The sequence below is a fragment of the Nocardia sp. NPDC052566 genome (genome assembly GCF_044547285.1).
GTDB lineage: Bacteria > Actinomycetota > Actinomycetes > Mycobacteriales > Mycobacteriaceae > Nocardia.
The window spans coordinates 18,440-76,110 of the sequence record NZ_JBIUAF010000005.1; the positions used below are offsets into that span (position 1 = coordinate 18,440).

Below are 57,671 nucleotides of genomic sequence, written 5' to 3' on the forward strand. Positions count from 1 at the left end.
CTCGCAGGGCGAGAGTGGTTACCGTGGTTCGGGTTCCGGCTCGCGTGGTTCCTCGCAGGGTGAGGGCGGCTACCGGGGTTCGTCGCAGGGTGGTTCCGGCTATCGCGGTTCTTCGCAGGGCGGCTCGGGTTACCGTGGTTCCTCGCAGGGCGAGAGTGGTTACCGTGGTTCGGGTTCCGGCTCGCGTGGTTCCTCGCAGGGTGAGGGCGGCTACCGGGGTTCGTCGCAGGGTGGTTCGGGCTACCGTGGCTCCTCGCAGGGCGATGGTGGCTACCGCGGTGGCGCACAGGGTGGTTCGGGTCAGCGTGCGGGCGCGCAGGGTGGCGCTTCGCGTGGCACCTCGCGCGGGTTCGCGCCGGGCGGCCCTGCCCAGCAAGGCAATTCGCCACGTCGCACCGACCGTCCGGCGACCTCCGTGCCGACCGGTAAGAAGCCGAAGAATCCGAAGCCGCAGCGCAAGGTCGTTTCCGCGCCGCTGCTGAGCAACGCCAAACCGGCCAAGCGCCAGCACACCGAGGCGCCCGTGGAGGGCGGCCACGAGAAGATGCCGTGGGGCGAGGGCGAGCGGCTGCAGAAGGTGCTCGCCAAGGCGGGCGTGGCCTCGCGCCGCGCCGCCGAGGAGATGATCGCCGCGGGCCGCGTCGAGGTCGACGGCGCCATCGTCACCGAGCAGGGCCTGCGGATCGATCCGCAGAACGCCGTGGTCCGCGTCGACGGCACCCGCGTCATGGTGCGCGAGGAACTGGTGCACATCGCGCTGAACAAGCCCAAGGGCTGGCAGTCCACCATGTCCGACGATCTCGGCCGCCCCTGCGTCGGCGATATCGTCGCCGAGCGCATCGCGGCCGGTCAGCGGCTGTTCCATGTCGGGCGTCTCGACGCGGACACCGAAGGACTGCTGCTGCTCACCAATGACGGTGATCTCGCGCATCGCCTGATGCACCCCTCGTTCGAGGTGTCCAAGACCTACCTGGCCACGGTCAACGGCGAGGTCAACGGCAAGGTGATCGGCAAGCGCCTGCGCGACGGCATCGAGCTCGAGGACGGCCCGGCGAAGGTCGACAAGTTCCAGGTGCTCGAGCTCGGCGAGGGCCGATCGCTGGTGAAACTCGTACTGCACGAAGGGCGTAAGCACATCGTGCGCCGGCTGCTCGACGCGGTCGGCCACCCGGTGAGCAGGCTGGTGCGCACCAACATCGGTCCGGTCGTGCTCGGCGATCAGCGTCCGGGCACGCTGCGCGTGCTCGGCCGCGACGAAATCGGCAAACTCTACGAGGCGGTGTCTTTGTGAACGGTGTGGAGATTCCTGTCGCGAATCCGGCGCGGATGTCCGACACGTCCCCGCTGGTCGTCGCCATGGACGGCCCGTCGGGCACCGGAAAGTCCAGCGTCTCACGGCGTTTGGCGACCCGGCTCGGCGCGCGCTACCTGGATACCGGCGCCATGTACCGTGTCGCGACGCTGCATGTGCTGCGCGCCGGTGTCGAGCTGACCGACGCCTCCGCCATCGGCGCCGCGGTCAAGGAGCTACCCCTGACCATCGGCACCGACCCGAGCCGCGAGCTGATCGAGCTCGACGGTGAGGACGTCTCCTCCGAGATCCGCGGCGACGTCGTCACCAAGGCCGTCTCCGCGGTGTCCGCGGTGGCCGAGGTGCGCGATCTGCTCGTCGCACTGCAGCGCGAAATCACCGTCGTCGCAGAGCGAATCGTGGTCGAGGGCCGCGATATCGGCACCGTCGTCCTGCCCGACGCCGATGCCAAGATCTACCTGACCGCCTCCGCGGAGGCGCGCGCCCAGCGGCGCAATCAGCAGAACATCGCCGAGGGCCGCGGCGACGACTACGAGGCCGTGCTCGCCGACGTGCAGCGCCGCGACAACCTCGATTCCACGCGCAAGGTCTCCCCGCTGCGTCCCGCCGAGGACGCCGTACTGGTCGACACCAGCGAGCTGAGCATGGACGAGGTCATCGATGAGCTGTATCGCGTAGTGGCCGAACAGATTTCGGTGAGCAGGAAGGGAGGTGTCCGATGACGGAAGACGTACTGGCCGGTGACGGCGTCTGGAGCGACGAAACCGACTGGGAGATCAGCGATCTCGATGGCGAGTTCGAGGGCGAAGACCAGATCGCCATGCCGACGCTCGCGGTCGTCGGCCGCCCCAACGTCGGCAAGTCGACGCTGGTGAACCGCATCCTCGGCCGCCGCGAGGCCGTCGTCGAGGATATCCCCGGCGTCACCCGCGACCGCATCTCCTACGAGGCGAACTGGGCGGGCCGCAAGTTCTGGGTGCAGGACACCGGCGGGTGGGAACCCGACGCGAAGGGCCTGCAGCAGTCGGTGGCACGTCAGGCCGAGCTGGCCATGCAGACCGCCGACGCGATCCTGCTGGTGGTCGACGGCGTCGTCGGCGCGACCGCCACCGACGAGGCCGCGGTGAAGATGCTGCGCCGCTCCAAGATTCCGGTGATCCTGGTCGCGAACAAGATCGACGACCAGCGCGCCGAGGCCGAGGCCGCGTCGCTGTGGTCGCTCGGACTCGGTGAGCCGCGCATGGTCAGCGCCGCGCACGGCCGCGGCACCGGCGACCTGCTCGATGACGCGCTCGCGGTGCTGCCGGAGACCCCGCGCGAGGGCAGCGTCGGCGCCGGTCCGCGTCGTGTAGCGCTGGTCGGTAAGCCGAACGTCGGCAAATCCAGTCTGCTGAACAAACTTTCGGGCGATGAGCGCTCAGTCGTGCACGATGTGGCGGGCACCACCGTCGACCCGGTCGACTCGCTCGTCGAATTGGGCGGCAAGATCTGGAAATTCGTCGACACTGCGGGGCTGCGCCGAAAGGTGTCCCATGCCAGCGGCACCGAGTTCTACGCATCGCTGCGCACCAAGGCCGCGCTGGATGCCTCAGAGGTCGCGATCATGCTTGTCGACGCCTCACAGCCGCTCACCGAACAGGATCTTCGGGTGATCAGCATGGTCGCCGATTCCGGTCGCGCGCTGGTGCTGGCGTTCAACAAGTGGGATCTCGTCGACGAGGACCGCCGCCACATGCTCGAGCGTGAGATCGACCGGGATCTGGTCCGGGTGCCGTGGGCGCAGCGCGTCAACATTTCCGCGCATACCGGCCGCGCCGTGCAAAAGCTGGTTCCCGCAATGGAAACCGCGCTGGAGTCCTGGGATAAGCGCATCTCCACCGGTCGCCTGAACACCTGGCTGAAGGAAGTGGTCGCGGCGACACCGCCGCCCATGCGCGGCGGCCGCCTGCCCCGCGTCCTGTTCGCCACCCAAGCAGGTACCCGCCCGCCGACGTTCGTCCTGTTCACCACCGGCTTCCTCGAGGCGGGTTACCGCCGCTTCCTGGAGCGCCGCCTGCGCGAAGAGTTCAACTTCGACGGTTCACCGGTCCGCATCTCGGTGCGCGTCCGCGAGAAGCGCGAACGCAAGAAGTAACCGATTTCCACCGCGTCGGATGTCTGAGTGCCGCTCAGCCATCCGGCGCGGTGTTGTTCGCGGCGCATATTCGCGGAATTGCGGGATACCGGCCACTACTCGCTGTTCCTGACGCGCGACGGTCAGGAGCTCATTGCCTCGGCGATCGCGACGTAGCGTCGACGCGACACCGGCCAGCCCCTCTCGATTCGCCCGAATTCACGACCACCCGACGGCAGGATTCACGACCGCAGCCGTGTCGGGTGCTCCGTGTGGCAGCATCAGGATCGTGTGGCCCGGCCATCGGGGATGCGGTTGAGCGGAGGATGTATGGCACTGGGGCGTGTTCTGGTGATCGGAGTCGATCCCACCAAGATTCCGGACTGGGATCCCGAACCGGTCGTGGCGGCAATCGCGCGCGGGCAGGCCCGCTTCGGTGATCACGGCATCGAAGCCGATCTGTGCCTGGTCGCGCTCGATGAGGATCCCGAGGACGCGATCGTTGCGGCGCTCACCGGCAACGTTTACGCGTGCGTGGTGGTCGGCGGCGGTATCCGCAAGCACGAGCCGCTGCTCGAGTTCTTCGAGACGGTGATCAATCTGATCCGGCAGCACGCGCCCGATGCGGCCATCGCCTTCAACCGCAGCCCCGACGATATCGCCGAGGCCGCGCTGCGGTGGCTGAGGTAGACGCCACACTCGAGCACGGTCCGTATGCCAGTAGGGTGATCGGCATGCGGTTAGGACAGCCGAGTAGGACCGCGATGGCCACCGCCAACGCCAGGGCCTACCATCAACTCGCCGACGAGCCCCGTGTGTTCACCGATCCGCTGGCTGTGCCGCTCGTAGGTGAATCCGCTTGCCGGGACAACGAATTCGACCGTGGCGCCGATCCGGTGGTGGTCAGGCGGCGGCGCATGTTCATCGCGGCGCGCAGCCGTTTCGCCGACGACACCATCGCCGCGGCGATCGCGGACGGCATCGGTCAAGTGGTGATCCTCGGCGCGGGCATGGACACCTCCGCCTACCGCAACCCGCATCCGGATGTCCGCTTCTTCGAAGTCGACCATCCCGACACCCAGGCGTGGAAGCGGCAGCGAATCGCGGAGGCGGGCATCGCGATTCCGCCCACACTGACCTACGCGCCCATCGATTTCGAACAGCGCACTCTCGCCGACGGTTTGGCCGCGGCGGGCCTGGATCGCGCCCGCGGCGCGGTGTTCGTCTGGCTCGGTGTGGTCATGTATCTGACCAGCGCGTCGGTCACCGACACCCTCGGCTTCATCGCCACGCACGGCCACCGCTCGGTGCTGGTTCTCGACTACCTGTACCCGGAACTGTCGTTGGCGCCGGACGTCGCGGCATCCCGTCAGGACAGGGTCGCTCGGGTCGCCGACATGGGCGAGCCATGGCAAACCTATTTCACCGCCGACGAAATCCGCGATCAGCTCCTGTCGCTGGGCTTCACCGACATCGAAGACCATACTGCCGCAGCGCTATTGGCCGGATACCTCGGGCGTCCGGTACCGGCCTCGTCCGATACCGGCGTGCACATGATTCGCGCCACCACGAGGTAGGCCGGATCTCTTTTCGTCAGCCGGCGAGAGCGTCGCGGAGTTGCGCGTAGGTGGGGGACAGGCGGCGCAAGATGGCAGCCAGCGCCGTATCGTCACCCATGACGAGGGGATACTGCAGGGCGCCGACGAGCCGGGATTGGTGAGCGGCGATGTCGGCGGAAGCGGTGCGGCCCAGCATCTTCAGGCTGACGGACGCGTCGAGTAGCCGGCGGGCACCGAGCCGGATACCGAATATGCCGAGCAGGTGGCGGATTTCGGGATCTAACCCTTCCTCGACCATCGCGGCAAGCTGTTCGATCGCGGCGCTCGCACCGTCCAACCAGCGGATGGCTCGGGGCAGTGCGGATTCCAGTGCTTCGACCGCGGAAACCGAACGGTGCCTGACGAATCCCGCCCGCAGCACGAACGGCGTATCGATATAGGTGACCTGCTCGCCCCGCCACGATTCCAGAAAGGCTTTCGTCGGCAACGACGCATGTGGATGCCCCTGCGGATCGTGCAGCACGACGGTATCGCCGTCGACCGCGAGCACCACGACGTAATGGTCGGCGCCGAGCGCGATTCCGGAGTCGGGCCGATACGTGAGCAACCCCAGCTCGAGCGGTCCGGCCAGCACCGGCCCCCGCGCGACCGCACCCCGCAGCCGCTCGAGCGCCTCCTCCTCCGACCCGCCGTCGGTGCGCACACACGACCACCCGAGCAATTCGACGGCCGTGTCGATCCCGATCTCCGGATGCCACCCGATCGGATCGAAAAACGGTATGCCACTTTCTATCTGGGCCCCGAAAGGCGCCCCGGTCAATGTCTCGATCACGCCAACCGGCGGCGCACCCGCCAGCATCATCGCCAGTGCGTTGCTGTAGCAGTAAGGGCCGGAACCGATGTAAGCCGTCATACTTCGAGGCAACCGCCTGACACGGTGTCAGGGTCAAGGCCGCTCCGGCCATCGCCGCTCCGGCCGTGTGCGACGTGGCGCGGTGCCGGAAATGCCGTCGGGATCGCTACTTCAGGGCGGGAAAGGTGACGCTGGTGGAGCGCACCGTCGGCGCGACCCGCGGTTGTTCGACCGGCATTTCCTCGACGCCGGACACTTCCTCGCGGACCGGCGTTTCGTCGATAACGGGTTCGGGTGCTTGTTCGTTGGTCGGCTGGGTCATATCGTCAGTATCCGCTGGTCAGGCACGGCGGAGGCACGGGTTGCCGAGAATCGTCCGCGCACGTTCACCGAGGAGTTCCCGCCGTGCACGGTCCTGCGGCACGCGAACAAGCCATCAGCAGCGATCCCCTAGGCGTTTTCGGCGCCAGAGCGGAGGGAACACGTGCCGCGGCGCGCTGAGGGAAGGGCGGTGCGGGACGGGGCGATCTTCGCCTGGCATCATCCGGGCATGGTCATTCCCAGCACACTGCCGGAACGTCCGGCCATCGGAACGCCGTTCCAGACGGGGTGGCCCGTTCGCTACGGCGATACCGATCGCGATCAGCGCCTGCGGCTCGACGCGATCGCCCGCTACCTGCAGGACATCGGTTTCGAGCATCTCGACGCCGTCGTCGACGGCGACACGCATCGTGGCTGGGTCGTGCGGCGCACCGTGATCGACGTGCTGAAGCCGGTCGAGTTCGGCGAGCGGGTGACCCTGAGCCGCTGGTGCTCGGCGCTGTCGACCCGCTGGTGCAATATGCGCGTGCAGATCAGCGGTAGCAAGGGCGGCCTTGTCGAAACCGAGGCGTTCCTCATCCATTTCGGTACCGAGTCCGGCGTTCCGGCCCGCATGAGCGACGCCTTCATGGCACCCATGCTGGCCAGCACCACCGAGCACCGGCTCCGCTGGCAGGCGGTGCTCACCGACCCTGTCCCGGATTCGGACGTCAAGGAGCTGCCGTTCCCGCTGCGCGTCGCCGATATCGACCTGCTCGACCACGTCAACAACGCCATCTACCTGAGCGCGGTCGAAGAGGTGCTTGCCGCCCATCCGGATCTGATGGCCACCCCGCACCGCGTCATCATCGAATACGCGAAGCCGTTGAAGACCGGCGAATCCGTCCGGCTGGTCAGCCGCCGAACGGACGCCGACCTCGACATCTGGATCGCTGTCGACGACGAGGCCCGCGCCACCGCCCGTGTCAGCTCGCTCTGACCCGTAGACGACGAGCGGGTGCCACGCCGTTCTGACTCGCAGCAAGGTCGAGCCCGCCAGCGTGGGTGACTCATCGCAATGCGCATTGCGCCCGGGGCGTTTCAGCGATGGCACGCTCGGTGCCGACGCGCAGCACCTGCTGTGCTCGCCGTCGACGGGCACGCGCAACGCGGCACCGACTCGCAGCAAGGGAAAGGCTTGTCAGCAAAGGTGATTCATTGCAGCGCGCACCTCGCTCAGGGTCTTTTCGGCGATCGCGATGGCACGCTCGTTGCCCTCGCGCAGCACCTGGCGTAGGTAGCCCCGGTCCTGCGCGTACTGCGCGCGGCGGGCGCGGATCGGCGCCAGGTATTCGTTGACTGCTTCGGTCGCGCGCTTCTTCAGCGCGGCGGCGCCCTCGCCCCCGATCTCCGCGGCGACCGCCACCGGATCGCGGTCTTCGCACAGCGCGGTGAGCAGCACCAGCGACGACACCTCCGGCCGGTGCGCCGGGTCGTAGGTGATGTGCCGTTCGCCGTCGGTTTTGGCGCCGCGCAGCAGCCGCGCGGTCGCGTCGGCATCGGCGGCCAGCGCGACCGCGTTGCCCCGGCTCTTGCTCATCTTGGTGCCGTCGGTGCCGAGCAGCAGCGGTGCGGCGGAGAGCATGGCCGCCGGTTCGGGAAACAGCTTGCCGTAGCGATCGTTGAAGCGCCGAGCGATGGTGCGCGTGAGCTCGAGGTGCGGCAGCTGATCCTGGCCGACCGGCACCAGATCGGCCTTGCAGAACAGGATGTCGGCGGCCTGATGCACCGGATAGGTGAACATCAGCCCGCTCACCGAGGACTGTCGCGAATGCGCGATCTCGTCCTTGACCGTGGGATTTCTGCCGAGTTCCGCGACCGAGACCAGGCTCAGGAACGGCAGCAGCAACTGGTTGAGCGCGGGAACGGCGCTGTGGGTGAAGATCGTGCTCCGCTGCGGATCTATGCCGACGGCAAGGTAGTCCAGCATCAGCTCCTCGACGTGCCCGGCCAGATCGTCGGCGATATCCCGGTCGGTCAGCACCTGGTAGTCGGCGATCAGCACGAACGTCTCGACGCCGAGGTGCTGCAGCCGGACCCGGTTGTGCAGCGTGCCGAAGTAGTGCCCGAGATGCAGCCGCCCGGTCGGCCGGTCGCCGGTGAGGATCCGGTGCGCCGCCGGGTCGGCGAGGATGTCGGCCTCCGCGGCCGTGAGTGTGTTCATGACGTGCTCCTGGTGGGTGGTGGTCGCCGTCGGACGGCACGTCCACCCCGATCAGGAAACACGAAGGGCCGTCCATCCGAACGGCCCGAATCGCGCGCAACGTAGGTGACCGCTCCTAAACGGAGCGCCACCAGCTCTGGCACGACAGTGAATTCATGCCTCCACGATAGCTCAGCCCACCAAGCCGCCCGCCGAGAGCACCACCCAGGCCAGCTCGGGATGGATGATGTCGGAATGCGCGCCGGAGGGCGGTGATCCGTTCTTCACCACGCGTGCCGCATCGATATTGACCAGCCCGCTCCCGAACTCGTACCGGGTGCCGACATCGCGCAGCGCGAGTTCGGTGACGCCCGCCTGGTGCCCGTCGTGCCCGATCCCGCCCCAGCGGTAGGTGGCCTCGTCGAATCCGGCGGCATCCTCGCGGCTGGCCATCGACGCCAGCGGATACATCGTGCCGACGGCGGAGTCGTGGCTCGAATAGCAGGCGGTGACCGGCCCGCTGACCTTGGCCGCCTGCCCGTCGAGCGCGCCGTGCCTGCCCGCATCGAACGGCAGCGACGACGCGAAGGCGAAGTGCGAGAACGCCCCTTGCAGCAGCGTCACCGAGCGCACCTGATGGTTGCCCGGCAGTCCGGCGAGCGCGTAGGACACCACCCGCGCGCCGAAGCTGTGCCCGATCAGGTCGATGCCGAGCGCGGGCCGCCGGGCGAGCAGCCGGTCGAGCAGCGGTCCGAGACCGCGTTCGCCGACGGTGCCCGCGCGATGTTTCATCTGCCAGTAGGTGAGCTGGCGGGCGGCCTCCTGCGCGCCGTGCCACAGGCGTTTGATGGCATCGCCGAATCCGGCCGCCCCGCCCGCGCCGCCGGTGATGACATCGAGCTCCTCGAGCTGTGTCGCGAAGCTGGCGAACAGTTCCGCCTCCGGGTCGGGCTGGGCCATGAACGGCCCGGCATCGGCCTGCTCGCCGTCGCTGTCGCTGCCGGTGGCCGCGGCGATGGCCCGGACGAGCTCGCGTGCGCGCCGCAGCGCGTCGAGGTCGTCGGGCCGCTTCACCAGCAGGTCGAGCAGTTCGTCGACCGCGGCGTGCTGGTCGGTGGGGAAGGCGGCACGGATCAGCGTCCGCATGCCCGCGTCGGGTGGTGCGGGCGGCTCGAATTCCGGCCGTGGCCCGAAACCCGCTGCGCCGCCTGCTCCTTCGCCGAGATCGACGACGCCTGCGGGCGCGAAATCCGGAATCGGCTCGTCGGACCAGCGGCTGGACGGCCAGAAGACGCCGAGCAGCAACACTTTCCGGCCAGGCACACCGTGTGCGGCGAGCAGCGACGGCACCTGACCGTAGAAGGCCTCGTAGAGCCGGCTCGCCACGCTCGGCGTGTTGTTCCAGCCGTGGCTGAAGACCAGCAGGTCGGTCGGCTCGAACGCGTCGAGTTCGGCGTTGAGCGCGCGCTCGCCGTCCTGGTCGACGTCGCCGTCGTCGTCGAACCGTATCTCGCACAGCGGCAGCCCGCCGATGTCCTTGGCCATGGTTTTCTCCTCTTTCCGAGCTATACCGATTGCAGGGCGCGCATGAGGTCGACGAGTCCGGCGCCCTCGAAGTAGCGCTCCCGGCCCAGCGGTACCGCCGATTTCACGAATATCTTCTTGACGCGTTCCGGCTGGGTGATGAATTCCGGCCGGACCGAAAGGAATGCGGCGATCGCCCCCGAGACGTGTGGCGCCGCGAAACTGGTGCCGGTGTCCTCGCCGTAGCACGCGAGATCGGGTAGCGGGTCGATGATTCCGCGTTTGGCGGCGGCTTTTCCGGTGGCGCACGAGGTGATTCGCTCACCGGGTGCGATCAGGTCCGGTTTCTGCCTGCCGTCGCCGGTCGGCCCCTTCGACGAGAAGTACGAGACACCGTAGGTGTGCGGTGATTCGCGATGCGTCGAGCCGACGGTGATGGCGCGCTGGGCATTTCCCGGATCGTTGATGGTCATGGTCAGGCCGACGTTGGTCTGCCGTTCCCATGCGCTGAACCGGCCGTATCCGGTGTTGCCCGCCGCGACGACCACCACGACGCCGGAGCGGACCAGCCGATCCACTTCTTTGCACAGCGGGCTCTGCCCGCAGGCGAACCATTCGGCGTCGAATTCGTAGCCGAGGCTGATGTTCACGCCGTGGATCTTGGTCATCTTGTCGTTGTCGCCGTTGACCTCCCGGATATAGCGCAGCGCGGCCATCACCGAGATCATGTCCGAGGCGCCTTCCGCGCTGAGCACTTTGAGGCTGACCAGGTGGGCGAGCGGCGCCATCCCCGACAGTGCCGAAGCGGGAACCACGCGGTCACCCCTGATCGGTTTCGGATCGTCGGGCTCGGTGTACTGCTCGGTGATCACCTGGATCTTGTCCGCCGGAAAGGAATTCGGCAGATAGCCCGCGATGATCCCGGCCACGTGCGTGCCGTGCCCGAGGTCGTCGCGCAGCGCGTCCTCGGCCGTCTTGGGCTCCGGGTGCACCGATTTGGTGAAATCGCGGTGCAGCGGCATGACATCGTCGGCGAGCACCGTCTTGGCCTCGGCGAAATGTGGGTGGTTCTTGTCGATCCCGGAATCCACCACCGCCCAGCGGATCCCGCGTCCGCACGCGTCGAACGAGCGCCGCGCCGCATCCGCCTTGACCGTGCGCGCCGAGATGTCGATCAGCGGTTTGACCGGGAAGTTCGGCCAGATCCGGTGAATCACGTTGTGGCCGTTCTGCTGTGGCCGCATGTCGTGATCCAGGCGCACCAGCTGCTTGACCTGCCGGATCGACATCCGTGCCCGCACATACTCGTCGAACATTTCGAACGCGCCCGTGCGCTCGTCGGCCTCCGGCTCGATCTGTTCGAGCAACTGCCTCAGGGCGGCTGCGGCCGCTTGCTTCCCGCCGAGGTATCCGACGTTCAGCTCGATCACGACCGACAGCGGCTCGTGCTCGCTCACCGGTTGGTCGAGGACACGGGCCCGCACGTCCGGATCCAGCAGCGGCTTGGCGATGACACTGGGCTGCACCAGGTTTCGCTGGTCCGGGCTCTGCGTGACGGCGGGCATGTCCGGCATGGTCAGCCTGCGCCGCGCCTCGATCGCGGCGACCTCGCCCATCGGGGTGATGATCCACTGGCGGCGGTTGGACAGCACGAGAGTGTCGTCACCGAGGTAGCGCCGCGCGATGTAGAGCCGTCTGTGCCAGACCGGCCGATCGTCGTGCGGGCGATCGGGCCGCAGATCGTCGTCGGAAGGATCGAACTCCCGCATCCCGGTGATGATCCGGATCACCTGGTCGGGGGTCGCGTGTTTCGGAGCCGACAGCGCGACGAGGATGAGGTCTCCGAGTTCTTGGAGTGGAGTGAGCGCCATTGCCCTGCTCCTTGGCGAACGCGCCGAGTCACCGAACGCCCGGGGTCAGGCGTTCGGCTCCCCGGGCATCTCTAGAAAATCGTGGACAGTCATGGTCGCAACCTCCGTGCGTGTGTCGGGTGTTGCGGAACGCCGCTGAATTGCCTGCCCTCGTGGCGGGATGTCCCGCAACACAATCAACGGTAGAACTCGCGGGTCACGAGCACATGAGTAATCGCTACGCATTCTTCGGTCCTGTTTGCTCCCCCTACGCCGAGTACTGGGGGACGGTCCGCGAATCGTGTTGTAACGATCGTTCAAAAACGTGCTAGGGTCATCGTCATGCCACGGGCCAAGGGATTCGACCCCGATCGCGTCGTCGACGCCGCGATGGCGGCGTTCTGGGACAAGGGCTACGCCGCGACCTCGGCGCAGGATCTGGTCGACCACACCGGCCTCGGCCGCGGCAGTCTGTACAACACCTTCACCGGCAAGCACGAGCTGTTCCTCGAATGCCTGCGCCGCTACGACAGCGAATGGGCGACCAGGCAGATCGCCGTGCTCGAGGGCGACGGTCCGGTGCGCGAACGCATTCGCACCGTGCTGATGACCGTCGTCGACGAGGAATCCGGGACGATTCCGGCGCATCGCGGTTGCCTCGCGGTCAACGCGGCCATCGAGCTGGGCGGGCGCGACCCGGAGGTGACCGCGCTCACCCGGCGGATCTTCGGGCGGATGGAGGACGGTTTCCGTGCCGCGCTCGAACGGGCCAGGCGCGACGGTGAGATCGGGGCGGATCGCGATCCGAAGGCGCTCGGCCGGTATCTGATCAACGCGATGTACGGGTTGCGGGTGCTCGGCAAGACCGCCGACCGGCCCGCCATGGTCGATATCGTCGACACCACCATGCGCCTGCTCTAGGAGTTCCCTTGGGGGCATGCGGTTTTCGCATGCCCACGTAGTGGAACGATCGTTAAAAAACAAGATGAGGAGACGGTAGTGAACGAACCGATCAGGACGGTCGCGGTGCTCGGCACCGGCATCATCGGCGCACCGGTGGCGAAGAATCTGCGTGCCTACGGTGCGGTGCGCGTGTGGAACAGGACGCGTGCCGCCGCGGACGAGGTCGGCGCCGCTGGAGGCATCGTGGTCGCCGATACGGTCGCCGAGGCGGTGGCGGGCGCCGATGTCATCGTCACGGTGCTCGCCGACGGACCGGCTGTGCGCGAGGTAATGGCCGCTGCCGCACCGGCTTTCGCACCCGGTGTGGTGTGGATCCAGCTGAGCACCGTCGGCCCGGCCGACACCGCCGAGTTCGCGGACTTCGCGCGGGCCACCGGCCTCACCTTCTACGACGCGCCGGTGCAGGGCACCAAGCAACCGGCCGAGAACGGCACGCTCGTCGTACTCGCCGCCGGACCGCAGGATGGCCGCGACGTGGCCGAGGCAGTGTTCGATGCCATCGGTAGCCGGACCGTGTGGGTTGCGGAGCGGCCCGGCGTGGCCACCCGGCTCAAGCTCGCGCTGAACAGCCTGGTCTTCGCGCTCACCCATGGCATAGCCGAAAGCCTGTCGCTGGCAACCGCATTCGGCGTGGATCCGGCACTGGTCGTCGATGTGGTCGCCGGCGGTCCGCTCGACAGCGGATTCCTGCGCGCCAAGGCGGGCGCGATGCTCGCGGGGGAGTATCCGGCGGCCTTCTCCGTCGCCAACTCGGTGAAGGATGCCGAGCTCATTGTCGCCGCGGCCGAACAAGCCGGTGTCGCAGTCGATGTCACCGCCGCGGGGCTCGGCCGATTCCGCCGTGCCGCCGCGGCCGGATACGGCGACGCCGACATGGCCGCTTCCCATCTGGCGCGCTGAGGGGAATTCCGGTGTCCAGCACAGTAATCAGCCCGACCAGCATCGAATCATTGCCGACGCGACGGCTACTCGCTTTCACCACCGCCGGATTCCTGGCGATCATCATCGAAACCATGCCCGCCGGACTGCTTCCGAAGATCGGGCACGGCCTCGGCGTCTCGGAGGCGATGGCGGGCCAGCTCGTCACGCTGTATCGCCCAGCTACGCACTCACTCTCGTCGCCCGCTTCGCCGCGGGGATGGCGGCGGGCGTGATCCGGGGTCTGCTCGCCGGATACGCCCGGCGTCTGGTGCCGCAGCGATGGCAGGGGCGCGCACTGGCCGTCGTTCTGCTGCTGTGGATTCGGGCGCTCGTCCCGGATCTGCCCCGGTCAGCCCGCCGGTGATCGCAAGACGTTGCGCGAGGTCATCACTCAGCCTGGTGTACGTCCCGTCCTCGCCGTGGTCATGCTCTGGATCCTCGGCCACAACATCCTCTACACCTACATCGCGCCGTTCCTGGCCAGGGCGAACCTGGCCGATTCCGCCGATATCGTCCTGCTGATCTTCGGCGCCGCCGCGATCGGCGGTATCTGGGGTACCGGCGTGGTGGTCGATCGCCGCCTGCGCATCGCGACCCTGGCCTCGCTCGCCGGATTCGCCGGCGCGGCGGTGATTCTCGGCGTCGGCGCCGAATCGGCACCGGTGGTGATCGCCGGAGTGATCGCCTGGGGCCTCACCTTCGGCGGCGCGCCGACGCTGTTGCAGACCGCGATCGCCGATGCCGCGGGCGCGAATGCCGATGTCGCGCAATCCATGTTGGTCACCGTCTTCAATCTCGCGGTGGCGGGCGGTGGCCTGCTCGGCGGGTTGCTGCTGTCCTCGGTGGGAACTCGTGCACTGCCGACGGCGGCCCTGGCCGCCTCGGTCCTCGCGCTCGGCATCGTCTTCGCCGCATCGCACGCCTTTCCGCTCGGTCGGCCTGGGCATCGATGCTTATTCAGAAAGATCTCTTGTTGAGAAGTGGGATCCTTGCTGATATGAATGGCCTGGCGTACTCACTACCGCCCTGACCACGGGCGCGCTGGAAGGAATTCGGGCTGATGCAGATCCGCGACCACGTTGTGCTGATCGCCGGTGCCGCCTCGGGGCTCGGTCTCGCGACCGCGCGGCGGCTGGTGGCCGACGGCGCGAAGGTCGCGGTGTTCGACCTGCCGGACTCCGAAGGCGCTCGGGTCGCCGACGAGCTGGGCGCGGCGGCGGTCTTCACGCCCGGCGACGCGACGGACGAGGACGATGTCGAGGCCGCACTCGACCGCGCCGAATCGCTCGGCGCGCTGCGCGGCATCGTCAACTGCGCGGGCATCGGCCTGCCCGGCCGCGTGCTCACCGGCGACCGGGTGGTGCCGCTGACCGCGTTCCAGGTGGTCGTCGACGTCAACCTGATCGGCACCTTCAACGTGCTGCGGCTCGGCGCGCAGCGCATCGCCCGCACCGAGCCGGTCGACGGCGAGCGCGGCGTCATCGTCAACACCGCGTCGGTCGCCGCCTTCGACGGGCAGATCGGCCAGGCCGCCTACTCGGCCTCGAAGGCCGCCGTCGCGGGAATGACGCTGCCGCTGGCCCGCGATCTCGCCGAACATCTCATCCGGGTGGTCACCATCGCGCCGGGAATGTTCGAAACCCCGCTACTGGCCGGTCTGACTCCGGAGGCGAAAGCCTCACTGGAACAACAAGTTCCGCACCCGCAGCGGCTCGGCGATCCGGCCGAATTCGCCTCGCTGGTCGCGCACATCGTCGACAACCCGATGCTCAACGGCGAGGTGATCCGCCTCGACGCCGCGATCCGCATGGCGGCCCGCTGAGCTATCGGACGCCGTCCAGGTTCGACCGGACCACGATGGTAATCGGGTCGTCGGGGCCGAGCGCGCGTTCGCAATCGGCCAGCGTGCGTTCGTAGAGCGTGCTCGCTTGCTCGGCGTGGCCCGCCGCATGGTGGGCATGCGCGAGATTGTTGCGTGCGCTCAGCGTGTCGGGATGATCGGGACCGAGTGCCTGCTCGCGATCGGCGATCGTCCGCTCGTAGAGCGGAATCGCCTCGGTGGGGCTGCCCGCCGCTTCGAGGGTGGCCGCGAGGTTGTTGCGTGAGGTCGCGGTCTTCGGATGCGTTGTGCCGAAGAGCCTTTCCCGATCGGCGAGCGTCTGCCGGTGCAGCGCCAGCGCCTGCGCGTAGCGGTCGGTGCGACGATAGGTGTCGGCCAGGTTGTTGCGGCACGACAGGGTGTAGGGATGGTCGTTACCGAGCACCCGTTCGCAGTCGGCGAGCGTCCGCGTCTGGAGCGCGATCGCCTGCTCGTGCATGCCCGCTTCCTGTAGGACCAAGCCCAGGTTGGTCCGGCAGGCGATTGTCGTGGGATGGTCTGCGCCGTAGAGCTTTTCGCGACAGTCGAGGGTCTGCTCGAGCAGGGCGGCCGCGTCGTCGAAACGCTCCGCCGAGCGGTAGGCCATCGCGAGGTTGCCGCGCACGGTCAGCGTGAGCGGGGCAGTAGTGCCGAGGACGCGTTCGCAGTCGGCGAGGGTGGCCTCCTGGAGTGGAATCGCCTCGGCGTGGCGTCCGGCCGAGTCGTAGGCGGTGGCGAGGTTGTTGCGGCTGAGCAGCGTATCGGCGTGGTCAGCGCCGATTGTCCGGGTGCGGATGCCGAGCACATGATGGTAGGCGGCGATGGCGTCGTCGAAACGCCCCGCCGATTCGTAGGCTCGCGCAAGGTTGATGCGGCAGGTGAGAGTTCGTACATCGGCGACGCCATGGACACGGAGATAGTCGGCGAGCGCTTGTTCGAGCAACGCGATGGCTTCGCCGAAGTTGCCGACATCGCTGAGAGTGGTGCCGAGGTCGGAGCGAGTGAGCACTACCACCGGGTGATCGGCGCCCAGGGTGCGCGCGCCGTCGCCGAGCACGGTGCGCTGCTGGTCGATCGCGGCGTCGATGCGGCCCGCCGAATAGTAGGTCATGGCAAGGTTGTTGCGGCAGAGCAGCGTGGTGGGATGATCGGCGCCGAGTATCCGCGTGCTGTCGGCGATGTCGTGCTTGCCCGCGGCGATGGCGCGGGTGAAGTCGGTGGCCGCGATCAGTTGCCGCTGTGCCCACAACCGCAGGTCGAACAACCGTGCCGCAGTGTCGATATCGGCGGTCTCGGGCAGGCCGGTTGCCCACAGCGCGTCGATGTGTTCGACGAGGTGGGAGCCCTCGGCGCGCCGCGGCCAGGCCTGGCCGATGCCGAACAATCGGGTCTCCAGTACTTCGCCTGCGGCGCACACGAGTTCGGCACCGATCCCGCGAATCTCCGCCCGCTCCCGGACGACTCGGCCGACCAGCCGGTGCATCGACAGCGCGTCCCCACCGGTGGACCAGGTCAGCAGGGAAGCGTCGACGCACCGCTGAATCGCCTCGTCCAGCCTGGTATCCCGATCGGGCAGCACCGTCCGGTGTACGCCCGCGGGGGAGAGCATCGCGATCACTCCGACCAACCACTGGACGACGACATCGAGTTCGGGATCGTCCGTCGGTGCTTCGACTGTGCTGAGCGACAGCATGATCGCTCGATCGACCGGCAGTGGATGATCGTGGCCTCGCCTGCGGCTCAACGCTTTCGGCAGCGGGTGATCGCGCAGGAGCGCACGGTAGCGCGCATAGTCCAATCGGCGGCCGGTGATGGTCGCCGCGGCCGCGGACAGCGCCAGCGGGAGATCGCCGAGTTCCGCGGCCAGTAGCTGGGCGCCCGCTTCATCAGAGGACGAGGTCGCCTCGCGCAGAAAGCGCACCGACTCCGCGCGGGCGAACACCTCGAGATCGGCGGATGCGCCGAGCGATAGGAAGCAAAGGTCGGTGCTGGTGATCACCACCCTGGTCCATCCGCCGGTGGGCAGCAGCGGCCGGATGCGGTCCGGGTCGATCGCGTTGTCGAAGACCAGCAGTGCGGCCGCGGCCCGGCCGGACAGGTGATCGCGCAGCCGCCGCGCCGAGACCGCGGAATCGCCGTTCGGATCGGCCACGCCGACGCGCTCGGCGATCGCCGCGAGATCGGCGAGCAGCGCGTCCTCGGTGTCCGCGTTGACCCAGCCGACCAACCCGTTCGCGCGATCCACCCGCGATCGCGCGTACGCCGCCGCGAGCTGCGTCTTGCCGATGCCGTGCAGCCCGGTCACCACCGCCACCTGCGACCGCTCCAGCGAGTCGGACAGTTCCCGCAGCTTGTCGCGGACGATGTAATGCGCGGACTCCTGCGGAATCTTGCCGACCACGATGCCGTGCCGCGCCGGTTGCCCCGGGGCTGTAGCCCGTTGTTCCGCGATGGTGGCTGGTTGTGTCGTAGCTGAGGTCGGTTGCGTTGGGCCTGTGGTTGTGGCCGGTTGAGCCGGTGCTGTAGCTGTTTGTTCTGCGGTGGTCGTTGGTGGTGTTGTGACTGTGGCTGGTTGTGTCGTGGCTGTGGCTGGTTGTGTCGTGGCTGAGGTTGGTTGCGTTGGGGCTGTGGTTGTGGCCGGTTGAGCTGGTGCTGTAGCTGTTTGTTCTGCGGTGGTAGTTGGTGGTGCTGTGGTTGTGGTCGGTTGCGCTGGGAATGAGGTTGGTTGCGTCGTGGCTGAGGTCGGTTGCGCTGGGGCTGTGGTTGTGGCCGGTTGAGCCGGTGCTGTAGCTGTTTGTTTTGCGGTCGTAGCTGGTTGTGCTGTCGCGGAGACCGGTTGCTCCGGTGCGGGTTCCGGCATGGCGGCGTTGCGGCTCGGTGTGATCAGCGCTTCGGTGCGCAGTTTGCGCCAGCGCATTTCGAGGGCACGCAGATCGGCGATGTCCGCGGCCTCGGCGAGTACTCGCACCACCGCCCACAGCTGCTCCCATGCGGCGGGCACCTTGCCCTCGTTCAACCAGCCGTTCAGCGCGGTGCGGGTGATGGGCTTGGGTTCCGCACTCGATCCGCTGGACGAGAATTGCTTGCGTCGCCGATCGGCGCGCACCAGCTCGTTGGCGGCCGCGGCGATGCGGTGCAGGGTAAGGCGTTCACCCTGCGCGCATTGCTCGGCCTGTTCGAGTAGCCGCCGCAATGCCGCGGAATAGCGCTGCCTGCCGTCAAGGCGGGTCATCGGCCTGTCGCATGTCCGCCGAGTGCCGCCGCGGCATCGCGGCGGCAGCGGATATAACCACTGCCACCTGGTTCGATCCGACCTGCTGCCGCCGCCGTGCCGCTGCCTCCTGCCGAGGGATGTGGTTTCAGCGAATAGTTTGCTCCGACCTGAACGACCGAGTTGGAGGAACTATGAAATCACCCATCGCTGCGGGTGTTTCGACTGCCGAGCAGCTCCCGCCGACAGTCTTCATTATCGGCGCCGCTGGGCTCGCCGCACTGTTGGCGACCGTCATCGCGGTGATCGGACTCGCCGCCGCACATCCCGACGCGTCCCGCCGTCGCGCCGCCCAGTACACCCTACGCATCATCACCGACATGATCGTTGCCCTGTTCCGCTAGCCCCGACCCGTCGAGCGCAGTCAAATGGCCCCCGATTACGGCGTGTCGCACGGCCATTTGACTGCGCTCGACGGCCTTCTCGGCGTGTTGTGCTGTGACACAACGTAGTTCAAGGTCAGCGTGCACTGGGGTAGGGCCACTCGCACGTACCACCGCAGTGCGCGTTGATCATGAACCTCCGGCATCGAGCGCATCCGAATGGCACCAACTTCGGCGTGTCGCATGGCCATTCGACTGCGCTCGGCGACCTGCTGGACTTGACTGCCGCCTGCCGCCTGCCGCCTGCCGCCTGCCGCCTGCCGCCTGCCGCCTGCCGCCTGCCGCCTGCCGCCTGCCGCCTGCCGCCTGCCGCCTGCCGTCCGGTGCCCGACCTGTCGGCGCTGTTTCCGATCGGGAGAAATGGCGCTACATCTCGAGCTACCGGACCTGGCGGCGGCAGATCGGGTGGGGCTGGCGGTACGTGCGAGCTATCGGTCGGTGGCCTCGTGGAGTTCCCAGAGGCCGTCGATGCCGAGGCGGATGGGGTAGAGCGGGTCGCCGTCTTTGTCGTGGGTGGCGTTGGGGTAGCGGATGATGTCCTCGGCGAAGGGGAGTGTCCAGGCGTGGTCGAGCAGGCCGACCGGCAGGTAGTCGGATTCGACCGTGCGGTGCAGGCCGCGTGCGGTGGCTTGGCAGACGAGTGCGAGTAGCGGCCATGCGACGAATCCCAGTGTGTCGAGCCGCCGTTCGTCGGCGCCCCAGTAGGCGCGGTGCTGGCGCAGCGCTTCGGTGAGCGCGGCGTCGAATTCGGTTGCGGCGCCGGTGGTCAGGTGACGCAGCGCGCGGATCGCCGGTGCCGCGATGTATGTCGCGTACTCCTCGCCCGAGGCGTCGGCGGCGGACTCGGCGTCGGCGATGGTCTGCGCCAGCCGGGTGTCTCCGGTATGCCACTGCTGCCAGCACCGCGCCCACAGCTGCCGATACTCGCCCGCGCCGACCGGATATCCGAGACGGTCCGGCCCGCCGAGCAGGAAGGTGAGCAGCCGCGGATCGCGCACGACCAGCGTGGTCCACAGACCCGCCAGGAAGTCCGATGCCGCTGGCGCGTCGGCGGTCCCGCCGAGCGTGGGAATCCAGTACTCGCGCTCCTCGATCACCGCCGTGACATGTGCCCGCCCGGCCGGCTGTCCGGCCGATTGCAACCGTGCCACAAGCGCATTCGCCGCACACCGCACGCTCGCGCGGATCCGCGCGAACTCGTCACCGAAGTCCGCGAGACTGAAGTACCCGGCCAGCTGCAAACTGCTGACCCCGATCCGGGCCAGCGCACCGTCCTGATCCCCGGCGAGATCGTCCTCGGCCAGCAGTCGCTGCTTCTCCCGCTGCGCCTCGGCCACCCCGCGGTGGAGCACGTCCATATAGAAGTCGATCCGATCACCCGCCTCCGCGGACGCGGCGCTCGGATCGCACGGATAGTGGCGCGAGACATGCTGGACAACGGACATGGTGCTCCCGAGAGACGACGAATCAAGCCCTACACATGATTCGACGCACCGAAACCATCCGCGGTTCCCCGCCTTCCGAATTGTGCGCGGTTCCTCGGCGGCGGGCTCCAACCCGCCGCCGAGGCGCGCGAACTCAGGTCAGGTGGTCGAATTCGCCACTGACCCAACCGATGTAGCGGTCCGCGGAGCGGCGGACGATCGCGTCGGCGTCGGTGTCGATCGCGTGGCCGAAGTTGTCGTAGAGCCGGTCGAACTCGAATTCGCCTATCGTCTTGGCGATTCGGTCGACCACCGCGGCCGAGAGCGGGATGCGGTTCGGATAGCTGCGCATGAAGGTGACCGACTTGCGGTCCGGGTTGGTGTGGATGGTGTCGGCGCTGAACAGCACGCCCTTACCGCCCGCACCGGCGGACCAGTGCACCGCGCCGCTGCCGGGAAAGTGCCCACCGACCTGGCGCAGTGTCACACCTGGCAACAGGTCGAGCCGTCCGGACCACGGCCGGATCACCGGATCGGGCCGTGCGATCCACTCCATATCGGATTCCGCGACGAGCACCGGCACCCCGCCGAGCGCCTTGCTCCACTCCACCTGCAGGCCGAAATGGTGCGGATGGCTCGGCGCGATGGCGACCACCTCGCCGAGCGCGAGCACCCGGCGCGCGGCCTCCTCGTCGACATAGCCCTGCACATCCCACAGCAGGTTGCCCGCCGGGGTCCGCACCAGATGCGACTGCTGGCCGATGCCGAACTCCGGCTCGACCGTCAGCCCGAACAGGTCGGGTTCGATCTCGCGCACCTCGACCCGATGACCGCTGGCGGCGAGCTCGTCGAGCGTGCTCCACAGCTGGCCCTCGGCGGGCACCCACTGTCGGTCGTCGGCGCAGATCCGGCAGATCGTCGCGGACTCCTCGTGTTCCACCGCGCAGGTACTACAGATCTTCCACATGTTCACTTCTCGATGTTCTCGAAGTCGAACTGACCCGCCCACGTCAGGGCCACATTCTTCACCTTGTCCGAGTGACCCGCCTGGGCGATGTAGTCGAACAGCGGGACGCTCGGCATATCCTTGAGCAGCAGCGTTTGCGCCTGCCCGACCAGCTTGTAGGACTCCTGCTCGGTCTGCGCGGCGAGGGAGGCATCGATCAGCCGGTCGAACTCCGGATTGTTGTAGAGGGTGTTGTTGTATCCGGCGGTGCTGTAGTAGTTCGCGGTGAGGAACTGCAGCATCGTGGGATAGTCGCCCTGCCAGCCGTAGCGGAAGCCCTTGCCGATGGTCTTGTTGGTGATCGCGGTCCTGATGTCCTTGAACGTCGGGTACGGCGCGCCGACGGCATCGATGCCGAGGGTGTTCTTGATGCTGTTGGTCACCGCCTCGACCCACGACTGGTGGTCGCCGTCGGAGTTGTAGGCCATTTCGAAGCGGCCCGACCACGGCGAGATGGCATCGGCCTGCGCCCACAGCTTCTTCGCCTCGGTGGGGTTGTACTTCAAGAACTCCGAGCCGGGCAGGCTTCCGTTGAACCCGGGCAGTGTGCTCGCGGTGAAGTCCTTGGCCGGGACGCGGCCGCCGCGGAAGATGTTCTCCGCGATCTGTTCCCGGTTGACCGCCAGTGACATCGCCTTGCGCCGTAACACGCCTTCCTCACCGCCGAAGTGCGCGAGGGTGGGCTGCAGGCCGATATGCGAATTCTGCGCGGTGGACTTGGTGATCGCGCGCGCGCCGAGATCCTTCTTGTAGGTGCTCATCGCGCTGGCCGGAACCGTGTCGAGCGCATCGAGGTTGCCCGCGAGCAGGTCGGCGTACGCGGTGTCATAGGACTGGTACATCACCATCCGCAGGCCCTTGTTCTTGGCCGGGCGCCCGCCCTTGTAGTCCGGATTGGGCGCCAGCTCGACCTTGACGTTGTGCTCCCACGCCCCTTGGCGCGCGAACTTGTAGGGGCCGTTGCCGATCGGATTCTCGCCGAACGCCTTCAGATCCTTGTACGCCGCCTCCGGCAGCGGATAGAACGGCGCGTAGGCCAGGCCGGTCTCGAAATCGATGGACGGGGATTTCAGTGCGACCGTGAAGGTGTAGTCGTCGACGATCTTCAGGCCCGACATCGTCTGCGCGGTCGGCTTTTCCGCGCTCACCTCGTCGTATCCGACGATCCCGTTGAACACGTAACTCTGGATCTGGGCGTTGGTGCCCAGTGCGGCGAAGTTCCACGCGTCGACGAACGATTTCGCCTTCACCGTGGTGCCGTCGGTGAACTTCCAGTCGGGCTTGATCGTGATCGTGTAGTTCTTGCGGTCGGTCGTCACGATCGACTGCGCCATATCGTTGTGGGCGACGCCGCTGGCGTCGTAGTACTTCAGCCCGGCGAATAGTCGGTCGATGATGCGGCTACCGTTGTTGTCGTTGGCGTTCGCGGGCAGCAGCGGGTTCTGCGGCTCGGCGAGATTGACGGTCACCACATCGGCGCCGCCGTCGCTGTCCGACGAGCACGCCGTCAGCGTGACACCGCCGGTCAGCAGCAACGCCGCCGCCAATGCCGTAATTCTGTTGAGTCTCAACGGGTTCTCCGATCGAGAAAGCAGGGGTCCGTGGGCGCACGCGAAGGTTTTTCGCCCGCACTCACCGGATCCGCAAGGGATTCCCTCGGACACTAGTCAATTCGGACATCCATTGTGATCGGATCGACCGATCAGTCCTCGACGGCTCGCGCTTGCTTGCCGAGTTGCTCGGCTTCGGACTTTCGGCCGAGCCGCTCCATGCGTTCCGACTGCCGGGTCAGCGCGTCGGCCAGGAACCGCTTCATCGTGTCGCGGGCGGTGGTGGCGTCGGCTCGCAGGCCGGCGAGGATGCGCTGGAGCAGGGCGATCTGCTCGGCGCCGACGATCACGGCGTCGCCGGTGCGTTCGGACAGGTCGAGGTAATAGGTCTCGAGTGCGAGCGAATCCGCGAAATGCGTCAGGTAGGGACGCCCGAGCACGGTGCCGGTCATGTGCCGGCGCAGCGCGGCCGATTCGGCGCTGTGTGTGACGGCCCGCACGAGATCGCCTGCGTCGCCGAGCGTTCTGGCCGTATCCAGCTGAAATTCCGCTATCTCGTTGAGAATTCGGTGGTAGCCCAGGACGAACGGCGGCGGCCGCACGCCGATCAGCTCCTTGGCGATGGGCAGTGTGATGGACAGTGCGCGAGCGGGTTTCGAGGTGGTCCGCGGAAATATCTCGGTATGGATCGTGTACCGGAGCAGGCTGCCGCGCATCCACGCGTGGACGACCTCGGCGGCCACCTGCCGATACATGAACAGCGCGGCGATCAGGCCCGCGCCGATGGCCGCGGGCCACACCCACGGCGACGCGTGCAGATACTTGATCACCACCGCGACGGCCTCGGCGGTACCGAGCAGGATGACCGTCCACCCGATCAGCCTGATCACCCAGTGCCGTTTCGCGCCGAACACCATTTCGACCAGGCCGGGGAACATCCCGGTCACCCCGATACCGGGCAGCAGCGCGAAGAAGAACTCCTTGATCCCGGTCAGCAGGATCAGGGGACCGATGATCGCCACGACGACCACCGAACCGATAACGGCCGCACTGACTCTGGGAAGATCCTCGCCCACACCACCACGGTCGCACGGAAACCCGCCACCGCGCACGGACTTTCGGGCACCTCCAGGGAGATCAGTGGGTAAAGGCGTCGACGCTTTCCCGTACCCAGGCGAGGAACGCTCGTACTTCGGTTGCGGGCAGCGCGAGCGCTTCGGCACGCGGCCGCTCGAAGCTGCGCAGCGCGGTCTCGATCAGCGCCCGGAATTCCGGCTCCGACCTCGCGATCGCCCGCGCGGCTACCCGTTTCGCCGACCAGCGCCCCTCCCGGCAGAACGCCACCGACCGGCACCCGTTCAGCACCTGGTTATCCGCCAAATGTCCCATCCCGTCGGCATGTTCGCGCACCGAGTCCGAAATCGCGGCCGACAACTCCCGCCGCCCCGGCGCGGCAAGCACCCTCCGCACCGGTTCCCCATAAAGCAGGCACCCGGCCTGGTACCCGATCGACCGATCGATGACATACCAAAACGCCTGCGCCCCAATCGAATCGAAGCTGACCCGGTTCGTGAGCAGCGGCCCGGTATTGAGATCCAGCAGATACCCGGCCGCCCCGGACGGCCGACCGAGGAAGTCCGAGTCGTACACCACAAGCTCCAGCCCGGCCGCAGGACAGGGGAGCGCACCCAGTGATTCAGCCAGCTCACGCAACTCCGCCGCGCCCACCGACGGCGCGACGACAACCGTCACATCCACATCACTGCGCCCGTGCCGATAGTCCCCCAGCGCCACCGACCCCACCGCGAACACACTCACCAGCCCATCCCCGCAGATGACCCGCGTCCGCCGAACGAGCTCGCCCAGATACGGACGCAACTCGACGGGGACCGACTCCGGGTCGACGAGAGCGTGCGGCATACCGCCAGTATCGGCTCTGCGCACTGGGGCGCCGGGCAGGGATGAACTCACGGGGCCGGGACCGGCGGCCATTGCTGGGGTTCGATGTTCGCCGGTTTCCGGGAAGGGTCGTTGTCCCAGTCGAACTGCGGTGGCGGTGGACCCCACCGGGTGGGGTTGGCGAAGGAGATACGGGCGGTACCGAACTCGACACCGCGGAAGGAGGTATCGCCGCCGGCGAAGGTGACGGCGGTGAATCGGGCGCCATCGAGGAATTTCGACCGCTCGAACTCCGCGGGCCCGAAGAACTTGGTGCCCTTGAACGTGGCGGTGCCGGTGAAGGTCGTGCCCTTGAACCCGGCGGCTCGGGCGAATCGGGCATACCCGAATCCGGCCTCGCGGATGAAGGTCGCGCCTTCGAAACCGGCCGAACGGGTGAAGACGGCGTGCCCGAATCTGGCATCGCCGGTGAACTCGGCCTTGGTGAAGTTGACGGTGGTGAACGTCGCGCCGGAAAATCCCGCCGAGCCGGTGAATCTCGCGTTGGTGAAGGTGGCCTCACCGCGGAATACGGCATTGCCGAAGCCGGCATCCCCCTTGAACTTCGCATCGGTGAAGGTGACGTCGCCGTCGAAGACGGCCTTGCCCAACCGTGCGTCGCCGAGAAAAGTGACCTCGTCGAATCGGACTGCGCCGGAGAAGGTGGTCCCGTGCAGGTCGACGTACTCGAGGTGCGCGGTCCGGAAGTCGAAATCACTTGCCGACCAACAGTATTCGGCACCCGAATGGAGGTGGTCGGCGATGACCGTCAGGATCGTCCTGCGCACCTCACGATCGTTCTGCCGGTATTCGATGTGCTCTTCGGTCTCGCCGTCGGCATGTCCGTCCGGGCGGCCCGGTGCCTTTACCACCAGCTTGGTGCGTCCGCTGTTGCCATGGGCCACCTGATAGGGCAGCCGAAGATAGCCGCAGAGCACATTGACGCACTGCTGACGGCGATGGCGATCGGATTCGTCGGCGACGCCTGCCATCGCGTACACCCCGGCGATGCGGACGGCGACGTCGCTGTCGCCGAGTTGGGCGGCCGCGGCCCCGAAGCGCTCGACGAAACGGCCCTGTTCGAGGTCGCGTTGCCGCCGATAGGCAATGACCAGGGCGACGACGCCGCCTACGCCGCCGACGACGGTGAGCGAAAGCCGCACGATATCGGTGGACGCGACTTTGGCGTCCGCGCTCGGGTTGATGTGCAGGATGTGGTTGATCGTCCATTGCGCGCCCGAGGCGATTGCCAGAGCGGCCAGGATCGCCAACACGATCGAATACAACAGCCGTACCCGGCCCGCACGCCGACCAAGACCGCGACGTGTCTTGTTCAGCCATCCGAACATCGATTGATTGTCCTGCGGATGTCGCGGCGACGCGCCGAAAGCCGCTGTGCCGCGCCTCTGTTCGCGGCATGTTGCCGGTCCGGCGCGACGGTCCGGTGGCTCGCGTCCGTCCAGGAGCCGATTCCGGCCTGTCGACGGTGGAAACGCTCTAAGGTGCAGCCGAGATATATCTGCAAGGCGCTAGGTTGGCCGTTTTCAACTGAATGAAGGTTTGGTTAAGCCAGGCAACAATTGGACCAAGGATGCAGCGGAACGCTGCAAGGAGGAGTACAAAGAGAGTGTTGAGACTCTCGGTCCCAAAGGGCAGGCGGTTCACATGAGCAACACAGACGCCGCGAATGCCGGTAATGCAGGGGGAATGCACAGACGTGAGGTGAGGGGTGTGGATCGACCGCCGGTGCAGATCAACGCGAAGGTCCCGTGGGCGCTGGCGCAGGGCGCCAAGCGTGCGGCGAAGCTGCGCGGATTGACATTGAATGCCTACCTTGCCGAACTCATCGCCGCCGATCTAGCGGGGATCACCGATACGCTGCGGCGTCAGTTCGCCGAAGAAGAGCAGGAACTCGCCGCCGAGCGGGAGGCCATGCTGGCCGCGCTGAACCGGATCAAGCCTTAGGCATGCGCGCGGCGTCGCCGGAGGAATCCGCGCGGGAGGCGAGGTCGCCCTCTGAGGCGTGCTCGATGATGGCGTCCAGCACGCAGACCGCCGCGGCGCGGGCGCCGAGTTCCTGTAGGACAACTGGCTCGTCCGGGAGGGATCGGAAGACGATTTCGGTGGCATCCACGGCGTCGACCGCAAAGGTGGCGGTGATTTCGGCCGACACGGCCCTGCGGTAATCGGCCAACGGACTCCCCGGCGCCGAGTCGGTGATTTCCGCCGGAAGATAGACGATGAGTTCGCTCGGGTCGACGACATTGCAGACGTGCGATAGTGCTTGGCCGAGTGCGGCTCCCGCACGAGACAGCAGCAGCCTGCCTTCTCGGTACGGGACGTTGCGCACCGCGACGTCGAGACGAGGTTGGTCGGCAGAAGCGCCGAGCTTCGCCAGAATGGCACGCGGCGTGGCGATCCCGTCGACGTGGCCGATGGCCCCGCAGGTGCATTCAGCCGGTTGATCCTCTTCGTCGCGGCCGACCCACTTGGCCGTGTCCGGCAGTTCGAGGGGTTCGCGCCCCGGAACCGGGTGGCCGGGCGGATGGTCGACGACGATGTGGCCGACCTCCATCGCCTTGCCGGATTTGCCGCGGCGGACCCGGCCGTCCATTACGAGGCCGCCGCCGACGCCTGCGTGGAAGACCGCCACCACCGCAAGGTCGGAGAAGCCATATCCGAGTTCACGGATTGCCAGCGCGGCAAGGGCGGCGGCGTCGTTCTCCACGATGATCGGAATGTCGGGAAAGCGGTTACCGGCTCCGAAGGCTACGCGCAGCTCGTGTTCCAGATCGATGGTCTGTGGCGCGAAATGTTGTTTGTTGACGATAGGGGTGACCTTGCCGTCGAAAACAGGTGCACCGACTTCGACACCCAGTCCGAACAACTCAGGGCCGACGCCGTCCCGATCGCGGCTCCGGTCGTGCCCATCCAGGAGAAGACAGACGTGGCGGTGGATTGTCGATGCCAGGGCGGGCCACGGCCCGGCCTCCGGATTGCCGATCTCCTCGGATTCGGACGCGTGGATCTGCCAGCCGACGATGTCGCACAGGATCGTGGTCACCGCGACGGGGCGCCCCAGTTCCATCGCGACATGTGCCGCGGCGGTGACGTACCCGGTGCCGAGGCGCAGCGGCCACACGTAGTGCCGCTTGCCCGCTGGGCGGCGGTCTCCCTCGGCCAGCAGTTTCGCCTCGATGAGTCTGGTGACCGCCTTGCTCGTCGATGCCTGGGGCAGCGTACGCCGATCGAGCTGTCGAGGCGCCTCCGCCCAGCCCGCGGCCAGCTGCGCTCGTGACACTTCGGCGGGCGCCCAGCGTGCGACCCGGGCGAGCACGGTGGCGATGAGCTCGGCGCTGACGGTCGCGCCGAACGGTGCTATCTCGATCAGGGGATCCCGGAATCGTCCGCGCATCTCTCGGGCTCCTGTCAGTTGATCAAGACTTGCGGAGCAATTGCGTAAGCGCGTCCCGCATTTGCGGATAGGTCTTACCGCTCAGAAACTGTTCGAAATCGAAGATCACGTCGAAGCGGACGCGAAGTTCGCCCACCAGGCGGTAGCCGCAGATGTGTGCGTACATCCGCAGCGCCGCGTACGCGGCCTGGTATCGGGTTTGCAGTGACCAGCTCGGATGTGGCAGATCCCGCAACGCGAGAATGAGGGCGGCGATACCTGCCGGCGTGGTGTTGTCCGGCGGCGGCATATCCTTCATCTTCGCCCATTGTTTCCAAATCGGCCGGAACAGATCCCGCGTCAAACCTTCGCCGCGTTCGAGCGCTAGGCTCAGCTGGTCGACGTATTTGGGCGGAAGCGTATCGCATGCCACTTCGAGGAGACCGGTCAGTTCGTCGTGCGCGTCGGCCTCATGATCTTCTAGCCAGTTGTTGATCATTGTTCGGACAGGAATCACCGGCGGAGCTTGCCGCGCGATGCTTCCGCTCGTGCCACCTCCCCCGATGGAGATTGCTGGGATGGTTAACCGAATTCGATATTGATCGTATTCTCAGTGAAACTCATACCGGAACTCGTGGCCTTATCGTACGGCATCCGGTGACGGATCGCTGGGACAGGTGTAACGATTGCCTCGGCCATCGTAGTATTCAAGGACACGCTGACTTTCCACCGGGGCCCGGATACGCAGGCCCCGGGCATCGCTGAGGAGCGAGGCTCATGCCGACCAAGCGGTCCCGCGACAATTCACCTGTTCACACCTACCGGCAACGGGGTGCGCAAACGCGTGTCAAGCGGACTACCGCCGCGGTGGTGCAAGCCGCCGAACAAGCGCTGATGATCCAGCTGGCCACTCGCCCCGCAGAGCCTTTGTCGCGAATGAAGATGGCGACGATCTGCGATCTGGGAAAGATCAATAAGACGACATTGTTCCGCCGATTCAAGACCGTCGAGGCCGTCGGCGCCGCGGTTGTCGATAAAATGCGGGCCGAGGGCAGGCCGGTGCCGCCGCAGATCGCCGATCTCGCCGAGCGGCATGTGCGGGACAGGTCGTGGAAGGACGCCGTGCACAGCGACCCGGTTCGCCTGGTGGGACGTATCGGCGGCAAGAATGTCGACGTCACCCAGCTCCGGCGCGGGTACGAGGAGGCGGTGGCCAGGGTCGAACAGGAACGCGGAGACGACCACACCGAGATCATCTTTTGGTGCGTCGAACTGGCGGAGAAATATTTGGCGGATTGCAAGCGAGAGGATCTGCGGAAAGCGGAGAAGTGCCTGGAATACGCACACCGCGGTCTGGACCTGCTCGACCCGGCCAATGAAACGCACTGCATGCTCGGTTTCCGCCTGACACAGACCGCGGCAAGGGCGGAGCTGCTGTTGTCCACGAAGCGGTTGCGCTATGAGACAAAGGGACTGAGCCGGATCCGCTCGCTGAAGGAGCGCGAGATTCAGTTCGCCGACGCACTCGGGTGGGAGTTGAAAGCCGAGCTGGCCCGGTTCCACCGCGATCGCTCGGCGGCGCTCTGCGATGACCGCGTCGAACCCGAGATCGCCTCCATCCGGTGGATCAGTTCGACCCTGCTGGACAGGTGCCGGTCCAGGGCTCACACACCACAGGATCAAGTGCCCGCCGACGAATTGGCCGGCGTCATCTTCCGCCTCTGCGCGATCGAGATGGCCTATTCGGAGGACGGCAAATACGGTGACGCGTTCCGTGCTGCCTTTCCGGACGGTGCGGCGAAGGTGAAGGACGAACTTCTCCAATGCTTCGGCAACGCCAGCGGTGACGCGAGGCAGGAACACGACGACACCGCGGCGCTGATCAGGTTGCAAGAGCTGGATGCGACTCTCAGGCAAGCGCGGCGCGACGGCGCGCCGCTGGGTGACGTCATCAAGGGTTATGAACAAGCGCCGGTCGATCTCCTCCGTAGCGCTCGCTTCGGCATCATCCGCCATGTCCTGGTCGCCCGATATCTCGTCGCGAAGGCCGAGGCGAAACTCCTCGAACAGCGCGGTTTCGCCGGCGGCCCCCTGCCGGATGAGGACGGTTCACCCATTCACGCTTCCAGCCGCGACCTCATCGAGTCCGCGATCTACTTCTACTCGCATGCCGAAGCGGTCACCCGCCGCCGGGGAGCCGGTGGCAAACTGCGGTACTGCGCCAAAAAAGAGCGTGATGAGCTGATCGACTCCTATGAGAATGTCTGCAACACCTACGACGATCCACCGGCGGTCGGCGCGGTCGAGGTCGAGGAATTCCAGCGAGCGATCAACGATCTTCTCCTGAAGGTTTTCACCTGGCGGACCAAACTCGATGCGGACGCGATGCAGGGGTTGCGCGACCTTATCGAACCGGTCGGACGGTATCTGGAGCGCAATCAGAAATGATCAATTCCGCAGTCCGGAGTCGGGTTCGGTCATTCCGTCGATGATGGCCATGAATCCGGCGGCGGCATAATGCCAATCGACGGGCCCGCCCTCCACGCCGGGCAGCCGCGTCGTGGTCGGGATGGACTGGCTGATGAACCGCCGCATCGCCAGGCCGCCGATCAACGACGACGCCGTCGTCGCGAAAATATCGGCATCGAATCCTGCGCGGAACCGCAGGCCGAGTTCGTTCATCATCTGCTGGTAGAACTCGGCCATGAGTCTGGTGTCGCGCGCGTCGGCAGCCGCGAGAATGTCCCTGGCCCGCTGATGGTTTTCGTCGATCAATGAGGGAAGGGCCGCTGTCAGCGCCGCGTAGGTTCGCCAGGCCAACTTGCGATGGTTGGTCTCGAAGTTGTGTGTGACGGCCTGACGGATCATTTCGCGTAGCACCGCGCGGCGGCCGCGCTCACTGTCTCGCAAGTGCTTGTACTCGGTGAGCACGGCGTCGGCCACTCGCATGGTTCCCTCGTCCAGCACGGCGTCGCGACGCCGCTCCGGTTCGGCCATGGCCTCGATCAAATCGAGGTAGAACATCTTGTTGGAGGTCCAGATCCGCCGCACCGCCGACCGCGACACCCCGGCGTTGCGGATCAGATCGTTCATGTTCAAGGCTCGGAGGTCGAGCTTCAGTCCGTCGTGCTCGAGCGCGTCCAGTGCTGTCGCGAGCACCATGGTGCGAGTCTCCGCGGCCGAGCGCCGTGACGTGGTCTTCTTCGATCCTGCTCCCGGCGCCATCGTTGCGCGCACCCCCTCAACCTCGTCCTCCCAGTTTGCGGCGATATCCAGCGGTCCGCTGTGGTTTCCGCGACCGCTCGCGGTAACGACTTCGTCGCAGCCGGTTCGAAGCAGACGCTCTGAATGCAGTGGAAGGTGTTGTGCGGCATACAGTCTGATCTGTCCCCCTTGCGGCCCCTATGGCGATGCTCGAGGATCAGCGTTGGTGGGCGGAGGAGATGGCGCGTTCGAAGGCGCGGAGGTCGTCTTCGAGGTTGCGGAAGAGCCAGTAGTTGCCGATGAAGCCGAGGACGCCCGCTATGCAGAGCCAGCGGATGGGGTCGATGACCAGGGAGACCTCTTGCGGGGTCAGGAACATCAGGCCGGTGACCACGGCGATCAGCGGGATGGATGCGGCGATCGCGAGGTAGCGGGTGCAGCGGCGGGCCAGCGCGCGCAGGTTGGCGAGGTCGGTACTGGTCGCGCCCTGGGTGAGCAGGTGCGGGTAGACACAGCGGACGACGAACAGGGTGACGAGGAAGAACGGGTAGGCGACGGCGAGGGTCGCGCAGACGATGAGCGAGGCGGCGAAATGCACGACCTGGCCCGGCGTGAGATCGGTGTAGGTCAGCAGGCCGATGACGAACGCGATACCGGAGACGGCCCAGCCACCGAACGCGACCACTGCGACGCGGTCGCCGTCGAGTAGCGTGTCGGTGCGGGTGAGCGCGAGAGTCCTTGCGTCGTACTGCTTTCCGCGCCGCAGCCCCCACCACACCAGGAACACGCGACGGCACAGATAGCTCGTGACAACGGCGACCGACAGCGGCACCGTCAGCTCCAGCCAGGCGCTGATCTGCCGCATCTGCGCGCGCTGCCCCGCGGTGAGCCACGATTCGATCAGCGGTGCGTTGTGCAGATTGCTGTACAGCACGCCGAGTCCACCGCCGATCACGCTGGCCAGTGTGACGATCGCCAGCAGCGACCACGGTCCGAGTTTCGTGCGCAGGCTTCCGGTCGGCGGATCGACCAGATCGCGGGCCCGCCGGTCCAGGCACAGCTCGAACTGCTGCGCCAGCTCGGCGCCGGTGGACCAGCGGTCGTCTCGTTGCGGCGCAAGGCATTTCAGCAGTATCCGGCGCAGCGTCGGCGGGCAATCGGCGGGCAGCTCGGACAGGTAGCGCGCGTCGATCTCATGGCGCCGCAGCTCCAGCATGCGTTCGAGCGAGGTGTCGGATTCGCCCGCGCGGGTTTCGTCGTCGAACGGCCGGTGCCCGGTCAGCAACTCCCACAGCATCACGCCGAGCGCGTAGATATCGCTGCGGGCGTCCAGATCCGCCGCGCTCGCAGGCAGATCCGGATGGCAGGCGGCCAGCTGCTCGGGCGACATATAGGACAGCGAGCCGCCGAAATACGCGATGGGGCTGGTGCCTGCGACGTGATGGCTGAAGCTGATATTGAAGTCGGCCAGCTTCGGTATGCCCTCCGCGGTCAGTAGAACGTTGGCGGGCTTGATATCTCGGTGCAGCACGCCGTGCCGTCCCGCGTGCTCGAGTGCGGCGGCGAGCCGACTGCCGAGCCAGGCAACGGTTTCCGGCCAGGTGTACGCGGCGACATCGGCGCGCACACCCGATTCACTCGGTGCGATACCGCCCTTGCTCAGCATCGTCTGGTCGACGGCGTCCAGCAGCAACCGGCCGTCGCGCCGATCCGGTGGCCGCTCGCGCACCAGCCTGAGCGCTCCGAGCAGGGTGCCACCCGGAACGTATTCCATGTACATCAATTTGAGCTCGTCGTCTTCGATCAGCCGCTGATCGAAGACCCGCACGATGTAGTTGTGATCGAGCTGCGCCAGCGTCTCCGGTTCGGAGCCGCGATTGTGCGAGATCTTCACCGCGACGAGCCGCTGCATGGATCGCTGCCGCGCCAGGAACACCCGGGCGAACGAGCCGCTGCCCAATCCGACGAGCAGGTCGAAATCGTCCACCCGATCGCCGACGTTGATGCACTGCAACGCTTCCTGCGCCCACGGGATGGCGATGAGCGTGCTGCGATAGTCGGTCGGATCGGGTGCGGTCGACTCGGCGGTCTCCGGCCGCGGATCCCGCCCGGATCGGCGCAGTGCGTGGGATTCCTCGTACACCAGATCCGGCGGCAGCGGCCGCTCCCGCAGTTCGTCGAATTCGCCGCGGTATTCGTCGAGCCGTTTCGGATGGTCGTAGCGCAGCCACCGGTATTCGAGATCGACCTTGATCAGCTCGACCAGGCACAGCCTGCGGAACTCCGGTGCGTCGGGCAGGAATTCGCGCAGATCCGGCGGGGTACCCGTGGCGTCCCAGGCCGTGGCGAACCGGGCGACCAGCGTTGCCAGCAGTGAGCGAGTCCGGTCGACACCGTCGGAAACGATCGTCGGTTCCACACTCATGACACGCCGCACCGCCTACTGGTCACCGGCGCCGTACGCGCAGACCGCACCGGGCGGTTCCTCCCTCGACCGCTGATAGCTCAGTATGCTCCTGCGCGCTAGCGGCCGGGCGCGATGAAGCCGGACTCGTAGGCGGCGATGACCGCCTGCGTCCGGTCTCTCGCCTGCAGTTTCATCAGCAGGTTGCCTACGTGTGTCTTGACGGTCTCGACGCCGAGGTACAGCGACGCCGCGATCTCGGCGTTGGTCAGGCCGCTCGCCATGGCGCGCAGTACCTCGGCCTCGCGTTCGGTCAGCTTCGGCTGTGCCGGTTTCACGTGCGCCGCAAAGGGATTCGCACCGTCTCCGCGCGCGGTGACCAGCGCACGGATCGCGCTGGGGAACAGCACCGAGTCGCCCGTCGCGACAGTGCGGACCGCCTGCACGATTTCCTCGGGCCTGGCGCGCTTGAGCAGGAAGCCCGCCGCGCCGACGCGCAGCGCGTCGTACACGTACGAGTCGTTCTCGAAGGTCGTGATCACCACGACCTTCGGCGGGGCGGCCAGTGTGGTCAGCAGGTGTCTCGTCGCGGCGATGCCGTCCACCGTCGGCATCCGCACATCCATCAGCACGACGTCCGGTCGTGTGGCGCGCACCTGGTCGAGGACTTCGCTTCCGTCCTGTGCCTCGCCCACCACCTCGATATCGCGCTCCGCGCCGAGAATCGCGCGCAAACCGGTGCGCACCAACGGATCGTCGTCGACGACGAGCACCGCGATCACGGTGTCGTCTCCGCCCAGGGGAGGGTGGCATGCACCGTCCAGCGGTTGCGTGCGGCGCCGGCACGCAGTTGGCCGCCGAGCACGAGAACTCGTTCGCGCATGCCGATCAATCCACGCCCGCTTCCGGCCGCGGGCCGCGCGGTCACACCGTTGGTCACTTCGAGCCGGACGGCGGGCGGCGACGCACGCACGACCAGGTCGATCGGCCCACCGTCACCGTGCCGCACGGCATTGGTCAACGCCTCCTGCAGCACCCGGAATGCCTCCCGAGATACCGAGGGCGGAACGGCATTCAGGTCGCCGATCACCTTGGTGACCACCCGAGCCCCGGTATAGGCGGCGATCAACCCGTCGATGCCGGTCAGCGTCGAGCCGGGCAGCTCCTCGTCGACGCCGCGACGCAGCATCCCGAGCGCCTGATCGAGTTCGTCGAGGGCGGCTCGCCCGGTTTCCTCGATCCGATGCAGCGCCTGCCTGGCGAATTCCGGATCGTCATCGAGTACCCTTCCGGCGGCCGCCGCCTGCATCGTCATCGCCGTCAACGCGTGACCGACCGAATCATGCAATTCGCGGGCGAGTCGATTTCCCGCCGCGAGCTTGCGCTCCTGGCGGCGCAGCGCGGCAACCTGATCCGCCTGTGTCGGTCCGAGCAACGCGGGTGCCAGTCGCGCCAGCAGCGCCGCGGCGCCTGCCACGAGGTACACCGCGACGAGCAGCAGTCCGGCACCCGCGCAGCCTGTCAGGATGGCCCCTGACGTGCTGGCGGCCGCCGGCGTGAACTGCTCGGTCAAGTGCAGTGTCGCCTTGTGCGAGCTCGTGAACGGCACGATGAGCATCGTGGCTGCCGTGGGAACCGCCCAGATGAAGACACTCGTCACGGAGCCGCCGAGTACCAGCGTCAGGAAGTACCAGACCGCGCCCCGTGTTCGTGACTCGAGCGTCTCGCGAGACGACGGATCAGGGTCCGGCAGCGGTACACCCAAAAATGCTCGTACGGTGATGATTTCGAGTAACCGCACACCGGGGAGCAGTGCGACGCCCACTGCGACAACAGCGGTACCGATGGCGAGCACAGCGATGAGGGCGAGACGTCCCGCGGTGACGTCGTCGCGCCGGATACCGATCACGAAGACGATCGCCAGCACGACATAGGGGATGGCGACGACGCCGCCGAAGAGCACATAGACGCCGCGCAGATATGTCGACGGCCGCCCCAGCGGGCGTACCAGCCTCCGTAGTGTCGCAGCGAATCGCACGTACCCATCGTCGCAGAACGCCGCCCGGGGTCGATTCCCCCGTGCGAGGGACAGCCGTTCACCCGACGGCGGGAAGTGCCGGGGCCACCGCTGCGCGACAGTCGGAAACCATGACATCCAAAACATTCGGCAGTGCCCGCTCAGTGGTCTGGGCCGGCGGCCTGATCGCTTTTCTCGGTGCCGGTCACAGTGTCGGAGCGCTCATCCTGACTCGCGATTTCTTCGACAATTGGGCGGCAGGCGATCTCTGGGACCCCGCGATGGATCTGCACGCGCCGCAACCGATACTCGGCGCATTCTTCGTGTCGGTGGCAAGCTTCGGCGTCCCGCTGCTCCTGGTCGGGTTGGCAATCAGCTGGATCGGTCGCCGAGGACTCGTCCCGCCACGGTATTTCGCCTGGGGTATCGCGGCGTGGATCACCGTGTGCGACGTGATCGGCGGCCCGAGCCCGCTGCTCCTCGCCTGGATTTCCATCGTGACTTTGCTGGTCGCCGCCCGCCGAACACGTCTGCGGTCCGCGAGGAAAGCGGACCTCGCCGCAGCACCGTGACGACACGCCGCTGTCCATTCCCGTTGATCCGCCGGCGGATCGAGTGTCGTTCGGCAGTGCGGTATCGTGACATGACAGTTTTCGTTGATGAACCCGTGGGGGAGGTTCAATGGCGGCTTCGACAGCGCTGCGGTGGGGCTCGGCGATCCTGAGTACAAAGGTGGAAGTGCCATGACCTATCCGCCACAGGAACCGTACGACCCGCGGATTCCCCCTGATCCGTACGCCGGTCAGCAGTATCAGCAAAACCCGTATCAGACGAATCCCTATCCGGGAACGCCGTATCCGTCCAACCCGATGCCCGGATACGGTCCCGAGGGGCCGCGGCGGTCCGGTGGTCCGGGCCTGATCATCGCGCTCGTCGTGTCCGCGGTGCTCGTCATCGGGGCGGGCGGCGTCGGGTTGGCGTTCTTGATCAACCAGAGCAAGCCCGACACCACCGACGTGCTCGGCGGTAACACGCCGACCAGCACCACCCGGCCGTTGCCGACGTCGTTCTCGCTGCCGCCGTTGCCGACATTCACCACCAGGCCCGCGCCTCCGCCGCCGCCACCGTCGAACGACATCTGGATCGCGGCGATCTACAACCCCGCGACCAAGAACGTCTACTGGGCGCGCAGCAGCATCAGCAGCGCCGATGCCAGCTCCCGCGCCCGCGCCGAATGCGGTAACTGCCAGGAACCCACCTGGGCGCGAAACGGTTGCGTCGCTTTCGTTATCGGGAAGAACGGCTGGGCGGGCTCCTGGGGCGCCACCGTCGCCGAGGCCGAAGGCAAGGCCATCAACACCGTGGAAACCAAGTACGGCGGCTCCGGCCCCTACAACCGCTGGAACAAGTGCTCACGGGAGTAATGCGAGGGTCACGGCTTCGCGCGTATGCCATCCAGTAGCCAGCGCAGCCCCCGCTCGAACGTCGCGTCCGCGTCGGCGGTGACCTCGGCGATGCTGCGCAGGCCCGGATGCTGTTGGAGCAGTTGCGGATCAGCCGGTGCGTCGGTGGTGCGCTGCTGTTCGGCGACCGTGGCGCCGATGGCGTAGTTGCTGACCGCGGTGAATGCCGTGGCGGCCTCGGTCACGGAGAATCCTTCCGCGACAAGCCTTTCGATCAGCCAGTCGAGGTATTCCAGCTGATCGTCGGCGGTGGGGCGTGCCTTGATCATCAGCAGTCCGCCGTCGCGCCGGGACCGGATGGCGGCGCGCTGCGTTCTGGCCAGGTGCGTCAGCAGGCCGTCGGTGGTGAACTCGCTCGGCTTCGGCGTCTGGGTGACCGCGGTCTGGACCAGGGCGCGCGCCATCTCGTCGAGCAGGTCCTGCTTGTTGGAGAAGTGGTAGTAGAGCGCGGAGGGATGCACCTCGAGCCTGCCCGCCAGCTTGCGCAGCGACAGCGTTTCCAGCCCGACCTCGTCGAGCTGGTCGAGGGCGATACGCACGATCTGATCACGGTCCCAGGCCATGGGGCGAAATCCTAGCCTTTCCGACTAGACAGTGTTCAGTTAGTCTACTAGACAGTGTTCAGTGAACACTGTCTAGTAGGGAGGAAGTCATGTCCGACAACGAGATCGATCGCATCCCGCCCGGTATCCGCCTCGGCGTGGTGCGCGGCATCACCTACGGCCTCTTCGGTCCGCCGGAACCGATCGTGGCCCCGGCGCGCGGCATCGGCGCCGGGGTGATCCGGGTCTACCTGTACTGGTCCCAGATCGAACCCGAGCCGGGTCGCTTCGTCTGGGATGCCGTCGACACACTGCTCGCGCAACTCGACGGTGACGAGGAGGTCTGGGTCACGGTGTCATCGAGTTCGATGTGGGCCACGCGGCGCGCCACCGACATGCTGCCGCCGTCACCGGCGCGCGACCTCGACACGTTCGCCGCGTTCGTGCGGCGGCTGGTCGAGCGGTGCCGCGGCCGGGTCATGTACTGGCAGTGCGACAACGAGCCGTCGATCCCGATTCTGTGGGCGGGCACCGCGGCGGAATACGTTGCGCAACTGAAGGTTTTCGCCGCCGCCGTCCGCGCGGCCGATCCCGCCGCGCTGGTCACGCTCGGCGGGCTGCCGCCCGGCGGGCACCGGCCCGGGGTGTTCGAGTACATCGCCGAACACGCGCGGGACGACTTCGACGTATTCGACATCCACCTGTACGGCGACCCGTACGGCATACCCGAGCAGATCGCGGCGGCGCGCAAGCTGATGGCGGCGCACGGCTACCAGAAGCCTGTTGTCGCAGGCGAATACAACGGCCCGGTGCTGTTCCAGTTCCCGGAGCTGATGGGCGAACTCGGTGCGGTATTCGCCGGTTTCGGCGCGCAGATGGTCGGCACGGACGGCGAGGGAACCGCCGACGCCGAGTGGACCGCCACCACCACCGATACCGGTCCGGCGCCGGAACACGAGGCGATGGCCGACCTCTACGCCCGCATGGCCGAATTGCCGCCGCGGATACAGATGTTCATGGAGAACTGCCCGCCGGAGTACGAACAGTTGCGGCACCGATGGAACAGCCGCGACATCGTGATGCGCAATGTGCTCGCGCTGTCGGCAGGCGTGCGGCGGACGCTGTGCTGGAACCTCGCCCCGGAATCGCCTGCCGGGGGCGACATCTACTCCGGAATGGTGCTGCTGTTCAACAAGTTCAAGCTGATGGACTACGAGGGCGACCGGATCGCGCACCGCTACCCCTCGGCGGCAGCGTTGGCGCTGACCGCTCGAATGCTCAGCGGCACAACGGTGGTCGTCCGCCGGGAGTTCGAGGGTCACCCCGAGCTGTATGTTTTCGAGATCGAGCGGGCGAGTGGGCCCTTGCTCGTCGCTTGGGAACGCCGCGACGACGTCACCGGGGAGGCACAACCTCCGGCCCTGTTCCATCACCCGTGGTCCGCCGCCACCGCGCACGCGGTGAACGCCTACGGCGAACCGGTCCCGGTCGAAACCGCCTCGGGCGCCGTCCACTTCCCGATCTCGCTGACCCCGCTGTTCATCGAACCACTGCGAACCGACTAGTCGAGACTTTTCGGTAGTGTTCGGAGGCAGCCGATTGCGTCAGGGAGATCGTATGGAATTCGACATCACCACCGACAACGTCCCGGCGGCTGCGGATCTGTCCTTCCGCGCGTCCGCCGAAGACGACCACCCCCGCGTGCTCGAGGTACTCGGCCGCTGGTGGGGCGGGCTCGGCGGCGACGAGGGCGCCAGGCAGCGCGCAAGCTTGCTGCCCCGCCTGTTCTTCCAGCACTTCAACGACACCAGCTTCATCGTCGAACGCGACGGCGAACTGGTCGGCTTCCTGGTCGGCTTCCTGTCGCAATCCCACCCCGACGAGGCCTACATCCACTTCGTCGGCATCGCCCCCGAACTCCAAGGCCACGGCCTCGGCCGCACCCTCTACGAGAAGTTCTTCGACCTCGTCCGCCGCCACAACCGCACCACCGTCCGAGCCATCACCTCCCCCGCCAACACCGGCTCCCAATCCTTCCACGCCCAAATGGGTTTCACCGCCACCCTCTCGCCCCACCCCCATTACGACGGCCCGGACCTGACCCGAGTCACCTTCGTCCGCACGCTCTGAAAAGCGGTCGCGAAACTTCCACTCGCCCTCGGCTGATCGTCAGCCCGCCGCCTTCTTGACGAGCTCGCCGAGGCGTGCCTCGTCGGCGGCGGTCAGCTCGGTCAATGCGAACGCGGTCGGCCAGACGTTGCCGTCGTCGAGGGTCGCGATGTCGTTGAACCCGAACGTGGCGTACCTGGCGTTGAACTTCTGCGCGCACTGGAAGAAGCACAGAACTTTGCCGTCCTTGGCGTAGGAGGGCATGCCATACCACAGCTTCGGCATCAGCTCGGGTGCGTTGGCCGTGACGATGGCGTGAATCCGCTCGCCCATCGCCCGATCCGAGTCGGTCATCTCGGCGAGCTTGGCGAGCACGTCGGCCTCGCCGTCGGCCCTGGCCGCGCGGGGGTCGCGGCGCGCCGCCCTCTTCAACTCCGCCGCGTGATCCTTCATCGCGGCGCGTTCTTCGGCGCTGAACGCCACCGAGGAATCGCTCTTCGCGGCGGTAGCTTTGGTGGACTTCTGGTTGGTGGCCATTGGATTCTCCCTGGTGATCAGTGTTTTTATGGCGTTGAAACAATCGTAGGGAACCGACCCCGCCGCGAGCTTCTCGAAAACTGATCAGTCATGGCGTCGCGATGATCCGTGCGCGAAGCGGAGGGTGACCAGCTGAAAAGGCCGCAGTCGCACGTGAACCCCCGCGCCCTGCGCCTCGGCGGGGGAGTCGCCGGGCACCGGCCGCTCCAGCAGATCGCACACCTGCCATCCCTCGACCGTGAAACCGGGCGTAATCAGCGCCGAGGCCCGCCCACCGTGCGACTCGTACACGCGGAGCACGACATCGCCGCTGCCGTCGTCGGCGAGTTTGACGGCACTGGTCACCACCGCGTCGTTGTCGACGGTGAACAGCGGCTCGACGGCCTCGGCGACGCCAGGCCGCAACGGGGTGAGATTGACCTGGTAACCCGCACACACCGCATCCCCGATCGACGCGCCGGGCACCAGGGCGTGCCGGAAGTGATGCGTTCCGTGATCGGTCTCCGGATCGGGAAAGCGCGGCGCCCGCAACAGCGAAGCACGCACCGTCGTCGTCGTCGCGCCATCGGCCCTGACCGTGCGGGTGACATCGTGCCCGTAGGTGGAGTCGTTGACCAGCGCCACACCCCACCCCGGTTCGGCGAAGTGGACGAACCGGTGGTTGCAGGCCTCGAACTTCGCCCACTCCCAGCTGGTGTTGGTGTGGGTGGGCCGGAACAGATGCCCGAACTGGGTTTCGGAGGCATAGCGATCGGCGTGAATATCCAGCGGGAAGGCCAGTTTCAGGAATTTCTCGGTCTCGTGCCAGTCGACGCTGGTCTCGATATCGAGACCGCGTGCTCCCGGCCGCAGCGCCAGAGTCTGCTCGACCTTGGACGACCCGAACGAGCGGCCGACCCGCACCGCGGCCGAATCCGTTTCCGCGACAACGAAGTCCACGTCGACCAGGTCGGTCACCCGGTTCCGATAGAAGAGGTCGACATCCCAAGCGTCCCAGGAGTTCGGGAAATCCGGGTGCAGCTGCAGCAGATTCGCGGCCGATCCCGGCGGCAGCGTCTCCCGCCGATGCGCCGGATCGAATACCGAGACGACGAGCCCGCGCGCATCCACTTCGACCCGCAGCAGGCCGTTGTCGAGAACGAATCCGCCGCCCGCACGCGCCACCACCGAGCTCGGTGGTGGCGCCGTCATCGGAGCCGCCGCACCGGCCGGAACCGAGCCCCACGCATGCGGCGCCGGATTGAAGACATTCGGCCCACTCCGCTCGCCGCCGAGCACCCACTGCGCCCGTTCGATGATCGCCGTCAACTCCTCGGCGACCACCGCGTACGTCTTTTCCGCCTCGCGATGCACCCAGGCGATCGACGAGCCGGGCAGGATGTCGTGAAACTGATTGAGCAGCACCGTCTTCCATATCCGGTCGAGCTCCGCGTACGGATACTCGGCGTTCTTGCGCACCGTCGCGGTGGCGCACCACAGCTCCGCTTCGCGCAGCAGGTGTTCGCTGCGCCGGTTGCCCTGCTTGGTCTTCGCCTGGCTGGTCAGCGTCGCGCGATGTAACTCCAGGTACAGCTCGCCCACCCACACCGCCGGATTCCGGTACTCGGCCTCGGCCCTGGCGAAGAAGTCGGCGGGCTTGTCCCACGCCACCTTCGGCGAGCCTTCCAGGTTGTTCATCCTGGCCGCCTTGGCGATCATCTCCCGCGTCGTACCGCCGCCGCCGTCACCCCAGCCGGTCGGCGCAAGCGACATCGACGCGCGGCCCTTCTCTTTGAAATTCCTTGCTGCGTGCGCGATCTCGCGGCCGTGCATCGAGCAGTTGTAGGTGTCCACCGGTGGGAAATGGGTGAAGATCCTCGTCCCGTCGATGCCCTCCCACAGGAAGGTGTGGTGCGGGAACTGATTGATCTGGCTCCATGAGATCTTCTGTGTCAGTAGCCATTTGGATCCGGCGGCCTTGATGATCTGCGGCAGCCCTGCGGCGAACCCGAAGGTATCGGGCAGCCACGCCTCCTCGTTCTCGATCCCGAATTCGGCCAGGAAGAACCGCTTGCCGTGCACGAACTGGCGCGCCATCGCCTCGGAGCCCGGCATATTCGTATCCGACTCGACCCACATGCCCCCGGCGGGCACGAACCGCCCCTGTGACACCGCCTTCTTGACCCGCTCGTACACCTCGGGCCGATGCCGCTTGATGAAATCGTATTGCGCCGCTTGGGACATCGTGTAGACGAACGCCGGATCGTCGTCCAGCAGCGCGGTCATATTCGCGGTGGTCCGCGCGACCTTGCGCACCGTCTCGCGCAGCGGCCACAGCCACGCCGAGTCGATATGGGCGTGCCCGACCGCGGAGATCCGGTGCGCGGAAGGGATCGCGGGCTTGGCGAGCGCATCGGCCAGGCAGGCGCGCGCCGCCGCGGCGGTCGCGTTCACGTTGTCCAATTCGATCGCGTCGAGCGCGCGTTCGATCGCCCGCACGATGTCGTAGCGGCGCGCGGGATCCTCCGGCATCTCGTGCATCAGCTCGCCGAGCACCTCGAGATCGAGCACGAGCTGCCAGACCTCTTCGTCGAAGACCACGAGATCGAGTCGGCCGAGCCGGTACTGCGGTGCGGTACCCGCGGTCGATTTGTCGCCGAGCGCGGTCGGCCCGAAGAACGGAATGATCGGGTTCGAGGCCGCTTCGACATGGAACAGCACATGCTCACCGCCGACCGCGGGAGCCGCGATGCGCACCCACGCGCTGCGCGGATGCAGCCCCTTGACCGGTGATCCATCCGGCCGATAGACCAGCCCCTCGCACTGGAAACCGGTCATGTTCTGGTCGAAGCCGAGGTCGATGATCGCTTCGACGGTCTTGCCCGCCCACGCGGCTGGCACCGTTCCCTCGACCGTGAGCCAGCTGGTTCCCCACGGCGGACCCCAGCGCGCGCCGGATTCGATGGGTGTTCGCGGCGCGGTAAGGCCCTCGGCGACCGGCACCGGTTCGTCCGGCGCGTTCCAGATGGACGCCTTCAGCGGCACCGACTCCGGGTAGATCGCGGGAGTGATCCGCTCGCCGAGAACCCGTCCGAGACGGTTCTCGATCAGCCGACGGTCATCGTGCATACGAACAGTCTGCGCAAGCCGAAGCGGCGATCTTCCCGATTCGCGCCCAGTGCGCCTCTGAAGCTCGAAACCCTACTTTCGCATGGGGGGGATTGCAACCATAGATTCTGTTGAATCCCTGGCCAACTCAGATGGGTGTATTGACCATCTGGACACGGTTGAAGGTACTATGGAGAAGTAACCAGCGGGTGACTCTCCCGACGCGTTGCACCTGTCCGCGTGCGGGGCCCCGCAATTGCTCTTCGTAGGGGGTCATTCGCCGCGTGCCGGTGCGCCGCGCCGGGAGGTCGGTACGAGGAGGACTTCCGACCAGTGGCTGCCACCAAAACGGGCACGGGGAAATATGACGCATCCAATATCGCGGTGCTCGACGGCAGGGACGCGGTGCGCCTGCGTCCGGCCATGTACATCGGCTCCACCGGTGAGCTCGGTCTGCACCATCTGATCTGGGAGGTCGTCGACAACTCCGTCGACGAGGCGATGGCGGGCGCCGCCACCCGCATCGATGTCGCGCTGCTCGCCGACGGCGGCGTCGAGGTCGCCGACGACGGCAGAGCGATCCCGGTGGCGATGCACGAGCTGGGCGTTCCGACGGTCGAAGTCGTCATGACCAGGCTGCACGCGGGCGGCAAGTTCGACTCCGAAACCTATGCGGTCGCCGGTGGATTGCATGGCGTCGGTGTCTCGGTGGTGAACTTCCTGAGCCGCCGGGTGGAGCTGGATATCGATCGGGACGGCTATCACTGGCGTCAGGACTACGACCGTGGAGCGCCCGGAGAGTTGCTGCGCGGCAGTCCGACCGAGCGCACCGGCAATACGACGCGGTTCTGGCCGGATCCGGAGATCTTCGAGACCACGACCTTCGATTTCGAGACGGTCGCGCGCAGGTTGCAGGAGACGGCGTTCCTGAACCAGGGCCTGACCATCACTCTTACCGACCATCGGGTCACCGATTCGGGTGTCGTCGACGAGGTGGTCAGCGAGACGGCCGAGGCGCCGAGGCAGCCGAACGGCGCGCCGAAGGTGAAGGTGCGCAGCTATCACTATCCGGGCGGCCTCGGCGACTTCGTGCGCCATCTCAATCGGACCAAACAACCCATCCACCAGTCGGTTGTCTCGTTCGCGGGCAAGGACGAGGGGTACGAGGTCGAGGTGGCGATGCAGTGGAACTCCGGCTATTCGGAGTCGGTGCACACCTTCGCCAACATCATCAACACCCATGAGGGCGGCACGCACGAAGAAGGCTTCCGGGCGGCCCTGACCACGGTGGTCAACAGGTACGCCAAGGACAAGAAGCTGCTGAAGGGAAAGGACGACAACCTCAGCGGCGACGACATCCGCGAGGGGCTGGCCGCCATCGTGAGCGTCAAACTCGGTGAGCCGCAGTTCGAGGGCCAGACCAAGACCAAGCTCGGCAATACCGAGGTGAAGTCGTTCGTGCAGAAGACCTGCAACGAGTACCTGGCCCGCTGGTTCGACGCGAACCCCGGCGATGCCAAAACGATTGTGACCAAGGCCATTTCCTCCAGCCAGGCCCGCATCGCGGCGCGCAAGGCGCGCGAGCTGGTGCGGCGCAAGACCGCGAGCAATCTCGGCGGACTGCCCGGCAAGCTGGCCGACTGCCGGTCCAAGGATCCACGGCGTTCGGAGATCTACATCGTGGAGGGCGATTCCGCCGGTGGCTCGGCGAAATCCGGTCGCGATTCGATGTATCAGGCGATCCTGCCGTTGCGCGGGAAGATCATCAATGTCGAGCGGGCGCGTATCGACAAGGTGCTCAAGAACACTGAGGTGCAGTCGATCATCACCGCGTTCGGCACCGGTATCCACGACGAGTTCGATATCGCGAAGCTGCGGTATCACAAGATCGTGCTGATGGCCGACGCCGACGTCGACGGCCAGCACATCTCCACGCTGCTGCTGACGCTGCTGTTCCGCTTCATGCGGCCGCTGGTCGAGCAGGGGCACGTGTATCTGGCCCAGCCGCCGCTGTACAAGCTCAAATGGCAGCGCTCCGAACCTGATTTCGCCTACTCCGACCGGCAGCGCGACGCTCTGCTCGCCGCGGGTGTCGCGGCGGGCAAGAAGATCAACAAGGACGACGGCGTCCAGCGCTACAAGGGTCTCGGTGAGATGAACCCGAAAGAGCTGTGGGAGACCACGATGGACCCCGCCGTGCGCCTGTTGCGTCAAGTGACGTTGGACGACGCGGCCGCCGCCGACGAGCTGTTCAGCGTGCTGATGGGGGAGGACGTCGAAGCGCGGCGCAGCTTCATCACCCGCAATGCCAAGGACGTTCGCTTCCTCGACCTGTGAGGCGCCGGTCATTCACCGGGCCGACCGAGTGCGGCCGAAGGTAGGTATCGACGGCGACACTTCGCACAGACGATGGTTGGTATGAGCGATGAGACGGCGCAGGAACTGCCCGAAGATGATGCTACTACCAAGAAACGCTCGCGCCGGGCCTTCGTCGGTCTCGCCGCCGCCGCGGCCACCGGTGCCGTCGCGGTGACGGCGGCGACCACGGTGCCCGCCTACCTGCGGAATCCGCCGACCGCACCGCTTCCGGCGGCCGCGCCCGGTGCGCGGTTCGCCGGGAAAGTGGTGCTGGTGACCGGCGGGACCTCCGGTATCGGCGAGGCCGCCGTGCGCGCGTTCGCGGGCGAGGGCGCCTCGGTGGTGTTCTGCGGGCGGCGTGAGGAGTTGGGGCGCGGTATCGAGCGCTCGATCGGCGCGAACGCCAGCTATGTCCGCGCCGACGTGCGCGTCGCCGCCGACGTGGAAAACCTTGTCGCCGAGGTGGATCGGCAGTTCGGCCGACTCGACATCGCGCTGAACAACGCGGGCATCTCGCGCACCGGCCCCACCCACGAACTGCCGATCGAGACGTTCGAGGACGTGCTGAACACCAACGTGCGCGGCGTATTCCTGTCGGTCAAGAACGAAGTGCCGCTGATGCTGCGGTCCGGCGGCGGGACCATCCTGTGCACGTCGTCGGAATCGCGACGGCCGGGCGGCGCCGCCTACAGCGCCAGCAAACAGGGGATCCAGGGCATGGTGGCGGCGATGTCACTGGACTACGCGGAGAAGGGTATTCGTATCAACGCCATCTCACCCGGCACCACCGATACCGCACTGGTCCGGCCGAGCGGCATGCCCGACGCGGTCTGGCACACCTTCCGCGACGCCTGGGGCCCGCTCAATATCTCCGGTCTGGGGCGGATGGCTACGCCCGCCGAAATCGCCCGCGCGATACTCGCACTGTGTTCCGACGATTTCGGCTATATGGTCGGCTCGACCGTTCTCGTGGGTGGCGGCCCCGCCGGTGGTGGCAAGATGCGGATGCCGCCGGGGATTCCCGGGTGACGGCCCGCAGGTGGTTCGCCGTCCGGTTACTCGCGCTGCCGGTCGGCGTCGCCTTCGTGCTGACCAAGGGCGCCAACGACTTCGACCTCCTGATCGCGGTCGTGTCCAGTGCCGTGCTCGTCGTCGGCGGACGGTGGCCGCTGCCGGTCCTGTGCGCGCAGGCGGTACTGCTCGTCGCGGCGCATTCCTACGGCCAGTCGGTGGGCATCGGCGTCAAAGCGTGGGCGGCGGTGGCGCTGTTCGAAGTCGCACTGCTGCGGCCGTATCGGGAGTTGGTGGCAGGTATCGGGGTACTGTCCGCCGCCTACCTCGTCATCGATGTCTTGACGAGCACAACGGGATCGGTACCACTGCTCTATCGGTTGTTGCTGCTGGTGGCGCTGCCCGCGCTCGGCGGCGCCTACATCGCCTCCTTGCGGCAACGCGCGGAGGATGCCGAGCGCACCGCCGTACTGTGGGCGGAATCGGCGCGGCGCGCCGAACGCGAGTCGATAGCCCGCGATCTGCACGACATTATCGCGCACCATGTTTCGGCCATCCTCGTGCGAGTCGGCATGGCGCGCACGGTGTCCGACCTCGCCCCCGGCGAAACCAGGCAGCTGCTCACCGACATCCACCGCACCGCCGACTCCGCACTGAAGGATCTACACGAACTGATGAACGTCCTGCGCGACGACACCGGCGCGCTCGGTGTCGGATCCGTACTGGCCGAGGATCGTTCGAGTTTGCCAGGCCTCATCGAGGCGATGCTGGCCAACGCCACCGGCGCCGGACTGCGCGTGCGCTCGGCCGTCGACCCCGCGATCGTCGGCGTCGACGGTGTGCGCGGACTCGTGCTCTACCGCACCATCCAGGAGGGAATCACCAACGCCATCAAGCACTCCGAGAACGCGGCGGCGCTGACGCTGCGGGCCGACGTCCAGGACGGTGGCACCATCTCTGTGTCGCTGCACAACGATCGGAAAGCGGCACCGCGTGGGCACGGCGGCTTCGGCCTCATCGGCATGCGCGAGCGGCTCACCTCCCTCGGCGGCACCCTCGACTACGGGCCCGACGGCGCAGGCTGGCGATTGCAGGCGACGATTCCGCCACGGGCGGCCTCATGATCACGGTGCTGCTCGTCGACGATCAAGCCCTCGTGCGCAGCGGCCTGCGCATGCTGTGCCGCGGCGCCGACGATATCGAGGTGGTCGGCGAAGCGGGCGCGGGAACCGCCGCCATCCGGCTCGCCCAGGACACCAAACCCGATGTCGTCCTGATGGATCTGCACATGCCGGGCATGGACGGCATCGCCGCGACCCGCGGCATCGGGCAGTCCGTTCCCACCGCGAACGTCGTCGTCCTCACGACCTTCGACGACGACGATCACCTCTACCCGGCCCTGCAGGCAGGCGCCTGCGGGTTTCTCGCCAAAGACGCCACCCCGCACCAACTCCTCACCGCCATCCGCCAAGCCGCCGCCGGCGACACCCCCTTCAGCCCCAACGTTCTTCGCCGACTGGTCGGCCGCGCCGTCACCACCCGTCCCGTCCCGGCCCCCACCGCCCTCACCCCACGCGAACGCGAGGTCGCGGGCTACGTCGGCGCCGGCCTCACCAACCAGGAGATCGCCGAGACCATGTACGTCGGCATCACGGCGGTGAAGTCCTACCTCACCGCCGCGATGGCGAAAACCGGTGTCAAGAACCGAGTACTGCTCGCGGTGTACGCGGTCCGGCAAGGGTGGGTGTGATCACTTGCGCAGGTTGTCGTCGATGGCGAATCGGGTTACGGCCCAGGCCATTGCGCGCAGGGCCTCGCCGAATGCCTTGGTGTTCACGTTGGACAGGTCGTCGCAAGGCTGGTGGTAGCACGGGTCGTAGGGTTGTCCGGCGGTCCCGCCGAATACCTTTGCCTCGTCGGCGGTTTTGATGCCGCGCACCCCGCCGAACGCGCCGCCGACCGGGATGCCCGCACCGATGAACGGTTCCTGGTCGGAGCGGATGTCGGCGAGGTCGGCGGTGCGGAATGGCAAGCCCTGCAACTGGTATCCCTGGGCCATGACGGCCTCGACGGCGCCGGATCCCGGCGGTCCGGGCGGTGCGCCGGTGCCGGCGTGGTCGCTGTCGTCGCCGTCGATCACGAAGTGGACGTAGTTGGGCGAGGCGATCAATTCCCAATTGAGGTAGAGGCTGATGGCTTTCAGTTCCTCCGGCGTTCGCGTTTGGATGTAGTGGATGGAGCCGATGTTGATCAACTCTTCGGCGCCCCAGAAGGCGAAGCGCACCTTGTTCGGCACCTTCTGCTGGAACGGGGCAAGCCGGACGGCGGTCTCGAGCAGTGCCGCCGCGCTGGTGCCGTTGTCGTTGATGCCGGGTCCGTCGGCGCCGCTGTCCAGATGCGCGCCCGCCATCACCACGCTGTCCGGTCGTCCGCCCGAGGTCTCGGCGAACAGGTTCACCGTGGTGGCGTCGAATGAGCGTCCACGCAGATCAAGCTGTCCCACACCGGGATTCGCGATGAGCGCCTCCCCGTCGCGCTGGCTGACGAACGACACGGGCAGCACGGTGCCACGCACCTGCCTGCGGATCACCGTATCGATCACCGGCGAGACGTCGTACATCACGATGGCCTGCACGCCCGCATCCCGTGCGGCGACCGTCTTGTCTCCGCTGAGGCACTCACCGCTGCGAATCACCGCGATCACCGTGCCCTGCGGATAGTTCTCGGCCTTACACCCGGCGCCCGCACCCGCGATCGGGCCACTGAACTGGCCGGACGGCGCGTACTGCGCCATCAGTGTGCGGACCTTGCGCCCGTCGGGCGCGGTGAGCGTCTCGGCGTCGGCGGCGAAGGCGCGGAAGGGAACCGGTTGCCGGATCAGGCGATATCCGGCGCGCTCCAGCACGCCCTCGACATACTCGCGGGACTTCTCGTAACCGGGCTTACCCGCCTCCCGGTTGCCGCCGTTCGCCTTGGCGATGGCGTCGAACGCGGCGACGGTTTTCATGGCGTCCGAGGCGCTCACCGCCGAGGAGACGCCGCCGGCCAGCGAGTTGTCCTCCGGTTCCGCGGACACCGCCGGCGTGGACAGCAGCGTGAGCAGCAGAACAAGGACTGCGATACGCATAAATCTCCCTGGTGGTCAGCGGGCCCGCAGCGGCAGCAGGTCGAGCCCGCGCTGGGTGGCCGTCGGCCGCTGGCGGCATGCGCCCGCGAGCTCGAGCCGGTGATATCTGGCGGCGAGGGTATGGCTGAGCGCCACCATGATTCGGCTGCCGATATGGCTGCCGAGGCAGGAATGGACACCGCGCCCGAATCCGAGATGAGGATTAGGGGCACGGCGGAAATCGGCCGTGCGCGGGTCGGGGAATACGTCCGGATCGTGATTGGCCGCGGCGATCATCGCGACGACCACATCGCCGCGGCGGAATGCGCGACCGCCGAGTTCGGTGTCGGCATGGCAATGCCTGCTCACCGCCTGCACGGGGCCGACGAGGCGAGCGAGCTCGTCCACCGCGCGTGCGTCCATCTCGCCGAAGACTCGGATATCGGTGTGGCCGTTGGTCAGCAGCCAGTGCACCGCGTTGGCGAGGAAGTTGGCCGTGGTCGAATAGCCTGCGTCGAATACCGCGCGGGTCGAGTTGACGATGTATTCGCGTGGCACCGTGGTGATCTGGTGAAGACCGGCGGGCACACCCACTTGGCGATCCAGCCACTCCTGGACCATCTCGTTGATCACCTCACGCGCCGCGAGCGCGGGCGCGCGCCGGTCCGGCGCCAATCCGGCATCCATGCCGAGGGCCAATGTCCGTGAGGCCGTGCGGAACCGGGTGTCGTCGCGCGGATAGTCGACGCCGTAGAGCAGGCACATCGCGGTCAAGGCCAGCGGCTCGGCGATATCGGCGACGAAATCGAACGGCTCGTCGCCGACGGCGGCCAGCAGTTTGTCCGCGGCCGCGGCGACCTGATCGGTCCAGGTCGCGAGATCGCGCTGCTTGAGTGCCGCGACGAAGTGATGGCGGATCACCGAATGCTCGGGCGGATCCATCGTCTGCAGGCTGATGATCTGGGGCGGAATAGGTTTGCCGAGTTTGCGCGGGTCGGAGGAGAAGGTCTCGACCTCCTTGAGTACCCGTACGCAGTCGGTATGGCGGGTGAGAATCCACGCCTGGAGCTGATCGTGCCAGTGCACCGGATCGTCGCCGCGCAACCGCGCGTACACCGCGTAGGGATCGGCGAGCATTTCCGGCGAAAGCGGGCGGAATATCTCGTTGTTCGTGCTCGTGGTGAGGTGGACGGACACCGCAGCTCCTGTCGGTGACGAATGATGTTGGGGCCCAACGCGCTAGGCGCTGGGCACCCAACGTCAATCTTCATCTACTGCTCAGTGTGGGTAGTCCATCGCGAACCCTCCTATCTCGAATTCGTTGTCACGCAACCGTTGTCGGTTCAACGTCATCACGAGCCTTGCCGCTTCGATGTGCTGTCGACAAGAGTTGACGCTGTTCGGGAGTGTTCGGAACAGGTCGAACCGAGTGCGCAAACGTGTTTGAACAGTAGAAATAGGGGTGCCCCGGACTGACAATTTCCGGTCAACCTGGCTCTACCGTTTGGAAGTTTCTGTCATCCTGAGGGCATGGAGGAAGGGGAGGAGACCGACTCGGCCCCCTCGGCCGGACATCGGCCGCAACCCGAACGCACCGATACCCCGGCCGAATACGTTGCCGCACTGCGGGCATTGAAGACTTGGTCCGGACTCGCATACCGGCAACTGCAAGGAAAAGCCGCCGCGCGCGGAAACCCGTTGCCGTCGAGCACGATCGCGACAACCCTCGGCCGGGCAACACTACCGCGCGAAGCATTCGTCACCGCATTCACCCGTGCCTGCGGCCTCGACGACAACCAGGTGCGGCAGTGGCTCGACTCGCGCAGGCGCATCGCCATGGGCACCACCGCCACGCCTGTGACCGAGCCGCAGGATTCGTTCGTCGAGCGGGTGGAAGAGCTACGGCGACCGCCGGCGCGGTGGCCCCAGTTCCTCTACTTGCTCATGGCGGTAGCCGTCGGTGTCGCGGGAACGCTCGGTGTGCAGGCCCTGCTCTCGCGCCCCGACCGCGCGGTCACCCTCGCCACGGTGGATCCCGTTCCCGGACTCGCGATCTCATCCGTCGGCAGCTGGGCCTGGATTCAACCCGTCCGAACACCGGAGCTCTGCCTCTCCGACGGCGTCGACCGAACACAGCGCTATCCCACCGCCGTAGCGGTCCAGCGCCCTTGTGATCAGGCATCTCCGCCCCGCGTCTACCTCGAACCGCTCGGCAAGGCAACGGTGCAGATCCAATGGCACCATCCGACATTCGGCATCGGCTGCCTCACCGTCCTCACCGACGGCCCCGCCCGCGATCTACTCGAACCCCGCCACGCCTGCGCCGACGACAACCCGGCCCAACGCTTCCGCGTCGAACCGACCGGCCCACCCGCCGCCGCCCACTTCCACCTCCGCCCCGCCCTCACCGACAACTGCCTCTCCCTGCGCGACCAAGACACCGCCCCCCTCACCGAAATCATCCAAGCCCCCTGCTCCGGCGCCCGCGACCAAGAATTCCTGATCACCCTGATCCCACCCACCTGAGGTGCCCGATGAGCGCCGCCTCGGCAACCACCGTCCGGATTCTCCGGCGTTGACGCCAACCGCTGGTTCAGCGAGGTGGGGCAGCGGTGGAAAGTGTTGTGCGGTAATGGAGTTGCGATTCCGGGCGGAAGTTTCATCTTTTCCGGCGGGGTAGTGCAACGTTTGGGTCGGTAGTCGCGATGCGTAGCTCATGCAGGGGAATTCGAATGGCGCCCAGTGGGCGCCTGTTGACGCGGGGTTCGGATCTTTCACCGTGGTGGACGTCGAGACTTCGGGGTTACGGGCAGGGGAACATCGTGTCTTGTCGGTCGCGGCGATGGCGTTGGATGGTGCCGGAGGTGTGCATCGAGAATTCCATACCCTCCTCGACCCGGGGTGCGATCCCGGTCCGGTGCATATCCATGGGTTGACCAGAGAGGTGCTGCACGGATCGCCGCTTTTCGAGCAGGTACGAGAAGAACTTTCGGCGATGTTGACCGGGCGTGTGATGGTGGCGCACAACGCGCAGTTCGATTACGGCTTCCTGGCGCACGAGTTCGATCTGACGGGATCCGTTCTGCCCGTCGATCAGCGGTTGTGCACGCTGGCGTTGGCGCGCCGGGTGTCGCCACCGACACCGGACTGCAAGCTCGGAACTCTCGCGACGTATTACGGTGTTCCCCAGTCGAAGGCTCACGACGCACTCGACGACACCCGTGTCCTGGTGGGGGTGCTGCGCGCGTTGGTGGCCGATGCGGCGCGGCTGGGCATCGCGCCGCCGCTGCTGCCGTGTCCGCCGAAGGAGAACTATCGGAGTGCGTGGCGTCGTCCCGCGTCCCGCAGCGGTCCGAAGCCGTTGTGCGCGTACGCCTATCCCGGTCGGCTCGAGTCCGGCGGGCGGTTGGTGCAGGGGATGAAGATCGCGTTCACCGGCGACACTCGGATCGAGCGGGACATTCTCATCAGCCGTGCCGAGTCCGCCGGTCTCGAGGTGACCGGCAACGTCAGCGGACGGACCAGCGTGCTGGTATCGAATTTCCCGAACTCGTCAACAGGCAAGGCGCGTAACGCTATCGAGTTCAGTACCCCGGTGGTGGACGAGACCCGGTTCTTGATGCTGCTGGACGATGTTCAGCCTGGCCGCGCCAAGGAAGCGTCCTCAGGGCGCTCTCGAACACCTGCTTCTACAGCGAAGAAAGTGGAGGGTCCGTTATCGGGACGCCGGGTTCTCGTGCTCGGCGGCTCCCACGATCAGGCCGCCGACGCGCGGGCCCGGATCGGTGAACTCGGCGCGTCCGCGGCGGTGAACATGTCCGCGCGAGTGACCGACGTGCTTGCTCTACCAGGTGCGGAGGCCGACACCCGGCACGCCAAAGCGGTCGAGCTCGGATTGCCCATCCACGGCATGGAACTACTTGTCGCAGAGCAAGACCCGGCACCTGAGCGGCCTGATCGCCCACTGGTCGCTGAGCCGATGATGCTCGCCCGGGGACAGGTGGTGGATCTGCCGGTCACGGAATCCGCCGACACGTGGACGTTGCGTGCGACGTGGACCCAAAGTGGCTCGTGGGAAGTCGATCTGGTCGCTTTTCTGCTCGACGGTGCCGAGCGGGTGGCGAGCGACACCGACTTCGTCTTCTACAACCAACCCGAAACCCAGGGTTCCCGCCTGGCGGCGGACGGCCCCAATGAACAATCGATCGAAGTTGCGCTGGAAGAACTTCCGAGCCACTGCCGCCGAATCGTCGTCGCCGCGGCCCTCGATGGTGCGGGCGTCACCTTCGGCGATGTCGGAGCCATCGAGATCGAAGCCGCACCTGGAACCGAGTCGAGCCCCCTCGCGCGATCGACGCTGGACGCGGCAACCGAGGAACGAACCCTGCTCCTCGCGGAGATCTACCTCCGCGGCGACGTCTGGCGGCTACGAGCCGTCGGCCAGGGATACCCCACCGACCTCGCCTGCCTGGCTCGCGGATACGGAGTCGACGTCAACGGTTGACGAAGCGGCTCGTCGCGCCGCCAACCAGATCCGCGCAATCCTGGGTCCCTGAGCGTGGGTAGGCTTTCGGCCTGTGAGGTTCGGGCTGATGGCGGTGGGCGCGTCGGCCGTGATCGTGATGGCCGTGTGTTCGGGCGATACGGATCCCGGCGCGGCGAAGAGGGAGAACGTGATGGTGCTGCCGGAGGGCGAATCCCTGTTCATCAGAACCGATTTCACTGATAATGCCGCCTGGGCCGCGGTCTTGGACGCGGCACTGCAACCCTGGGATCTCGGTGACGGAATACTCGCCTACGCCAACCTCACCCCGGTCGACGACCGCCGCTTCGACGCCTTGACAGTGGAAAAGCTGGAGAGCCTCGTCCCCGCACCCCCGCCCTACTACCTCTTCCTGGTGGACAAACGAACGATCACCGACCCCGAACACCCGATCCTCGTGGTTGATACGAGCCGAGAAAACCCAGATGCGGTGGGCCTTCCTGCCTTCCGCACGTTACCCAGCGAAATGGCGTCCATAGAGAACAACCTCTCACTGTCGAACATGGACTTCGAAGACTTCTCCGAAAACGTCGACGCACAGGGAGTGTTCCGCGGTTTCTGACGCCGCCGACCCTTGGTCCGTACCTCAGAGCGGACCCGGGTTGTCTTGGGGTTGAGACCATGTCGGTGACATGGTCGACGCTGAGTCACGCGGTCGTGATCGGTCCGAGGATGTCGAGCCGAACGTCGAAGACGAAAGGTGTGTCAGCACTGCTGGTTACCCACCGTGGGCCGACGCTGGCGATATCGTCGTTGATATCTTCGATCGTGCACTCGACACTGGTCGGGCGAGGATATGTTGATGTGGGCCAGAGGTCGCCGCCGAAGTAGGCGCTCTTGTCGACACCCTATCGCCTGAGTGCTACGTGTCCCAGATGCTTTCTGCCCGTACAGTTTCCGCGTTGTCGCCGGGCAGCCACAGCAGGTTCGGTCTGATCAAAATGGTGCCGGTTGTCGTCCTACTCGGTGGGCGAGGACGGCTTGGTGTTCGCGGTAGTGGGCGATCAAGAACGGGTCGTTGCCGGGGTGGTCGTCGGTGCCCATGGTCAGTTCCCACCAGGTTGGTTCGTAGAACAGTTCGCCATCGGTGAGCGCGGGGGCGGGGGCCAGTTCGCTGGTGGCGGTTTCTGATGTCTGTGCGGGTTCGGTGGGCGGCATGAATCCGGTGGTGGGCATGGTGATTCGTTCGATCCCGGATTGATGTCGCCAGTAGTGGCCGCCGTTGCCGAGGTTGGTGCAGCGCCAGTATTGGTGTGATTTCAGATCGTGGTGTCGTTTACATAGTGGTTGCAGGTTCTCTGGGATGGTCCATCCGCCTGCGCTGGGGTTGCCGTGGTCGAACGGTACGACATGGTCGAGTTCGCAGCGGCGTGAAGCCACGGTGCAGTCGGGGAAGGTACACGTCGGATAGATGGCACGCACCATCGCGGCGACATCGGCGCATGGTCGATACACCAAGGCGCCGGGTGGCGGCTGCTCGTGCCCGCCGTGCCCATCCGATTCCGGCCCGTCGATCCGGTGGTGTCCGCGCGCGACCGCGTCGGCCCATTCTTCGATGAGTTCGGCGGCCCCGGGTGGGATCTCTGCCGGGGTTTTCGGACTGGGTGGTGTGGCGGGGTGGATGACTTGCCCCGGCTGATGGGTGCGGCCGCGACTGATGAACCGCCGTTGTGTGGGGGCGGTGGGTGTGGTGTCGGCGAGTTCGTTTGCCGGGAACAGGGTTTCGATCTCGGCCAGTGCCGCAGCCAGTGCCGCGTCTCGGGCGGTGTGATCGTTGGCCTGTTGTGCAGCGGCTTGCTCGCTGTATTCATTGCCGACCACCGCGTCTGCCGATTCGTCCACCGTGCTGGCGGGAGAGTGCGTGTCGCCGTCGGTGTTCGCCGATGCGGCAGGCCGGTTCGGCTCTTCGTGCGCGTCGAAGGCCGGGGTGTTGCGTGCGAGGGTTGCGCACGCTTCGGTGACGATCGGTTGTTGTGCGCCGTCTTCGGCACGCACACACGCGTGTTCGTCGTCCATCGAGGCCGCTCGCACGAACACGGCGTCGGCGTCGGCGGGTGAAGGATCGGTCGATTCGACTGGCCGAGTCGAGTCATCGCGTACAACCGGAGCAGCGGCGTTGTCCGCGCGGCTCTCGCGTACCTCGGTGATGATGGCTTGCCAGGTCGCGTCCTCGGCGAGTGTGCGTGCGACTTCGGCATCGACGGGAGTGCCGTCGGCGAAAGCCCCAGGGTTGTCGGCCATCCCGAGCAGGGTGTCGGCATCGACAACGACTTGCATCAACGGGCCTCGCCGGGTGGTGACGGTGGGGTTCTTGCGTGAGCATTCAGGGTTGTCGCATTGGCAGAGCAGGGCGGCTTCACCGTGCATCAACGCCAGGAATCCATCAGCACGCAACGCACCGCGGGTGCGGGGATCACTCGAACAAACAGTAGCGGTGATCTCGGTCAGCAGGGCTTCGACACGGCTGCCTTCGGTGTCGGTCAAACATGCCGACACCCACGACAAACCATTGCTGGCCCGCCGCACATACGCACACCGATTCGTGGTGGCGCGTCGCGCTCGCGCGGCAGCGGCTTCCTCCGGGTTGGCGTGCATCCACATCCGCCATACCTGCCCGCGCAGCACCGCGGGACTGAACTGTTTGGCCGCGGCCAGGATCCGTCCATCCAACGCCGCGAACGTCGCGGGAGAAGCATCATCGTCGAACACGCTGTACAGGGTTTTCAGGTTCGCATAGTCGATCTCACCGAGCGCGAACCCTTCCGCGGTCGAAGGCAACACATCCAATAACGCACTGACCTCGACCAAACCCCGCGCCGCGGTATGTGAACAATGCAGCAACGCCGTCATCTCCGACACCGCCGCACT

Annotated in this window: 50 protein-coding genes (1 of these 50 cut by a window edge); 26 read left to right on the forward strand and 24 right to left on the reverse strand. The window is 66.7% G+C overall.

From position 1 onward, the window contains the following. From ACIG5A_RS25075 to ACIG5A_RS25095, 5 genes are all read left to right on the forward strand, one after another. On the forward strand, positions 1 to 1,291 hold a 1,291-nt coding region (locus ACIG5A_RS25075; protein WP_397244054.1), incomplete at its 5' end, for a pseudouridine synthase. 35 nt (positions 1,292 to 1,326) lie between these two features. Beyond that, positions 1,327 to 2,034: a (d)CMP kinase gene (gene cmk, locus ACIG5A_RS25080; RefSeq protein WP_397244056.1), complete on the forward strand. Its 708-nt coding sequence runs from the start codon at positions 1,327 to 1,329 to the stop codon at positions 2,032 to 2,034. Then, the gene (der, locus tag ACIG5A_RS25085; RefSeq protein WP_397244058.1) at positions 2,031 to 3,446 is read left to right on the forward strand and encodes a ribosome biogenesis GTPase Der; all 1,416 of its coding nucleotides are present in this window, start codon (positions 2,031 to 2,033) and stop codon (positions 3,444 to 3,446) included. The genes cmk and der overlap by 4 nt, the downstream gene beginning before the upstream one ends. A 309-nt stretch (positions 3,447 to 3,755) precedes the next feature. Next, a complete protein-coding gene (locus ACIG5A_RS25090; protein WP_397244060.1) occupies positions 3,756 to 4,115 on the forward strand; it encodes a hypothetical protein in 360 nt (119 codons plus the stop codon). Positions 4,116 to 4,159: 44 nt separating this feature from the next. After that, on the forward strand, positions 4,160 to 5,002 hold the full coding sequence (locus ACIG5A_RS25095) for a class I SAM-dependent methyltransferase (protein WP_397244062.1): 843 nt from the start codon (positions 4,160 to 4,162) through the stop codon (positions 5,000 to 5,002). Between the two features lie 16 nt (positions 5,003 to 5,018). On the opposite strand, the gene ACIG5A_RS25100 is transcribed toward ACIG5A_RS25095, so the two are convergent. Then, on the reverse strand, positions 5,019 to 5,897 hold the full coding sequence (locus tag ACIG5A_RS25100; RefSeq protein WP_397244064.1) for a hypothetical protein: 879 nt from the start codon (positions 5,895 to 5,897) through the stop codon (positions 5,019 to 5,021). A 106-nt stretch (positions 5,898 to 6,003) separates the two neighbouring features. After that, entirely contained in the window at positions 6,004 to 6,159 is a 156-nt protein-coding gene (locus ACIG5A_RS25105; RefSeq protein ID WP_397244066.1) for a hypothetical protein, read from the reverse strand. A gap of 228 nt (positions 6,160 to 6,387) precedes the next feature. On the opposite strand from ACIG5A_RS25105, the gene ACIG5A_RS25110 reads away from it, so the two are divergent. Continuing rightward, a complete protein-coding gene (locus ACIG5A_RS25110) occupies positions 6,388 to 7,137 on the forward strand; it encodes an acyl-[acyl-carrier-protein] thioesterase (RefSeq protein WP_397244068.1) in 750 nt (249 codons plus the stop codon). 201 nt (positions 7,138 to 7,338) lie between these two features. Here the strand turns inward: ACIG5A_RS25110 and trpS are convergent, their stop codons facing one another. The 3 genes from trpS to ACIG5A_RS25125 all read right to left on the reverse strand — a co-directional run bounded on the left by trpS (position 7,339) and on the right by ACIG5A_RS25125 (position 11,735). Then, positions 7,339 to 8,361 (reverse strand): tryptophan--tRNA ligase, encoded by a 1,023-nt coding sequence (trpS, locus tag ACIG5A_RS25115; protein ID WP_397244070.1) that lies wholly within the window; start codon positions 8,359 to 8,361, stop codon positions 7,339 to 7,341. Between the two features lie 171 nt (positions 8,362 to 8,532). Beyond that, complete coding sequence (locus ACIG5A_RS25120; RefSeq protein ID WP_397244072.1) at positions 8,533 to 9,885, reverse strand: serine-threonine protein kinase; 1,353 nt, start codon at positions 9,883 to 9,885, stop codon at positions 8,533 to 8,535. Between the two features lie 20 nt (positions 9,886 to 9,905). Continuing rightward, positions 9,906 to 11,735 carry a S8 family peptidase gene (locus ACIG5A_RS25125; RefSeq protein WP_397244074.1) on the reverse strand — a complete coding sequence of 610 codons (1,830 nt, stop codon included), beginning with the start codon at positions 11,733 to 11,735 and terminating at the stop codon, positions 9,906 to 9,908. 321 nt (positions 11,736 to 12,056) lie between these two features. On the opposite strand from ACIG5A_RS25125, the gene ACIG5A_RS25130 reads away from it, so the two are divergent. The 6 genes from ACIG5A_RS25130 (at position 12,057) to ACIG5A_RS25155 (ending at position 15,420) form a co-directional block, all read left to right on the forward strand. Beyond that, positions 12,057 to 12,635 carry a TetR/AcrR family transcriptional regulator gene (locus tag ACIG5A_RS25130; protein ID WP_397244076.1) on the forward strand — a complete coding sequence of 193 codons (579 nt, stop codon included), beginning with the start codon at positions 12,057 to 12,059 and terminating at the stop codon, positions 12,633 to 12,635. 78 nt (positions 12,636 to 12,713) lie between these two features. Continuing rightward, entirely contained in the window at positions 12,714 to 13,577 is an 864-nt protein-coding gene (locus ACIG5A_RS25135) for an NAD(P)-dependent oxidoreductase (protein ID WP_397244078.1), read from the forward strand. Between the two features lie 11 nt (positions 13,578 to 13,588). After that, a complete protein-coding gene (locus ACIG5A_RS25140; protein WP_397244080.1) occupies positions 13,589 to 13,831 on the forward strand; it encodes a hypothetical protein in 243 nt (80 codons plus the stop codon). After that, the gene (locus tag ACIG5A_RS25145) at positions 13,828 to 13,962 is read left to right on the forward strand and encodes a hypothetical protein (RefSeq protein WP_397244082.1); all 135 of its coding nucleotides are present in this window, start codon (positions 13,828 to 13,830) and stop codon (positions 13,960 to 13,962) included. Before ACIG5A_RS25140 ends, ACIG5A_RS25145 begins: the two co-directional genes overlap by 4 nt. A gap of 10 nt (positions 13,963 to 13,972) precedes the next feature. After that, positions 13,973 to 14,575, forward strand: coding sequence for a hypothetical protein (locus ACIG5A_RS25150; protein WP_397244084.1), 603 nt, complete (start codon positions 13,973 to 13,975; stop codon positions 14,573 to 14,575). A gap of 83 nt (positions 14,576 to 14,658) precedes the next feature. After that, positions 14,659 to 15,420, forward strand: a complete 762-nt coding sequence (locus ACIG5A_RS25155) for an SDR family NAD(P)-dependent oxidoreductase (RefSeq protein ID WP_397244086.1) — start codon at positions 14,659 to 14,661, stop codon at positions 15,418 to 15,420. 1 nt (position 15,421) lies between these two features. Here ACIG5A_RS25155 and ACIG5A_RS25160 read toward each other — a convergent pair whose 3' ends face one another. Further along, positions 15,422 to 17,857 (reverse strand): tetratricopeptide repeat protein, encoded by a 2,436-nt coding sequence (locus tag ACIG5A_RS25160; protein WP_397244088.1) that lies wholly within the window; start codon positions 17,855 to 17,857, stop codon positions 15,422 to 15,424. 1,004 nt (positions 17,858 to 18,861) lie between these two features. Between ACIG5A_RS25160 and ACIG5A_RS25165 the strand changes: the two genes are divergently transcribed. Beyond that, complete coding sequence (locus ACIG5A_RS25165) at positions 18,862 to 19,071, forward strand: hypothetical protein (protein WP_397244090.1); 210 nt, start codon at positions 18,862 to 18,864, stop codon at positions 19,069 to 19,071. Between the two features lie 467 nt (positions 19,072 to 19,538). Here the strand turns inward: ACIG5A_RS25165 and ACIG5A_RS25170 are convergent, their stop codons facing one another. From ACIG5A_RS25170 to ACIG5A_RS25195, 6 genes are all read right to left on the reverse strand, one after another. Then, entirely contained in the window at positions 19,539 to 20,555 is a 1,017-nt protein-coding gene (locus ACIG5A_RS25170) for an immunity 49 family protein (protein ID WP_397244092.1), read from the reverse strand. A gap of 133 nt (positions 20,556 to 20,688) precedes the next feature. Next, complete coding sequence (locus ACIG5A_RS25175) at positions 20,689 to 21,501, reverse strand: MBL fold metallo-hydrolase (protein WP_397245884.1); 813 nt, start codon at positions 21,499 to 21,501, stop codon at positions 20,689 to 20,691. A 2-nt stretch (positions 21,502 to 21,503) separates the two neighbouring features. Further along, entirely contained in the window at positions 21,504 to 23,111 is a 1,608-nt protein-coding gene (locus ACIG5A_RS25180; protein WP_397244094.1) for an ABC transporter substrate-binding protein, read from the reverse strand. A 131-nt stretch (positions 23,112 to 23,242) separates the two neighbouring features. Next, the gene (locus ACIG5A_RS25185; RefSeq protein ID WP_397244096.1) at positions 23,243 to 24,166 is read right to left on the reverse strand and encodes a hypothetical protein; all 924 of its coding nucleotides are present in this window, start codon (positions 24,164 to 24,166) and stop codon (positions 23,243 to 23,245) included. Positions 24,167 to 24,227: 61 nt separating this feature from the next. Next, the gene (locus ACIG5A_RS25190) at positions 24,228 to 25,010 is read right to left on the reverse strand and encodes an aminoglycoside adenylyltransferase domain-containing protein (protein WP_397244098.1); all 783 of its coding nucleotides are present in this window, start codon (positions 25,008 to 25,010) and stop codon (positions 24,228 to 24,230) included. Between the two features lie 47 nt (positions 25,011 to 25,057). Further along, positions 25,058 to 26,377, reverse strand: a complete 1,320-nt coding sequence (locus tag ACIG5A_RS25195) for a pentapeptide repeat-containing protein (RefSeq protein ID WP_397244100.1) — start codon at positions 26,375 to 26,377, stop codon at positions 25,058 to 25,060. A gap of 382 nt (positions 26,378 to 26,759) precedes the next feature. Here ACIG5A_RS25195 and ACIG5A_RS25200 point away from each other — a divergent pair, with 382 nt between their 5' ends. Continuing rightward, positions 26,760 to 26,993 carry a hypothetical protein gene (locus ACIG5A_RS25200; protein ID WP_397244102.1) on the forward strand — a complete coding sequence of 78 codons (234 nt, stop codon included), beginning with the start codon at positions 26,760 to 26,762 and terminating at the stop codon, positions 26,991 to 26,993. Here ACIG5A_RS25200 and ACIG5A_RS25205 read toward each other — a convergent pair. Next, on the reverse strand, positions 26,983 to 28,443 hold the full coding sequence (locus ACIG5A_RS25205) for an ROK family protein (protein WP_397244106.1): 1,461 nt from the start codon (positions 28,441 to 28,443) through the stop codon (positions 26,983 to 26,985). The two genes, ACIG5A_RS25200 and ACIG5A_RS25205, sit on opposite strands and share 11 nt — an antisense overlap. 22 nt (positions 28,444 to 28,465) lie before the next feature. Then, positions 28,466 to 28,921, reverse strand: a complete 456-nt coding sequence (locus tag ACIG5A_RS25210) for a hypothetical protein (RefSeq protein WP_397244108.1) — start codon at positions 28,919 to 28,921, stop codon at positions 28,466 to 28,468. A 278-nt stretch (positions 28,922 to 29,199) separates the two neighbouring features. Here ACIG5A_RS25210 and ACIG5A_RS25215 point away from each other — a divergent pair, with 278 nt between their 5' ends. Further along, positions 29,200 to 30,870: a hypothetical protein gene (locus tag ACIG5A_RS25215; RefSeq protein ID WP_397244110.1), complete on the forward strand. Its 1,671-nt coding sequence runs from the start codon at positions 29,200 to 29,202 to the stop codon at positions 30,868 to 30,870. Here the strand turns inward: ACIG5A_RS25215 and ACIG5A_RS25220 are convergent, their stop codons facing one another. The 4 genes from ACIG5A_RS25220 to ACIG5A_RS25235 all read right to left on the reverse strand — a co-directional run bounded on the left by ACIG5A_RS25220 (position 30,871) and on the right by ACIG5A_RS25235 (position 36,068). Further along, a complete protein-coding gene (locus ACIG5A_RS25220) occupies positions 30,871 to 31,659 on the reverse strand; it encodes a hypothetical protein (protein WP_397244112.1) in 789 nt (262 codons plus the stop codon). A gap of 184 nt (positions 31,660 to 31,843) precedes the next feature. Further along, complete coding sequence (locus ACIG5A_RS25225; RefSeq protein WP_397244114.1) at positions 31,844 to 34,051, reverse strand: serine/threonine-protein kinase; 2,208 nt, start codon at positions 34,049 to 34,051, stop codon at positions 31,844 to 31,846. 98 nt (positions 34,052 to 34,149) lie between these two features. Beyond that, positions 34,150 to 34,812, reverse strand: a complete 663-nt coding sequence (locus ACIG5A_RS25230; RefSeq protein WP_397244116.1) for a response regulator — start codon at positions 34,810 to 34,812, stop codon at positions 34,150 to 34,152. Continuing rightward, positions 34,809 to 36,068, reverse strand: a complete 1,260-nt coding sequence (locus ACIG5A_RS25235) for a sensor histidine kinase (RefSeq protein WP_397244118.1) — start codon at positions 36,066 to 36,068, stop codon at positions 34,809 to 34,811. Before ACIG5A_RS25235 ends, ACIG5A_RS25230 begins: the two co-directional genes overlap by 4 nt. Positions 36,069 to 36,178: 110 nt before the next feature. On the opposite strand from ACIG5A_RS25235, the gene ACIG5A_RS25240 reads away from it, so the two are divergent. Both ACIG5A_RS25240 and ACIG5A_RS25245 read left to right on the forward strand, forming a co-directional pair. Further along, entirely contained in the window at positions 36,179 to 36,619 is a 441-nt protein-coding gene (locus ACIG5A_RS25240) for a hypothetical protein (RefSeq protein ID WP_397244120.1), read from the forward strand. Positions 36,620 to 36,790: 171 nt separating this feature from the next. After that, entirely contained in the window at positions 36,791 to 37,471 is a 681-nt protein-coding gene (locus ACIG5A_RS25245) for a DUF4189 domain-containing protein (RefSeq protein ID WP_397244122.1), read from the forward strand. An 8-nt stretch (positions 37,472 to 37,479) separates the two neighbouring features. On the opposite strand, the gene ACIG5A_RS25250 is transcribed toward ACIG5A_RS25245, so the two are convergent. Continuing rightward, the gene (locus ACIG5A_RS25250) at positions 37,480 to 38,073 is read right to left on the reverse strand and encodes a TetR/AcrR family transcriptional regulator C-terminal domain-containing protein (RefSeq protein ID WP_397244124.1); all 594 of its coding nucleotides are present in this window, start codon (positions 38,071 to 38,073) and stop codon (positions 37,480 to 37,482) included. 89 nt (positions 38,074 to 38,162) lie between these two features. Here ACIG5A_RS25250 and ACIG5A_RS25255 point away from each other — a divergent pair, with 89 nt between their 5' ends. Next, positions 38,163 to 39,617, forward strand: coding sequence for a hypothetical protein (locus tag ACIG5A_RS25255; RefSeq protein ID WP_397244126.1), 1,455 nt, complete (start codon positions 38,163 to 38,165; stop codon positions 39,615 to 39,617). A 52-nt stretch (positions 39,618 to 39,669) separates the two neighbouring features. After that, positions 39,670 to 40,182: a GNAT family N-acetyltransferase gene (locus ACIG5A_RS25260; protein ID WP_397244128.1), complete on the forward strand. Its 513-nt coding sequence runs from the start codon at positions 39,670 to 39,672 to the stop codon at positions 40,180 to 40,182. Between the two features lie 39 nt (positions 40,183 to 40,221). Here the strand turns inward: ACIG5A_RS25260 and ACIG5A_RS25265 are convergent, their stop codons facing one another. Next, a complete protein-coding gene (locus ACIG5A_RS25265; RefSeq protein ID WP_397244130.1) occupies positions 40,222 to 40,698 on the reverse strand; it encodes an iron chaperone in 477 nt (158 codons plus the stop codon). An 84-nt stretch (positions 40,699 to 40,782) separates the two neighbouring features. Then, positions 40,783 to 43,806 carry an alpha-mannosidase gene (locus ACIG5A_RS25270; RefSeq protein ID WP_397244132.1) on the reverse strand — a complete coding sequence of 1,008 codons (3,024 nt, stop codon included), beginning with the start codon at positions 43,804 to 43,806 and terminating at the stop codon, positions 40,783 to 40,785. A 312-nt stretch (positions 43,807 to 44,118) separates the two neighbouring features. On the opposite strand from ACIG5A_RS25270, the gene gyrB reads away from it, so the two are divergent. The 4 genes from gyrB to ACIG5A_RS25290 all read left to right on the forward strand — a co-directional run bounded on the left by gyrB (position 44,119) and on the right by ACIG5A_RS25290 (position 48,904). Continuing rightward, positions 44,119 to 46,122, forward strand: coding sequence for a DNA topoisomerase (ATP-hydrolyzing) subunit B (gene gyrB, locus ACIG5A_RS25275; RefSeq protein WP_397244134.1), 2,004 nt, complete (start codon positions 44,119 to 44,121; stop codon positions 46,120 to 46,122). A gap of 81 nt (positions 46,123 to 46,203) precedes the next feature. Next, positions 46,204 to 47,172 (forward strand): SDR family NAD(P)-dependent oxidoreductase, encoded by a 969-nt coding sequence (locus tag ACIG5A_RS25280; RefSeq protein WP_397244136.1) that lies wholly within the window; start codon positions 46,204 to 46,206, stop codon positions 47,170 to 47,172. Beyond that, positions 47,169 to 48,278, forward strand: a complete 1,110-nt coding sequence (locus ACIG5A_RS25285; RefSeq protein ID WP_397244138.1) for a sensor histidine kinase — start codon at positions 47,169 to 47,171, stop codon at positions 48,276 to 48,278. The genes ACIG5A_RS25280 and ACIG5A_RS25285 overlap by 4 nt, the downstream gene beginning before the upstream one ends. Next, positions 48,275 to 48,904: a response regulator gene (locus ACIG5A_RS25290; RefSeq protein WP_397244140.1), complete on the forward strand. Its 630-nt coding sequence runs from the start codon at positions 48,275 to 48,277 to the stop codon at positions 48,902 to 48,904. Before ACIG5A_RS25285 ends, ACIG5A_RS25290 begins: the two co-directional genes overlap by 4 nt. On the opposite strand, the gene ACIG5A_RS25295 is transcribed toward ACIG5A_RS25290, so the two are convergent. Further along, positions 48,905 to 50,281: a M28 family peptidase gene (locus ACIG5A_RS25295; RefSeq protein ID WP_397244142.1), complete on the reverse strand. Its 1,377-nt coding sequence runs from the start codon at positions 50,279 to 50,281 to the stop codon at positions 48,905 to 48,907. Positions 50,282 to 50,296: 15 nt separating this feature from the next. Continuing rightward, on the reverse strand, positions 50,297 to 51,457 hold the full coding sequence (locus ACIG5A_RS25300) for a cytochrome P450 (protein WP_397244144.1): 1,161 nt from the start codon (positions 51,455 to 51,457) through the stop codon (positions 50,297 to 50,299). A 333-nt stretch (positions 51,458 to 51,790) separates the two neighbouring features. Here ACIG5A_RS25300 and ACIG5A_RS25305 point away from each other — a divergent pair, with 333 nt between their 5' ends. The 3 genes from ACIG5A_RS25305 (at position 51,791) to ACIG5A_RS25315 (ending at position 55,365) form a co-directional block, all read left to right on the forward strand. Then, a complete protein-coding gene (locus tag ACIG5A_RS25305) occupies positions 51,791 to 52,786 on the forward strand; it encodes an RICIN domain-containing protein (RefSeq protein WP_397244146.1) in 996 nt (331 codons plus the stop codon). A 190-nt stretch (positions 52,787 to 52,976) separates the two neighbouring features. Then, complete coding sequence (locus ACIG5A_RS25310; protein WP_397244148.1) at positions 52,977 to 54,764, forward strand: TerD family protein; 1,788 nt, start codon at positions 52,977 to 52,979, stop codon at positions 54,762 to 54,764. Between the two features lie 73 nt (positions 54,765 to 54,837). After that, on the forward strand, positions 54,838 to 55,365 hold the full coding sequence (locus tag ACIG5A_RS25315; RefSeq protein ID WP_397244151.1) for a DUF6924 domain-containing protein: 528 nt from the start codon (positions 54,838 to 54,840) through the stop codon (positions 55,363 to 55,365). A 374-nt stretch (positions 55,366 to 55,739) separates the two neighbouring features. Here ACIG5A_RS25315 and ACIG5A_RS25320 read toward each other — a convergent pair whose 3' ends face one another. Next, positions 55,740 to 57,671: the 3' portion of a hypothetical protein gene (locus ACIG5A_RS25320; protein WP_397244153.1), read on the reverse strand. 201 nt of this gene lie beyond the right edge of the window; only the last 1,932 of its 2,133 coding nucleotides appear in the window; its start codon lies off the right edge, out of view; the stop codon is at positions 55,740 to 55,742.

Coding starts and splice junctions, on each gene's coding strand:
- ACIG5A_RS25190 (WP_397244098.1), bottom strand. CDS start 25,010: ATGCCGCACGCTCTCGTCGACCCGGAGTCGGTCCCCGTCGAGTTGCGT.
- cmk (WP_397244056.1), top strand. CDS start 1,327: ATGTCCGACACGTCCCCGCTGGTCGTCGCCATGGACGGCCCGTCGGGC.
- ACIG5A_RS25310 (WP_397244148.1), top strand. CDS start 52,977: ATGCAGGGGAATTCGAATGGCGCCCAGTGGGCGCCTGTTGACGCGGGG.
- ACIG5A_RS25090 (WP_397244060.1), top strand. CDS start 3,756: ATGGCACTGGGGCGTGTTCTGGTGATCGGAGTCGATCCCACCAAGATT.
- ACIG5A_RS25290 (WP_397244140.1), top strand. CDS start 48,275: ATGATCACGGTGCTGCTCGTCGACGATCAAGCCCTCGTGCGCAGCGGC.
- ACIG5A_RS25215 (WP_397244110.1), top strand. CDS start 29,200: ATGCCGACCAAGCGGTCCCGCGACAATTCACCTGTTCACACCTACCGG.
- ACIG5A_RS25175 (WP_397245884.1), bottom strand. CDS start 21,501: ATGTGGAAGATCTGTAGTACCTGCGCGGTGGAACACGAGGAGTCCGCG.
- ACIG5A_RS25260 (WP_397244128.1), top strand. CDS start 39,670: ATGGAATTCGACATCACCACCGACAACGTCCCGGCGGCTGCGGATCTG.
- der (WP_397244058.1), top strand. CDS start 2,031: ATGACGGAAGACGTACTGGCCGGTGACGGCGTCTGGAGCGACGAAACC.
- ACIG5A_RS25170 (WP_397244092.1), bottom strand. CDS start 20,555: ATGTCCGTTGTCCAGCATGTCTCGCGCCACTATCCGTGCGATCCGAGC.
- ACIG5A_RS25205 (WP_397244106.1), bottom strand. CDS start 28,443: ATGCGCGGACGATTCCGGGATCCCCTGATCGAGATAGCACCGTTCGGC.
- ACIG5A_RS25280 (WP_397244136.1), top strand. CDS start 46,204: ATGAGCGATGAGACGGCGCAGGAACTGCCCGAAGATGATGCTACTACC.
- ACIG5A_RS25155 (WP_397244086.1), top strand. CDS start 14,659: ATGCAGATCCGCGACCACGTTGTGCTGATCGCCGGTGCCGCCTCGGGG.
- ACIG5A_RS25225 (WP_397244114.1), bottom strand. CDS start 34,051: ATGAGTGTGGAACCGACGATCGTTTCCGACGGTGTCGACCGGACTCGC.
- ACIG5A_RS25120 (WP_397244072.1), bottom strand. CDS start 9,885: ATGGCCAAGGACATCGGCGGGCTGCCGCTGTGCGAGATACGGTTCGAC.
- ACIG5A_RS25305 (WP_397244146.1), top strand. CDS start 51,791: ATGGAGGAAGGGGAGGAGACCGACTCGGCCCCCTCGGCCGGACATCGG.
- ACIG5A_RS25165 (WP_397244090.1), top strand. CDS start 18,862: ATGAAATCACCCATCGCTGCGGGTGTTTCGACTGCCGAGCAGCTCCCG.
- ACIG5A_RS25295 (WP_397244142.1), bottom strand. CDS start 50,281: ATGCGTATCGCAGTCCTTGTTCTGCTGCTCACGCTGCTGTCCACGCCG.
- ACIG5A_RS25195 (WP_397244100.1), bottom strand. CDS start 26,377: ATGTTCGGATGGCTGAACAAGACACGTCGCGGTCTTGGTCGGCGTGCG.
- ACIG5A_RS25210 (WP_397244108.1), bottom strand. CDS start 28,921: ATGATCAACAACTGGCTAGAAGATCATGAGGCCGACGCGCACGACGAA.
- ACIG5A_RS25105 (WP_397244066.1), bottom strand. CDS start 6,159: ATGACCCAGCCGACCAACGAACAAGCACCCGAACCCGTTATCGACGAA.
- ACIG5A_RS25250 (WP_397244124.1), bottom strand. CDS start 38,073: ATGGCCTGGGACCGTGATCAGATCGTGCGTATCGCCCTCGACCAGCTC.
- ACIG5A_RS25130 (WP_397244076.1), top strand. CDS start 12,057: ATGCCACGGGCCAAGGGATTCGACCCCGATCGCGTCGTCGACGCCGCG.
- ACIG5A_RS25270 (WP_397244132.1), bottom strand. CDS start 43,806: ATGCACGATGACCGTCGGCTGATCGAGAACCGTCTCGGACGGGTTCTC.
- ACIG5A_RS25245 (WP_397244122.1), top strand. CDS start 36,791: ATGACCTATCCGCCACAGGAACCGTACGACCCGCGGATTCCCCCTGAT.
- ACIG5A_RS25255 (WP_397244126.1), top strand. CDS start 38,163: ATGTCCGACAACGAGATCGATCGCATCCCGCCCGGTATCCGCCTCGGC.
- ACIG5A_RS25265 (WP_397244130.1), bottom strand. CDS start 40,698: ATGGCCACCAACCAGAAGTCCACCAAAGCTACCGCCGCGAAGAGCGAT.
- ACIG5A_RS25240 (WP_397244120.1), top strand. CDS start 36,179: ATGACATCCAAAACATTCGGCAGTGCCCGCTCAGTGGTCTGGGCCGGC.
- ACIG5A_RS25125 (WP_397244074.1), bottom strand. CDS start 11,735: ATGGCGCTCACTCCACTCCAAGAACTCGGAGACCTCATCCTCGTCGCG.
- trpS (WP_397244070.1), bottom strand. CDS start 8,361: ATGAACACACTCACGGCCGCGGAGGCCGACATCCTCGCCGACCCGGCG.
- ACIG5A_RS25100 (WP_397244064.1), bottom strand. CDS start 5,897: ATGACGGCTTACATCGGTTCCGGCCCTTACTGCTACAGCAACGCACTG.
- ACIG5A_RS25110 (WP_397244068.1), top strand. CDS start 6,388: ATGGTCATTCCCAGCACACTGCCGGAACGTCCGGCCATCGGAACGCCG.
- ACIG5A_RS25095 (WP_397244062.1), top strand. CDS start 4,160: ATGCGGTTAGGACAGCCGAGTAGGACCGCGATGGCCACCGCCAACGCC.